35 protein-coding genes are annotated in these 43,296 nt (G+C 74.2%); 14 read left to right on the top strand and 21 right to left on the bottom strand.

Features of this window, described 5'->3' with window-relative positions:
- Nucleotides 1-139: 139 nt before the first annotated feature.
- Both AB0K34_RS29940 and rfbB read left to right on the top strand, forming a co-directional pair.
- Nucleotides 140-1,207 carry a glucose-1-phosphate thymidylyltransferase gene (locus AB0K34_RS29940; RefSeq protein ID WP_301175620.1) on the top strand — a complete coding sequence of 356 codons (1,068 nt, stop codon included), beginning with the start codon at nt 140-142 and terminating at the stop codon, nt 1,205-1,207.
- Complete coding sequence (rfbB, locus tag AB0K34_RS29935; protein ID WP_301175619.1) at nt 1,204-2,214, top strand: dTDP-glucose 4,6-dehydratase; 1,011 nt, start codon at nt 1,204-1,206, stop codon at nt 2,212-2,214. The genes AB0K34_RS29940 and rfbB overlap by 4 nt, the downstream gene beginning before the upstream one ends.
- A gap of 86 nt (nt 2,215-2,300) precedes the next feature.
- Here rfbB and AB0K34_RS29930 read toward each other — a convergent pair whose 3' ends face one another.
- The 10 genes from AB0K34_RS29930 to AB0K34_RS29885 all read right to left on the bottom strand — a co-directional run bounded on the left by AB0K34_RS29930 (nt 2,301) and on the right by AB0K34_RS29885 (nt 16,998).
- The gene (locus tag AB0K34_RS29930; protein WP_301175618.1) at nt 2,301-3,422 is read right to left on the bottom strand and encodes a DegT/DnrJ/EryC1/StrS family aminotransferase; all 1,122 of its coding nucleotides are present in this window, start codon (nt 3,420-3,422) and stop codon (nt 2,301-2,303) included.
- A complete protein-coding gene (locus tag AB0K34_RS29925) occupies nt 3,419-3,865 on the bottom strand; it encodes an FdtA/QdtA family cupin domain-containing protein (RefSeq protein ID WP_138634200.1) in 447 nt (148 codons plus the stop codon). Before AB0K34_RS29925 ends, AB0K34_RS29930 begins: the two co-directional genes overlap by 4 nt.
- Before the next feature lie 40 nt (nt 3,866-3,905).
- Nucleotides 3,906-4,169 (bottom strand): phosphopantetheine-binding protein, encoded by a 264-nt coding sequence (locus AB0K34_RS29920; RefSeq protein WP_301175617.1) that lies wholly within the window; start codon nt 4,167-4,169, stop codon nt 3,906-3,908.
- A 32-nt stretch (nt 4,170-4,201) separates the two neighbouring features.
- Nucleotides 4,202-5,260 carry a ketoacyl-ACP synthase III family protein gene (locus tag AB0K34_RS29915; RefSeq protein WP_301175616.1) on the bottom strand — a complete coding sequence of 353 codons (1,059 nt, stop codon included), beginning with the start codon at nt 5,258-5,260 and terminating at the stop codon, nt 4,202-4,204.
- Between the two features lie 38 nt (nt 5,261-5,298).
- Nucleotides 5,299-10,590 (bottom strand): type I polyketide synthase, encoded by a 5,292-nt coding sequence (locus AB0K34_RS29910; RefSeq protein ID WP_301175615.1) that lies wholly within the window; start codon nt 10,588-10,590, stop codon nt 5,299-5,301.
- 92 nt (nt 10,591-10,682) lie between these two features.
- Nucleotides 10,683-11,723 (bottom strand): ketoacyl-ACP synthase III family protein, encoded by a 1,041-nt coding sequence (locus tag AB0K34_RS29905; RefSeq protein ID WP_301175614.1) that lies wholly within the window; start codon nt 11,721-11,723, stop codon nt 10,683-10,685.
- Between the two features lie 79 nt (nt 11,724-11,802).
- The gene (locus AB0K34_RS29900; RefSeq protein ID WP_301175613.1) at nt 11,803-12,660 is read right to left on the bottom strand and encodes an ABC transporter permease; all 858 of its coding nucleotides are present in this window, start codon (nt 12,658-12,660) and stop codon (nt 11,803-11,805) included.
- Nucleotides 12,660-13,574: an ATP-binding cassette domain-containing protein gene (locus tag AB0K34_RS29895; protein WP_138634182.1), complete on the bottom strand. Its 915-nt coding sequence runs from the start codon at nt 13,572-13,574 to the stop codon at nt 12,660-12,662. The genes AB0K34_RS29900 and AB0K34_RS29895 overlap by 1 nt, the downstream gene beginning before the upstream one ends.
- Nucleotides 13,575-13,663: 89 nt before the next feature.
- Nucleotides 13,664-16,216, bottom strand: coding sequence for an FtsX-like permease family protein (locus AB0K34_RS29890; RefSeq protein ID WP_301175612.1), 2,553 nt, complete (start codon nt 16,214-16,216; stop codon nt 13,664-13,666).
- Complete coding sequence (locus AB0K34_RS29885) at nt 16,216-16,998, bottom strand: ABC transporter ATP-binding protein (RefSeq protein ID WP_138634176.1); 783 nt, start codon at nt 16,996-16,998, stop codon at nt 16,216-16,218. The genes AB0K34_RS29890 and AB0K34_RS29885 overlap by 1 nt, the downstream gene beginning before the upstream one ends.
- A gap of 278 nt (nt 16,999-17,276) precedes the next feature.
- Between AB0K34_RS29885 and AB0K34_RS29880 the strand changes: the two genes are divergently transcribed.
- On the top strand, nt 17,277-18,560 hold the full coding sequence (locus AB0K34_RS29880) for a histidine kinase (protein WP_301175611.1): 1,284 nt from the start codon (nt 17,277-17,279) through the stop codon (nt 18,558-18,560).
- Here the strand turns inward: AB0K34_RS29880 and AB0K34_RS29875 are convergent.
- Together AB0K34_RS29875 and AB0K34_RS29870 are read right to left on the bottom strand one after the other, a co-directional pair.
- Nucleotides 18,539-19,390, bottom strand: coding sequence for an ABC transporter permease (locus tag AB0K34_RS29875; RefSeq protein WP_301175610.1), 852 nt, complete (start codon nt 19,388-19,390; stop codon nt 18,539-18,541). The genes AB0K34_RS29880 and AB0K34_RS29875 overlap by 22 nt on opposite strands.
- Complete coding sequence (locus AB0K34_RS29870) at nt 19,390-20,367, bottom strand: ATP-binding cassette domain-containing protein (RefSeq protein ID WP_301175609.1); 978 nt, start codon at nt 20,365-20,367, stop codon at nt 19,390-19,392. The genes AB0K34_RS29875 and AB0K34_RS29870 overlap by 1 nt, the downstream gene beginning before the upstream one ends.
- Nucleotides 20,368-20,544: 177 nt before the next feature.
- Between AB0K34_RS29870 and AB0K34_RS29865 the strand changes: the two genes are divergently transcribed.
- The 6 genes from AB0K34_RS29865 (at nt 20,545) to AB0K34_RS29840 (ending at nt 29,719) form a co-directional block, all read left to right on the top strand.
- Nucleotides 20,545-21,993, top strand: coding sequence for an NDP-hexose 2,3-dehydratase family protein (locus tag AB0K34_RS29865; protein ID WP_301175608.1), 1,449 nt, complete (start codon nt 20,545-20,547; stop codon nt 21,991-21,993).
- A gap of 25 nt (nt 21,994-22,018) precedes the next feature.
- Complete coding sequence (locus AB0K34_RS29860) at nt 22,019-23,050, top strand: Gfo/Idh/MocA family oxidoreductase (RefSeq protein WP_301175607.1); 1,032 nt, start codon at nt 22,019-22,021, stop codon at nt 23,048-23,050.
- A gap of 379 nt (nt 23,051-23,429) precedes the next feature.
- Complete coding sequence (locus AB0K34_RS29855; protein WP_301175606.1) at nt 23,430-26,249, top strand: LuxR family transcriptional regulator; 2,820 nt, start codon at nt 23,430-23,432, stop codon at nt 26,247-26,249.
- Nucleotides 26,250-26,575: 326 nt separating this feature from the next.
- Nucleotides 26,576-27,238: a response regulator transcription factor gene (locus AB0K34_RS29850; protein ID WP_301175605.1), complete on the top strand. Its 663-nt coding sequence runs from the start codon at nt 26,576-26,578 to the stop codon at nt 27,236-27,238.
- Between the two features lie 416 nt (nt 27,239-27,654).
- Nucleotides 27,655-28,317 (top strand): response regulator transcription factor, encoded by a 663-nt coding sequence (locus tag AB0K34_RS29845; protein WP_138641291.1) that lies wholly within the window; start codon nt 27,655-27,657, stop codon nt 28,315-28,317.
- Nucleotides 28,318-28,426: 109 nt separating this feature from the next.
- Complete coding sequence (locus AB0K34_RS29840; RefSeq protein ID WP_301175604.1) at nt 28,427-29,719, top strand: histidine kinase; 1,293 nt, start codon at nt 28,427-28,429, stop codon at nt 29,717-29,719.
- A gap of 62 nt (nt 29,720-29,781) precedes the next feature.
- On the opposite strand, the gene AB0K34_RS29835 is transcribed toward AB0K34_RS29840, so the two are convergent.
- On the bottom strand, nt 29,782-30,585 hold the full coding sequence (locus tag AB0K34_RS29835) for an ABC transporter permease (protein WP_301175603.1): 804 nt from the start codon (nt 30,583-30,585) through the stop codon (nt 29,782-29,784).
- Nucleotides 30,585-31,559 (bottom strand): ATP-binding cassette domain-containing protein, encoded by a 975-nt coding sequence (locus AB0K34_RS29830; RefSeq protein WP_301175602.1) that lies wholly within the window; start codon nt 31,557-31,559, stop codon nt 30,585-30,587. The genes AB0K34_RS29835 and AB0K34_RS29830 overlap by 1 nt, the downstream gene beginning before the upstream one ends.
- 106 nt (nt 31,560-31,665) lie before the next feature.
- Between AB0K34_RS29830 and AB0K34_RS29825 the strand changes: the two genes are divergently transcribed.
- From AB0K34_RS29825 to AB0K34_RS29815, 3 genes are read left to right on the top strand one after another with little or no spacing between them, the layout of a single operon-like run.
- Nucleotides 31,666-32,778 (top strand): TetR/AcrR family transcriptional regulator, encoded by a 1,113-nt coding sequence (locus AB0K34_RS29825; RefSeq protein ID WP_301175601.1) that lies wholly within the window; start codon nt 31,666-31,668, stop codon nt 32,776-32,778.
- The gene (locus AB0K34_RS29820; RefSeq protein ID WP_301175600.1) at nt 32,775-33,392 is read left to right on the top strand and encodes a transcriptional regulator; all 618 of its coding nucleotides are present in this window, start codon (nt 32,775-32,777) and stop codon (nt 33,390-33,392) included. Before AB0K34_RS29825 ends, AB0K34_RS29820 begins: the two co-directional genes overlap by 4 nt.
- Nucleotides 33,389-34,879, top strand: a complete 1,491-nt coding sequence (locus tag AB0K34_RS29815) for a pyruvate, phosphate dikinase (RefSeq protein WP_301175599.1) — start codon at nt 33,389-33,391, stop codon at nt 34,877-34,879. Before AB0K34_RS29820 ends, AB0K34_RS29815 begins: the two co-directional genes overlap by 4 nt.
- A 10-nt stretch (nt 34,880-34,889) precedes the next feature.
- Here AB0K34_RS29815 and AB0K34_RS29810 read toward each other — a convergent pair whose 3' ends face one another.
- From AB0K34_RS29810 to AB0K34_RS29800, 3 genes are read right to left on the bottom strand one after another with little or no spacing between them, the layout of a single operon-like run.
- Nucleotides 34,890-35,738 carry an alpha/beta hydrolase gene (locus tag AB0K34_RS29810; protein WP_301175598.1) on the bottom strand — a complete coding sequence of 283 codons (849 nt, stop codon included), beginning with the start codon at nt 35,736-35,738 and terminating at the stop codon, nt 34,890-34,892.
- Nucleotides 35,738-36,655: a VOC family protein gene (locus AB0K34_RS29805; RefSeq protein ID WP_301175597.1), complete on the bottom strand. Its 918-nt coding sequence runs from the start codon at nt 36,653-36,655 to the stop codon at nt 35,738-35,740. Before AB0K34_RS29805 ends, AB0K34_RS29810 begins: the two co-directional genes overlap by 1 nt.
- Before the next feature lie 34 nt (nt 36,656-36,689).
- A complete protein-coding gene (locus AB0K34_RS29800; RefSeq protein WP_301175596.1) occupies nt 36,690-38,243 on the bottom strand; it encodes a bifunctional 3-(3-hydroxy-phenyl)propionate/3-hydroxycinnamic acid hydroxylase in 1,554 nt (517 codons plus the stop codon).
- Between the two features lie 145 nt (nt 38,244-38,388).
- Here AB0K34_RS29800 and AB0K34_RS29795 point away from each other — a divergent pair, with 145 nt between their 5' ends.
- Nucleotides 38,389-39,072, top strand: a complete 684-nt coding sequence (locus tag AB0K34_RS29795; protein ID WP_205719576.1) for a TetR/AcrR family transcriptional regulator — start codon at nt 38,389-38,391, stop codon at nt 39,070-39,072.
- Here AB0K34_RS29795 and AB0K34_RS29790 read toward each other — a convergent pair.
- From AB0K34_RS29790 to AB0K34_RS29775, 4 genes are all read right to left on the bottom strand, one after another.
- The gene (locus tag AB0K34_RS29790) at nt 39,026-39,775 is read right to left on the bottom strand and encodes an IclR family transcriptional regulator (RefSeq protein ID WP_301175595.1); all 750 of its coding nucleotides are present in this window, start codon (nt 39,773-39,775) and stop codon (nt 39,026-39,028) included. The genes AB0K34_RS29795 and AB0K34_RS29790 overlap by 47 nt on opposite strands.
- Before the next feature lie 531 nt (nt 39,776-40,306).
- Complete coding sequence (locus tag AB0K34_RS29785) at nt 40,307-40,915, bottom strand: zinc-binding dehydrogenase (protein ID WP_301175594.1); 609 nt, start codon at nt 40,913-40,915, stop codon at nt 40,307-40,309.
- Nucleotides 40,916-41,002: 87 nt separating this feature from the next.
- Nucleotides 41,003-41,320, bottom strand: a complete 318-nt coding sequence (locus AB0K34_RS29780) for an alcohol dehydrogenase catalytic domain-containing protein (protein ID WP_240808640.1) — start codon at nt 41,318-41,320, stop codon at nt 41,003-41,005.
- Between the two features lie 8 nt (nt 41,321-41,328).
- Nucleotides 41,329-42,246, bottom strand: a complete 918-nt coding sequence (locus AB0K34_RS29775) for an aldo/keto reductase (protein WP_138642229.1) — start codon at nt 42,244-42,246, stop codon at nt 41,329-41,331.
- Nucleotides 42,247-42,387: 141 nt separating this feature from the next.
- Between AB0K34_RS29775 and AB0K34_RS29770 the strand changes: the two genes are divergently transcribed.
- A complete protein-coding gene (locus AB0K34_RS29770) occupies nt 42,388-42,975 on the top strand; it encodes a TetR family transcriptional regulator (protein WP_138642230.1) in 588 nt (195 codons plus the stop codon).
- Nucleotides 42,976-43,296: the final 321 nt, after the last annotated feature.

Genomic DNA, 43,296 nt, shown 5'->3' with positions numbered 1-43,296 from the left:
GCCGCCGCGCGGGCGGGGGCGGGGGCGCGGAGATCCGCGCGCAGCCGACCCCGGCCGCGGCCGTCCGCTCCATCGAGGAACTGATCCGGCCGGAGACCGCACGGACGCCGGCGCCGGCATGACGAGGAAAGGGCACACCATGAAGGCACTCGTACTCGCGGGCGGCACCGGGTCCCGGCTCCGCCCGTTCAGCCACAGCACCCCCAAGCAGCTCGTCCCCGTCGCGAACAAGCCGGTGCTGCTGCACGGGCTGGAGTCGCTGCGGGACGCGGGCATCACCGAGATCGGCGTCATCCACAACGCCGGGCACACCGCCATCCCCGCCGCGATCGGCGACGGCGCGGCGCTCGGGGTCCGGGTCACCTACATCCCGCAGGACGAGCCGCGCGGCCTCGCGCACTGCGTGCTGATCGCGCGGGACTTCCTCGGCGACGACGACTTCCTCATGTACCTCGGCGACAACGTGTTCGCCGACGGGCTCGGCGCGCCGGTCGCGCAGTTCCGGGACGAGTCCCCGGACGCGCAGCTCGTCCTGGTGAAGGTCGCCGACCCCACCGAGTACGGCGTGGCGGAGATCGCCGCGGACGGCCGCGTGCTCGGGCTCCAGGAGAAGCCGTCCGAGCCGCGCGGCAACCTCGCGGTGACCGGCGCGTACTTCTTCACCCCGGCCATCCACGAGGCGGTCCGCGCGATCGCGCCGAGCTGGCGCAACGAGCTGGAGATCACCGACGCCGTGCAGTGGCTGGTGGAGCGCGACCTGAACGTGCGCGGGCACGTGTGCGCCGGGTACTGGAAGGACACCGGTAACGTCTCCGACCTGCTCGACTGCAACCGGGCGCTGCTGGAGAAGCTGCGGCCGGGCGTGCGCGGCCGGCTGGACCCGCTCACCCAGATCGGCGCCTCGGTGGTGGTCGAGGCCGGCGCCACCGTGATCGCGTCCCGGATCGACGGCCCGGCGATCATCGGCGGCGGCACCGCGATCGTCAACAGCTACATCGGCCCCTACACCGCCGTCGGGTCCGGCTGCCTGGTCGAGAACGCGGGCGTGGAGGACTCCATCCTGCTCGACCGCTCCTCGGTGCACGGCCTGCGCACGGTGAAGGGCTCGCTGATCGGCCGGGAGGCCGCGGTCAGCCTCGCCCGCCACGAGCTGCGCGTGCACCGGCTTATCGTGGGCGACGACAGCCGACTGGAGGTGCCCGCGTGAGGATCCTCGTCACCGGCGGAGCCGGCTTCATCGGATCGGCCTACGTCCGCGACCTGCTCGGCGGGCGGTACCCGGGCACGGACGGCTGGCGGGTCACCGTCCTGGACAGCCTCACCTACGCGGGCGACCGCCGGAACCTGCCGCCCGACGGCCCCCGGCTGGCGTTCGTGAAGGGCGACATCTGCGACGCGTCACTGCTCGCGGACCTGCTGCCGGGGCACGACGCGGTCGTGCACTTCGCGGCGGAGTCGCACGTCGACCGCTCCGTGGCCGACGCGGCGCCGTTCGTCATGACCAACGTCGTCGGCACCCAGACGCTGCTGGAGGCGTGCCGCCGCGGCGGTGTCGAGCGGTTCGTGCACGTCTCCACCGACGAGGTGTACGGGTCGATCGAGACCGGGTCGTGGACCGAGGACCACCTCCTCGCCCCGAACTCCCCCTACTCGGCGTCCAAGGCCGCCGGCGACCTGTTCGCGCGCGCCTACTGGCGCACCCACGACCTCGCGGTCTCGGTGACCCGGTGCTGCAACAACTACGGCCCCTACCAGTACACGGAGAAGGTCATCCCGCTGTTCGTCACCACCCTGCTGGACGGCGGGTCGGTGCCGCTCTACGGGGACGGGCACAACGTCCGCGAGTGGCTGCACGTGTCCGACCACTGCCGGGCCGTCCACCTCGTCCTCACCCGGGGGCGGGCCGGGGAGATCTACAACATCGGCGGCGGCACGGAGCTGAGCAACCTGGAGCTGACCGAGCGGCTGCTCGACCTGTGCAGCGCCGGCTGGGACCGGGTGCGCCGGGTCGCCGACCGCAAGGCGCACGACGAGCGCTACTCCCTGGACGACGGCAAGATCCGCACCGAGCTGGGCTTCGCGCCGGAGGTGCCCTTCGCGGACGGGCTGGCCGCCGTCGTGGACTGGTACCGCGACAACCGCTGGTGGTGGGAGCCCGGCGCGGACGGCGCGGCGGGCCCGGCGCGGCCGCAGCCCATCGCCCGCCTCACCTGAACGGCGGACCGGGCACGAACGACAGGCCCCGCCCCCTTGCGAGGGGGCGGGGCCTGTCTTGCGGGGTCTCTTCCTCAGCGGGGTCTTCAGCGGGCGGCGGTCGCGGGCGCCATCGCCTCGCGGACGGCGGCGATGACGGTGTCCACCGCCTCGTCCGGCAGGTGCGGGCCCATCGGCAGGCTCAGCACCTGCTCAGCCAGCCGCTCGGCGATCGGGAAGGAGCCCGCCCCGTGCCCGAGGTCGGCGTACGCCGGCGACAGGTGCGCCGGGACCGGATAGTGGATGATCGTCTCCACCCCGGCCGCCGCCAGCCGCTCGCGGAGCGCGTCCCGGCGCTCGGTCCGGACGACGAACAGGTGCCACGACGTGCCCGCCCACGGCTCGACGACCGGGAGCGCGAGCCCCGGCACCCCGGCCAGCCCGGCGAGGTAGCGGCGGGCGACCTCGGCGCGGCGGGCGTTCCACTCGTCCAGCCGGGCGAGCTTCACCCGCAGCACCGCCGCCTGGATCTCGTCGAGCCGGGAGTTGGTCCCCTTGATCTCGTGGTGGTACTTCACGGCGCTGCCGTAGTTGCGCAGCAGCCGGATCCGGTCGGCCAGCGCGGCGTCGGAGGTGACCACCGCGCCGCCGTCCCCGAGCGCGCCGAGGTTCTTGCCGGGGTAGAAGCTGAACGTGGCGGCGTACGGCCCCGACCCGACCCGTTCGCCGCGGTGGCGGGCGCCGTGGGCCTGCGCGGCGTCCTCCACCACGAGCAGGCCGTGCCGGTCGGCGACCTCCGCGATGGCCCGCATGTCGGCGGGCTGCCCGTACAGATGCACCGGCAGCACCGCCCTGGTCCGGCGGGTCACCGCCGCCTCGATCCGGGCGGGGTCGAGGTTGCAGGTCCGCTCGTCCGGCTCGACCGGCACCGGGCGCGCGCCCGCCGCCGTCACCGCCAGCAGCGTCGCGATGAACGTGTTGGACGGGACGATCACCTCGTCGCCCGGCCCGACCCCGTGCGCGCGCAGCGCCAGCGTGATCGCGTCGATGCCGGACCCGACGGCGACGCAGTGCGCGGCCCCGCAGTAGGCGGCGAACTCGGCCTCGAACGCGGCCAGTTCCTCACCGAGCAGGTACCAGCCCGAGGACACGACCCGGTGCACCGCCGCGTCGAGCTCGGCGCCGAGCTCGTCGTGGACGGCCCGCAGGTCCAGAAAGGGAACCCTCATCCCAGCCTCTCCGCGTCGCGCAGGAACTCGTCGTACCTGCGGTAGTAGTCCGCCTCGTCATAGTGCGAGGAGGCGAGGACGAGCCCGACCGCGCCCGGCGAGAAGTTCTCCAGGTTCCGCCAGATCATCGGCCCGATGTAGAGGCCGCGGGTCGGGTCGTCCAGGTGGAAGCGCGTCCGGCGGCGGCCGTCGTCCACGGTGATGTCGAACTCGCCGTGCAGCGCCAGCAGGAGCTGTTCGAGCTCGCGGTGGGCGTGCGCGCCGCGCACCGTGCCGGTCGGCATGCCGTACAGGTAGTAGACGCGCTCGATGGCGAACCCGATGGTCTCGCCGGCCTCGACGGAGGCGAGCCCGCCGCGGTCGTCGACGAAGTCGGGCACCTTGACGATGCGGCACGGCGCGACCCGGCCGACGACGGTCTCACCGGCCCCTGCTTGCTGCATTACCTTGATCCCTTCCGGCGACGGGCGGGCCCCGCGACGGCTAGCGCGAGTCGGCGGCCGCGAGCTCGCACACCAGTGCGGCGATGGTGGCGACGTCCTTGAGGTAGCGCGCCTCGATGAAGCGCGCGGGCAGCGGCGTCCGCAGCCCGTCGCGCAGGTGGTTGAGCAGGACGGCGGTGCGGAGCGAGTCGAGGATCCCCGACTCCAGCAGCGGGGTGTCCGCCGCGATCTCCACGCCGTCCGCGGCCCCGAAGTTCTCCCGGACGAAGCCGAGCAGCTCCGCGCGGACCTCTTCCTCGGTCATGCGTCCTCCTCGTCGGGCGCCGGCGGCGCCGGTCAGTCCAGCCACGGCGGGGTGGCGAGGATCTTGATGACGGCGCTGGAGAGCGTGACGCCGGGCGCCATGCCGGCCAGCAGCACGTGGTCGCCGGGCCCGAGCTCGCCGGTCGTCAGCAGGTGGTCGAGGGAGACGAGCTGGTCGCTGGCGCCGAGGTGCCCGACGGTGCGGCCGAACTCCCAGGTGGACATCGACAGCGGCAGCCCGAGCGCGCCCATGCAGCGCTGCTCGACCGTCTCCCGGTCGTTGTTCATGAACGCCACGCGGGCGAGGTCGGCGAGTTCGATGCCCGCCTCGTCGAGGGACCGCTCGACGCTCTCCAGCAGCTTCTGGTGCACCGTCACCCACAGGGACGGGCCGCCCTCCGTCCGGGCCCGCGCCTTGGCGAGCGCCCCGGCGAGGAACGACTCGGTGCGCCGGTGGAAGTCCATGGACCGGCCGGTGGTGGCGCCGGGCGGGAACAGCGGCTCGCCGCTGCGGTGGAGTTCCTCGCCTTCGGGGACGGTGATGGAGTTGACCGACAGCAGCTGCGCGAAGCCCGGGGCGCGGCCGAGGACGAGCGCGCTCGCCGCGTCGCCCATGACGAAGCCGGGGCCGGCGTTCCACCGGTTCACCAGCGGGGTGCCGTAGTTGTCGGTGCTGACGACCAGCGCGGTGCGGCGCGCGGGGTCGGCGCTCAGGTAGGCGGCGCCCAGCTCCAGCGCGCTGAACACCCCGTTGCACCCGTGCCGGGTCTCGACGGCGAGGGCACCGCCGCCGACGAGGTGCCGCTGCAGGTAGTACTGCGGCTGCCAGCCGTCCGGCCCCTGGTGCCAGGTGTCGGTGTAGAGCAGCAGGTCCACCTCGTCGGGGCGCTGGCCGCAGCGCTCGAACGCCGTCCGCGCCGCGCGCAGCGCCATCTCGGGGGCCGGGACCTCCCCGGCCACGGCGACGCCGGTGAAGCCGTGCGCCTCCGCCCCCTCCTCCGGGTGCAGGCCCTGGGCGACGGCCCATTTGATGTCGACGGTCTCCGGCAGGTAGACGCCGACGCTCCTGACGTACGCGTCCTGGGTGCGCATGACCTCGGTTCCTCGCTTCCGGTTGCGTCGGGCCCGTGTCAGGCGCCGACCATCGGCTCGGCCTCGCCGGAGAGCAGCCCGGCCAGATGTTCGGCGATCGCGGTGACGGTGGGCTGGTGCCACAGCAGCGTGGCGGGCAGTCCGTGCCCGAACCGCTTCTCCAGCCGCCGCCGGATCACCAGCGTCATCACCGAGTCCAGGCCCTGCTCGGCCAGGGAGCGGCGGGGGTCCAGGTGCTCGGCGGACAGCCGCATCTCGGTCGCGATCTGGGCGCCGACGACCTCCAGCAGGCGCGCGCGCAGCTCGTCCGGCGGCAGGCCGGCCAGGCCGTCGGTGTCGGACGTCCCGCCCGGTGCGGCGGCCCGGTCCCGGGCGGCGGCGTCCGCCGCGGCGGCGACCTCGGTGAGCAGCGGCGGGCGCTGCGTGCCCGGTTCGGCCGGGGCGACGCCGAGCACCGCGTAGTACGCGCCGCCGTGCGCGGCGGCCAGGTCCCAGGCGGCGAACGCCTCCGGCGCGGTGACGTCGGTGACGCCGCGGGCCTGCAACTCCATGTCCACGACCTCGTTGACGGCCATGCCCTTGCCGCGCCAGGACGTCCAGCCGAGGCTCACGGTGTCGCGGCCCCCAGCGGCGCGGCGGTGCGCGGCGAACGCGTCGAGGAAGGCGTTGGCGGCGGCGTAGCCGGCCTGGCCGGGCAGGCCGAGCAGGTGGCCGCAGGACGAGAACAGTGCCAGGAAGTCCAGGCTGCCGGGCGGGAACAGCCGGTGCAGCGTCCAGGCCCCGTCGACCTTGGGGCGCAGCACGGTGCGCAGCGACGCCTCGTCCACGCCGGGGATCATCCGGTTGTCGAGGGCGCCGGCGGCGTGCACGACGCCGCGGATCGGCGGGAGGCCGAGCGCGTCGGGGTCGAGCGCCGACGCGGCCTCGGCGGGGTCGGCGATGTCCAACGCCACGGTGGCGACGGTGACGCCGAGGCCCTCCAGGGCCCGGACGCCCTCGATCCGGCGGCGGGTCTCGGCGTCGGCGGGGGCGTCCCACTCCGAGCGGGCCGGGAAGGGGCGGCGGCCGGCCAGCACGATGCGGCGCGCGCCGCGCTCGGCCAGCCACCGGGCGACCTCCAGGCCGAGGACGCCGAGGCCGCCGGTGACGAGGTAGGTGCCGTCGGGGTGGCAGCGCACCGGCTCGCCCTCCGGGGGCGCGTCGTCGGGGCGGGCGAGGCGCGCGACGGTGGTCTCGTCCGGGCGCAGCGCGATGACGTCGTCACCGGGCGCGGACCGCAGGACGGCCAGCAGCGCGGCGGCGTCGGGCACCGATCCGTCCGCCGGGAGGTCGATCGTGCCGCCCCACAGCTCGGGGTGCTCGCCGGAGACGATCCGGCCGAGGCCCCACAGCGGCGCGTGGCCGAGGGCGTCCTCCGCCCGGCTCTCCCTGACGCCCGCCGTCAGGCACCACAGGCGCGGCGCGGCGGCGGGGTCGAGCGCGGACAGCCGCTGGACGGCCTGCGTCAGCAGCCATGCCGCGTCGAGGGCGGCCTCGGTGACGGGCCGTCCCGGGGTCGCGGGCGGCGGGACGAGCAGGACGTCCGTGGACGGCCCGGCCTCGGCGGCGAACTCCGCGAGCGCCTCCGGGCCGGACACTCCCGTACAGGTAGCCCCGGCCGCGTGGAGGGTGTCGCGCAGAGCGTCCACAGCCTGTGGATCCGGGCCCACGATGACGACGTCCCGCTCGGCACCGTCACCGGACGGGGTGAACGGCCGCCAGGCCAGCTCGTGCACCAGCCGTGCCGGATGCGCGGCGGCCGTGCCGGGGTCGCGGTCCATCGTCGCGTAGCGGAGACCGGCGAGCCGGGCCAGGACCCGGCCGTCCGGGTCGGCGATCAGCACGTCCACGGAGTCGTCCCGGGACGGGTCCACGACGACCTCGACGATCGCGTCCTCCGGCGGCTCGCTCGCGAGGTGCACCTCTCCGACGTGGGCGACCATGCGGAGCACGGCCTCCCCCGGATAGGCGGCGGGCGCGATCGACAGCGCCGCGTCCAGCAGCGGCCCCCAGGTCGCGGCGCCGCGCGCCGGATGCCCGGCCGTGACGACCGCGCGCAGCCGCCCCTCGCCCCGGTACAGCTCACGGACGGTCCAGTCGAATGCCATCGTCGGGACGCCCACCGACGCCAGGCGCTGCTGGACGAACCCGGTGTCCACCGCCTCGCCGGGGGCCGCGGTGTCGGCGAGCGCCGGCGGCAGCGGGTCGGCGGGGCCGGACGCCACGGCGGCGGTGCAGTGCGTGAGCCACGACCGATCCGCGGAGTCGTCGGCCGTCGCGCGGGAGGCCAGGCGCGCGGCGCCGTCCTCCAGCAGCACCTGAACCTCGCGGCGGTCGGTGGTCAGCGGCAGCCGGAGCGCCACGTCGGCCAGCGTGGGCGGCGGGCCGTGCCGGTCGGCCGCGGCGCCGAGGAAGGTGTTGATCAGCACCGCCGCGGGCACGATCTCGACCCCGTTGATGGTGTGGCTGCCCGGGTAGGGGCGGCAGTCGTCGTCCAGGACGGTCCTCCACAGCCGCAGCGCCCGGCCGGCGACCGGGACCGGCGACCCCAGCAGCGCGTGCGCGTCCACGTCGTGGCCGAGCCCCTCGCCCGCGCCGCCGGACGGCGCGTCCCGCCAGTGCCGCCGCCGCTGCCAGGCGACGCCGGGCGGGGTGACCAGGTCGCCGCCGGGCGCCAGCGTCCGCCAGTCCAGCGGCAGCCCGTGGCAGTGCAGCGCGGCGGCCGCGTCGAGCAGCTGCGCGGGCTCGGACCGGTCGCGGCGCAGCGTCGAGCCGACGAACGCGTCACCGAGCCCCAGCTCGCCGAGGGTCTCGCCGATCGAGTGGGCCACCACCGGGTGCGCGGAGACCTCCAGGAACGCGCGGTACCCGTCCTCGGCGGCGGCCTCGACGGCCGCCGCGAGCCGCACCGGGTTGCGCAGGTTGGCCGCCCAGTAGGAGCCGTCCGGGGCGGGCATCGCCCGCGGGTCGGGCAGGGCGGTCGAGTACATCGGGACGGCGGGCGGGACCGGTGCCAGGCCGGCCCCGGCGGCGGCCAGCTCGTCCAGCAGCGGGTCCATGTGCGGGCTGTGGAAGGCGACGTCGGAGGAGACGCGGCGCACCTGGACGCCCTCGTCCCGCCACCGCTCCACCAGCTCCGCGACGGCGGCGGCGTCCCCCGCGACGACGGTGGACAGCGGCGACGACTGGATCGCGGCCACCAGGTCGGCGCGGTCGCCGAGCCGCTCCTCGACCTCGGCGAACGGCAGCGCCGCCATGGCCATCGCGCCCCGGCCCGCGACACGGCCCAGCAGCCGCGACCGGCGGCAGATCAGCCGCGCGCCCGCCTCCCGGGTCAGCGCGCCCGCGATGACGGCGGCGGCGATCTCCCCGACCGAGTGGCCGATCACCGCGGCCGGGGCCGCGCCCCGGGACCGCCACACGGCGGCCAGCCCGAGCTGCACCGCGAAGATCATCGTCTGGATCCGGGCGACGTCGGTCAGCGGGTCGGCCAGCAGCACCTCGCGCGGCGAGAAGCCGATCTCCTCCCGGAAGACCGGCTCCAGCGCGTCGATCACCTCGGCGAACGCCGGTTCGGCGGCCAGCAGCCCGCGGCCCATGCCGGCCCACTGGGAGCCGTGCCCGGAGAAGACCCACACCAGGCCGGACCCGGCCTCCGCCGGGACGGTGCCGGTGGTCACGCCGGGGCCTTCGGCGCCGTCCGCCAGCAGCCGGAGCCCGGCGACCAGCGCGTCCCGGTCCGCGGCGACGACCCCGGCCCGGTGCGGCAGGTGCGAGCGGCGCAGCGCCAGCGTGTGCCCGACGGACGCGAGCGGCGCGCTCCCCCCGCGCCCCGCCAGCCAGTCGGCCAGCTCGCCCGCGTGCTGCCGGAGCGCGGCGCCGGACGCGGCCGACACCGGGTAGAGCCGCGGCTCCCCGTCCCCGTCGGCGGGACGCGGCGCGTCCGGCCGCGCCGGGGCCTCCTCCAGCAGGACGTGCGCGATCGTCCCGCCGTACCCGAAGCCGGACACCCCGACCCGCCGCGGGGTCTCGCCGCGCGGCCACGGCGTGGGTTCGGTGACCACCTTCAGCCCGCCCCCGGCCCAGTCGATCGCGGGGTTCCCGGTGGTGAAGTTCAGGCTCGGCGGGATCTCCTCGTTGGCGAGGACGAGCACCGCTTTGATGACGGACGCGACGCCCGCGCCCGCTTCGAGGTGCCCGATGTTGGCCTTCACCGACCCGATCAGGCACGGCTCGCCCGCCGGCCGGCCCGCCCCGTAGACGGCGCTGAGCGCGGACGCCTCCAGCGGGTCGCCGAGCCGAGTCCCGGTGCCGTGGGCCTCGACGTAGCCGACCGTCGCCGGGTCCACCCCGGCGCTCCGGCAGGCCCGGTCGAGCACGTGCCGCTGCGCCGCGCCGCTGGGCGCCATGATCCCGTTGGTGCGGCCGTCCTGGTTCACGGCGCCGCCGCGCACGACCGCGAGCACCCGGTCGCCGTCCCGCTCGGCGTCGGCGAGCCGCTTGAGCACCAGCACGCCGCAGCCCTCGCCGCGCCCGTAGCCGTCGGCGGACGCGTCGAACGACTTGCAGCGGCCGTCGGCGGCCATCGCGCCCGCCGCGTCCAGGGTCAGCGTCAGCCCCGGCGACACGATCACGTTGACGCCCGCCGCGAGCGCGAGCGGGCTCTCCCCCGTCCGGACGCTCTGGCACGCCAGGTGCAGCGCCACCAGCGACGCCGAGCAGGCGGTGTCGACCGCGAGGCTCGGGCCGCGCAGGTCCAGCGCGTAGGAGATGCGGTTGGCGACCGCGCACATCGCGGCGCCGATGCCGGTCCACGCCTCGATCCGCGGCAGGTCCTCCAGCAGCCGGCGGCCGTAGTCGTCCGACCCCACCCCGACGAACACCCCGGCGTCGGAGCCCGCCAGGTCGCGGGGCGGGACGCCGGCGTGCTCCAGCGCCTCCCAGGCGGTCTCCAGCAGGATCCGCTGCTGCGGGTCCATCAGCTCGGCCTCGCGCGGGGTCAGCCCGAAGAACTCGGCGTCGAACGACTCGACGCCGGAGAGGAAGCCGCCCCACGGGGTGGCGCGGCGCAGCGCGGCGGCGAAGTCCGGGCCGAACCGCTCGTACTCGCGCCACCGCTCGCGCGGGACCTCCCCGATGCCGTCGCGGCCGTCCCGCAGCAGCGACCAGTACGCCTCCGGCGAGTCGGCGTCCCCGGCGAACCGGCAGCCGACGCCGATCACCGCGACGGGCTCCGCGCCCGGCTCCGCGCCGGCCGGCCGCGCCCGCCCGGCCCCGCTGTCCTGCACCATCGATGGGCCCCCATCCACTCTCGGGTCGTGTCGCACGCGGCCGCCGTCCGCCGGGACGCGCCCGTCCGGTCCGGCCGGGTTCACCGCGGCGCTCACCGCAGCCAGGGCGGCGTGCTGAGGATCTGGACGATCGCGCTCGACAGGGTGACCCCGGGGCCGACCCCGACGAGCAGCATGTGGTCGCCGGGGCGCAGCTCCCCGGCGGTGAGCAGGTGGTCGAGCGAGACGAGCTGGTCGCTGGCGGCCAGATGGCCGACGGTCCGCCCGAACTCCCAGGTCGACTTGGACATCGGCAGCCCCAGCGCGAGCATCCCGCGCTGCTCGACGATCTCGCGGGAGTAGTTCATGAAGGCGGCCCGCGCGATGTCGCCGATCTCCAGGCCCGCCTCGGCGAGCGTCCGGTCCACCAGCTCGACCATCCGCTGGTGGACGGTCACCCACACGGTGGTGCCGGCCCCGTCCGCCATGGCCCGCCGGTTGAAGTCGGCCGTCCGGCCGCTGAAGTCGAGCGGCCGGCCCGCCGTCGGGCCGGGCGGGAAGAGCGGCTCGCCGCTGCGGTGGACCTCCTCGGCCTCCGCGACGGCGGTGGTGCACACCGACAGCAGCCGGGCGAAGCCGGGCTCGGTGCTGAGCAGGACGGCGCTCGCCGCGTCCCCGGCGATGTAGCCGGGGCCGAACCGCCAGCGGTCGATCATCGGGGTGCCGAAGTTGTCGGCGGCCACCACCAGCGCGTCGCGCCGGCCGGGCGAGCGCAGGTAGGACGCGGCGAGCTCCAGCGCGCTGAACACCCCGTTGCAGCCGTGCCGGACCTCCACCGCCAGCGGCCGGCCGCCGACCAGGTGCCGCTGCAGGTAGTACTGCGGCTGCCAGCCGTCCGGGCCCTGGTGCCAGGAGTCGGCGTACAGCAGCAGGTCCAGCTCCTCGGGGCGGTGCCCGCAGCGCTCGAACGCCTGCCGCGCCGCCCGCAGCGCCATCTCCGGGGCCGGGACGTCCCCGGCGACGGCGGCGCCGGCGAGCTCGTGGAGCTCGGCCTCCTCGGCGGAGTAGCGGCCCTCCCGGACGGCCTGCTCGACGCCGGCCGCCGGCGGGAGGTACACCCCCAGTCCCTTGAGGTGAACGTCGGGTGTGCGCACGACCGCCTCCTTGATTGCTCAAAGCTGCGATCACTGTCCACCGCCGCGCTTAAGGGGGGCTAAGCGCGATCTGAACCGGTCAGATGTCGCGGCGGCGGAACACCGCGCACGCCACCGCCGCGGTCGCGCCGACACCGGCGATCATGATGCCGAGCAGCGTGAACGCCGGGATCCCGGTCTCGGTGGTGGTCGACATGACCATCATCCCGGCCATGATCGGCCAGAGCCCGCGGACCAGCGGCGGCAGCAGCGGGCCGAGCAGGTACGGGACGATGATGGCGGCCACGACCAGCACCACGATGGCGCCCGCCGTCGACCGGATCAGCACGCCCAGCGCGGCGCCCAGCAGCCCGACCAGGGCGAGGTACAGGCCCGCCCCGACGACCGCGCGCAGCGACTCGTGGTCGGTGAGGGAGGCGTGCGGGACGTCCATCCCGACGAGCACCTGCTGGCCCAGCAGGAAGCCGCCGACGCTGACCAGCTCCCCGACCGCCAGCCCGACCGCGGTGATGACGAGGGCCTTCGCGGCCAGCACCCGCAGCCTGCGCGGCACCGCGGTCAGGCTGGTGCTGATCATCCCGGTGGCGAACTCCCCGCTGGTGCTGAGCACGCCGAGCGCGCCGACGGTGAGCTGGGCGAACAGCGTCGCGCCCATCAGGCTCGTCAGCGTCGGGTCCCACTCCGCGCGCTCGGCGGCGGTCATGTCCGCGTACCCCTCGGCGGTCCCGCTGGTGAACAGGAACGCCATGCCCACCCCGACGACGATGGTGGCGACGACGGAGTACAGCGACGACCGGAGCGTGCGCAGCTTGGTCCACTCGGAGCGGACGGCGTCGGCGAACGTCGCCCGCCCGTCCACCGGCACCAGGGCCGCGGCGGGTTCCGGCGCGGCCGCCGGTCGGTCCGTGAACGGCGTCGGTCGGCCCGTGAACGGCATCAGGCGGCCCCTTCCGTGACGTTGAACTGGACGCTGTCGCGGGTCAGCTCCATGAAGATCTGCTCCAGGGAGGCCCGGTGCGGGGTCAGCTCGGCCAGCACGGCGCCGTCCGCCGCGGCCAGCCGGTAGATCTCGGTGCTGTCGAGGCCGGTGACGAGCAGCCCGCCGTCCGGCTCCCGGCGCACCTCGGCGCCGCGCGCGGCCAGCCGCCGGGCGAACGTCCCGGCCTGCGCGGTCCGCACCAGCACCTTCGGCCGGGTGGTGCGGCCCATCAGCTCGCTCACCCCGGAGTCGGCGAGCAGCCGGCCGCGGCCGATGATGACCAGATGGTCGGCGGTGAGCGCGATCTCGCTCATCAGATGGCTGGAGATCAGCACCGTGCGGCCCTCGTCGGCCAGCCGCCGGGCCAGCGTGCGGACCCACATGATGCCCTCGGGGTCCAGCCCGTTGATCGGCTCGTCGAAGATCAGGCAGGCGGGGTCGCCGAGCAGCGCCGCGGCGATGCCGAGCCGCTGGTACATGCCGAGCGAGAACGTGCGCACCCGGCGGTGCGCCACCCGGTCCAGGCCGACGAGCTGCAGCACCTCCGGGACCCGCCAGCGCGGGATGCCATTGCTCAGCGCCAGGCACAGCAGGTGGTCCTCGGCGCGGCGGCTGTCGTGCACCGCGTGCGCGTCCAGCAGCGCCCCCACCTCCCGCATCGGCGCGGGCAGGTCGGCGTACCGGCGGCCGCCGATCGTGGCCGTCCCGCGGGTGGCCGCGTGCAGGCCGAGGATGACCCGCATCGTCGTCGTCTTGCCCGCGCCGTTGGGCCCGAGGAACCCGGTGACCAGGCCCGGTTTGACGGTGAAGGTCAGATCGTCGACCGCGACGGTCTCGTCGAAGCGCTTGGTCAGACCTTTGACCTCGATCATGGTGCGTTCACTCCGCGGGGTCGGTGGGTCGGATCGGGTCGTCCCCCGCCGTCCGGGCGCGGGCGGGCGCGCCCGGACGGCGGCGGGGGCTACTCGGTCGAGCCGATGGCCCGCAGGACGTCCATCGTCGAGGCGCGCCGGGCGGGCCAGACCGCCGCGACGACCCCGATGAGGGCCGAGGCCAGCACGTACAGCGCCAGCTGCCCGACCGGCACCGACAGGACGTCCATCCCCTCGTCGGCCGCCGCGTTCTGGATGCTCACCGCGATCACGACGCCCACCGCGAGGCCGAGCAGCGCGCCGAAGGTGGAGATGACCACGGCCTCGAACCGGATCATCCGGCGCACCTGCCCGCGCTGCATGCCGATCGCGCGCAGCAGCCCGATCTCGCGGGTCCGCTCCACCACCGACAGCGCCAGCGTGTTCACGATGCCGAGCGCGGCGATGACGATCGACAGCGCGAGCAGCACCAGGACCACGCGCAGCAGCAGGTCGATGCTCGCGGTGTACTGCTCCTTGATCTGCTCCCGGTTCTTCAGGTCCAGGTTGGGCCAGCGGTCCAGGGTGCCGCGCAGCGCGCGCTCGACCGCCGCCGCGTCCGTCCCGGGCGCCTTGATGATGTCGATCTGGTCGATCTGCGCGTCCGAGTAGTGCTCGGCGTAGCTGCCCGCGCCGAGGATGATCGTGGGCGCGGTCTCCAGCACCGACTTGACGTCGGCGTAGATCCCGGCGATCCGGAAGGTGGCGCGGGTGCCGTCCTGGTACTGGCCGGGCACGGCGGACCCGACCTTCCAGCCCTTGTCGTCGGCCGTCTTGCGGTTGACGAGCAGCTGGTCGGGCCCGAGCGAGGACGAGCCCGCCTCGATGCGCAGCCGGTACAGCCGCACCAGCCCGGCGGCGTCGCCGGCGGTGGCGCGGCTCGCCTTGCCGTCCAGCTTGAACGGTGCGGTGGCGACGCCGATCGCGTCCCGCACGCCGGGCGTCCTCGCCACCGCGTCCCGCACCTCGGTGCTGAGCGGGGTGAGCGAGCTCGGCGCGTCGATCCGGTAGTCGGCGGTGAGGCCCTCGTCCACCTGCCGGTCGGTCGAGGCGACCATCGACGCGGAGATCACCGACACGCCGCTGACCAGGGTCAGCCCGATCATCAGCGCGGACGCGGTGGCGGCGGTGCGGCGCGGGTTGCGCTGCGCGTTCTCCCGGCTCATCCGGCCGGTGACGCCGGCGATCCGGGCGAACGGCCAGCCGAGCAGCCGCGTCGCGGGGCGGCTGACGATCGGGCTGAGCGTGGTGATGCCGATGAACAGCGCGGCGGCGCCGCCGCCCGCGATGACCAGCGCCGCGTCGCCGGACCCGCCGAACCCGATCGCCATCACGACCGCGCCGGCGACCGCCTCGATCGTCCCGGCGATCGCGCGCAGCCGCAGCGACCGGCCGCTCGCGGCCACCGCGTCGTCGCGCATCGCCGCGACCGGCGGGATCCGCGCCGCCCGCGACGCGGGCAGGTAGGCGCCGACCAGCGTGACCAGCATGCCCACCGCGTACGACCACAGCACCGCCATGGGCGGCAGGGTCAGGTCGCCGGCGGGAACGCCGAAGTCCAGCGCGCCGAACAGCGCGATCAGCCCGAGGCCGAGCCCACCGCCGGCGAGCAGGCCGATCGTCGAGCCGAGGAACCCGACGCCGAGCGCCTCGCCCATGACCATCAGCGTGACCTGGCGGCGGGACGCCCCGATCGCGCGCAGCAGCGCCAGCTCCCGGGTCCGCTGCGACACCAGCATCGAGAACGTGTTGAAGATGATGAACGAGCCGACGAACACGGCGACGAACGCGAAGACCAGCACGAACGTCCGCAGCATCTTCAGCACGTCCTTGACGGACGCGGTCTGCTCGTCGATCGCCTTCGTGCCGGTGACGGCCTCGTAGCCGGACGGCAGCACCCGCGCGATCGCGTCGCGCAGCTCGGTCTGCGACACCCCCGGCGCGGCGTGCACGGAGATCTGCCGGTAGGTCCCGGGGTGCTCCATCAGCAGCCTCTCGGCGGCCTGCGGCTGGAACGCGGTCACGACCAGGGCGCTGAGCGCGTCCGACGAGCCGTACTGGAAGATCCCGGAGACGGTGAAGGTCCGCACGCCGGACGCCAGCACCACCTGGACCCGGTCGCCGGCCTTGTAGCCGGTCGCGTCCGCGGTGTTCTGGTCGAGGGCGATCTCGTCGGCGGCGCGCGGCCCCGTCCCGGACTTCAGCCGCATCGGCGACAGGTCCGGGTCGGCGTTCCAGTCCCGGCCGGTCTGCGGCGGCGACCCGTAGATCTTGCCCTTCTTGTCGATGACGCCCGCGAACCCGGTGACCTCGCCGTGCACCTTCGCGACGCCGGGCGCGGACCGGATCGTCGCCAGCAGCGACGCGGGCACGGGCCGGTCGGGCGCGTCGGTGCCGAGTTCGGTGCTGACCGCGCGCTGGGTGCGCACGACCGCGTCGGTGCCCCGGCCGAGGTCGGAGAAGGCGCTGCCGATCGACTTGTCGAGGGTGGCCGAGAGGATCATCGTGCCGGACACGAAGCCGACGCTGAGGATGACCGCGAGCGCGGTGAGCCCCAGCCGCAGCTTGTGCGCGAGCAGGCCCCGCAGGGCCAGGCGTGCCATCACGACCGCTCGCCCCCCGGCAGCTCGAAGCCCTTCATACGCTCCAGGACGCGCTCGGCGGTCGGCTCGGCCATCCGGTCGACGATCTTCCCGTCGGACAGGAACAGCACCTCGTCGGCGTAGCCGGCGGCGGCCGGGTCGTGGGTGACCATCACGATGGTCTGCTCCAGGTCGCGCACCGAGTCCCGCAGGAACGCCAGCACCTCGCCGCTGGAGCGGGAGTCGAGGTTGCCGGTCGGCTCGTCCGCGAAGACGATCTCCGGGCGGGAGGCCAGCGCGCGGGCGCAGGCGACCCGCTGCTGCTGGCCGCCGGACAGCTCGGCCGGCCGGTGGCCGAGCCGCGGCCGCAGCCCCACCGTGTCGATGATCTTGTCGACCCAGGCCCGGTCGGGCTTGCGGCCCGCGATGTCCATCGGGAGCGTGATGTTCTCCAGCGCGGTCAGCGTCGGGACGAGGTTGAACGCCTGGAAGACGAAGCCGATCTTGTCCCGGCGCAGCGCGGTGAGGCGCTTGTCGTTCAGCCCGGACAGGGCCGCGTCGCCGATGTAGACCTCGCCGCCGCTGACCCGGTCCAGCCCGGCCATGCAGTGCATGAGCGTGGACTTGCCGGACCCGGACGGCCCCATGACCGCGGTGAACCGGGCCCGGGGGATCTCCACGCTGACGTCGTCGAGCGCGGTGACGGTGGCCGCGCCGGTCACGTAGGTCTTGGTGACGTGCTCGGCCCGCGCGGCGGCCGCGGCGACGCGCGGCTCGGTACTCGCGGTTGCGCTGCTGCTCATATCCGTTTCCTTCATCAGGAGGTTCCTCGTCACGGGACTTGCGGGGTCGCGTGGACTCGCGTGGACTCGCGTGGTCACGTGGCTTCGCGGGGCCGGCCGCCCGGTGCTCCGGCCTCGTCTCGATTCCAGCCGCTCGGCGGGGGTCGCCGACAGCGGGCAAGGTACGGAGCGCGGCGTACGAAGGTGCAGGCCGCCGGACGCGGGAAGCCACTTTCGTAGGGCCCCGCACCGCCGCGGGCACACCCGGCGGCGGGCCGGGAGCGCTTACATTTGAGTGCGTGAAGCCTGTGCTGCGGCGCCCCTGGAGCACCCCCCGGGGTGCCGTCCTCACCGACCTCGCCGTGGTACTGGCCGTCCTGCTGCTCGGCCTCGCCGTCACCGCGACGCCGGACGCTCCGCTGAAGCCGGCCGGCGGCCTCACCTACCTGCTCGTCCCCGGGCTGGCGCCGGCGCTGTTCTGGCGCCGCCGCGCGCCGCTCGCCGCCACCTGGGCGGTGGCCGTCGCGGCGGTGCTGGTCCCGGCGGCGGAGCTGGTCGTCCCCGGCACCTTCTTCCGGCACGGTGGGGACGCCGACTACACCGAACTGCTCGCCTGGACGCCCGCCGCGCCCTTCGCCGCGTACGCCGCGCTCGCCTTCGTCAGGAGCGCCCGCGCCGCCTGGGCGCCGCCGGCGGTGATGGCCGTGGGCGCGGCGCTGATGGGCTGGGCGATCCCCGGCCCGGAGCAGGGCGGCCCCGGCTCCACCGACGCGGTGGTCTTCCGCAGCATGGCCTTCCTCGCGGTCGGCGCGCTGCTCGGGCTGTACGCGGGGGCGCGCCGCCGCATGGTGCACACGCTGGTCGAACGCGCCGAGCGCGCGGAGCGGGAACGCCACCTGCTGGCCGAGCAGGCGCGCGCGGAGGAGCGGGCGCGCCTCGCCGCCGAGATGCACGACGTGGTGACCCACCAGGTCAGCCTCATGGTGCTGCAGGCCGGCGCCCTGCGGGTCACCCTGCCGGACGAGGAGTCGCGCGCCGCCGTCGAGCAGATCCGCTCCACCGGCTGCGCCGCGCTGGAGGAGCTGCGGGACGTGGTGGGCCTGCTGCGGCGCGGCGGCGAACCGATCGCCCCGCCCCGCGACGGCCCGGGGCCGGCCGAGCGGATCGACCTGTCCCGGCTGATCGCCGAGTCGGAGTCGGTGGGGGTGCCGGTCGCGCTGGCGGAGGAGGGCGGCCCGCCGCTCGCCCCGCCCGCGGTCGGCCGCACCGTCCACCGCGTCGTCCAGGAGGCCCTCACCAACGTGCGCAAGCACGCCCCGGGCGCGCGGGTCGAGGTGCGGCTGCGCCGCGACCCCGGCACGGTTTCGGTGACCGTGGCCAACACCGCCCCCACCGGCGAGGACGGGGTGCTCGCCGCCGCCGGCTCCGGGATGGGGCTGCGCGGCCTGCGGCAGCGGGTCGAGATGGTCGGCGGGTCGTTCGCCGCCGGGCCGGCGGACGGCGGCGGCTTCCGCGTGGAGGCGACCCTGCCGACCGGCCCGGACGCGGCCGGCGACGACGCTCAGGTCTCCTTCACCCGGTAGCTGCGCACCGTCAGCGGCACGAAGACCGCCAGCAGCGCCACCGACCACGCCACGGTGGCGATCACCGGATGTTGCAGGGGCAGCGCCGGGTCCGCCAGCCGGGCACCCGGGCTGCCGAACAGCTCCCGCCCCGCCACCACCCCGGCGCTGACCGGGTTCCACTCGGCGATGGTGCGCAGCCAGCCCGGCATGTCGCCGGTGGGCACGAACGCGGTCGAGATCAGCGCGACCGGGAAGAAGAACGGGGCGAGCCGCCCGGCCATCTCCTCCGAGCCCGCGGCCAGCCCGATGAACAGGCCCACCCACGTCATCGCGTACCGCAGCAGCAGCGTCAGCCCGACCGCGGCGGCGGCGTTCGCCGCGCCCGCGTGCGGCTGCCAGCCGACCACCACGCCGCAGGACATCATCAGCAGCAGGCCGATCGTGCCGATGAGCATGTCGGCCCCGGACTGCCCCAGCGGCACCGCGACCCGCGACACCGGCATCGAGCGGATCCGGTCCAGGATGCCGCGCTGCGCGTCCACGGCCGCGTCGGTCGCGACGGTGGAGACGCTGGTGAACGACATCATCACGAACAGGCCCGGCATCAGGTACTCGCGGTAGTCGCCGCCGCCGGGCACCTCGACGGCGCTGCCCAGCACGTAGCCGAACAGCAGCACCATGATCACCGGGAACATCAGCGCGGCGACCAGCACCTGCGGCTGGCGGCGGAGCTGGGTCAGCGGGCGGCCGACGAGGGTCAGCCCGTCGGCCACGGCCCAGCGCAGCCGCGCCGCCGCCGTCGTCGGGACGACGGGGACCGTCGCGGCGGCACCTCCCCGCGTCGCCATCACACCGCCTCCCGCACCTGGTCGCCGGCCCGTTCGGGATCCCCGCCGCCCCGCGCGGTCAGGTGCAGGAACACCTCGTCGAGGGTGGGGCGGCGCAGCGCGACGTCCACCGCCGCGATCCCTCCGGCGTCCAGCCGCCGCACAACGTCGACTAGGGTCGCCGCGCCGGTCGGGACCGGCAGGCTGAAGCCGTCCTCGCGCAGCTCGGCGGGCCCGTCGCCGATCTCGGCCGCGAGCAGCGCCGCCGCCCGCTCCACCGGGGCGGGACGGGCCAGCGTGACGTCCACCCGGTCGCCGATGATGCCCTTCAGCGCGTCGGGCGGGCCGGACGCGACGATCCGGCCCCGGTCCACCACCGCGATGTCGTCGGCGAGCTGGTCGGCCTCCTCCAGGTACTGGGTGGTGAGCAGCACCGTGGTGCCCTCGGCGACGAGGGTGCGGACGGTGTCCCAGATCTCGCCCCGGCTGAGCGGGTCGAGCCCGGTCGTCGGCTCGTCCAGGAACAGCACCTTCGGCGCGATGATCAGGCTGGTGATCAGGTCGAGCCGGCGGCGCATGCCGCCGGAGTAGGTGCGCACCTGCCGGTCGGCGGCGTGCGCCAGCCGGAACCGGTCCAGCAGCTCGTCGGCCCGCCGCCGGGCCTCGCGCCGGGACAGGTGGTAGAGCCGGCCGAACAGGCGCAGGTTGTCGCGCCCGGTGAGCGCCTCGTCGAGCGCGGCGTACTGGCGGGCGACCCCGATCCGGGCGCGCACCTGCGCGGGCTCCGTCACGGCGTCGAACCCGGCGATCCTGGCCCGTCCGGCGTCCGGCGCGCACAGCGTGGACAGCACCCGCACCGCGGTGGTCTTGCCCGCGCCGTTCGGTCCGAGCAGCCCGCAGACGGTGCCCGGCGCGACGCGCAGGTCCAGGCCGGCCAGCGCCCAGGTCTCGCCGAACCGCTTCCGCAGCCCCTCGGCCGCGATCATCGCGTCGTCCATGCACCCTCCGCTGTCGGACATCGGCAGATAACGCCCGCAGCGTAAATGATCGGAATTCCGCCGCGCAATACTGGGAAAGTCATTTACAGCGCCTTTGTCGCCGACTTTGGCGGCGCATTGTCGCCGCTTCAGCGGGCCCGTGTGAACTGGCCGCCGAGACCTGGACGGAGGCACCCGGTGAGCCCTGCGATCGCGCCCTCGGAAGACGATCACACGCTGGACGGAGCCGCGAAGTTCACCCGGTCGGCCTCCATCGACCACCAGGCCGGACCGTCCTCGGCGTTCCGCAAGTGGTGGGACGGGCGGCACCGGGACGGCCGCTTCGAGGTCACCCGGATCCCGTTCCGCGAAATGGACAGCTGGCATTTCGCCCCGGACACCGGAAATCTGCGGCACGCGAGCGGCAGATTCTTCACGGTCGAGGGGCTGCGGGTGAGCGAGGGCGGGGCCGAGCTCTGGTCGCAGCCGATCCTGCACCAGCCGGAGATCGGCATTCTCGGGATCCTGGCCAAGGAATTCGACGGCGTCCTGCATTTCCTGATGCAGGCGAAGATGGAGCCGGGCAACGTCAACGCGGTGCAGCTCTCGCCGACCGTCCAGGCGACCCGCAGCAACTACAGCCGGGTGCACCGCGGCGCGCGGACCCGGTACCTGGAGTACTTCCTCGCGCCGCGGCGCGGCTCCCGGGTGCTGGTGGACGTGCTGCAGTCCGAGCAGGGCGCGTGGTTCCTCGGCAAGCGCAACCGCAACATGGTGGTGCAGGCGCTCGGGGACGTGCCCGACCACGACGACTTCCACTGGGTGACCATCGGCGAGCTGCGCGCCCTGCTGGCGCACGACAACCTGGTGAGCATGGACGCGCGGACCGTCCTCGCGTCGATCCCGTTCACCGCCCCGCGCCCCGGCGACCACCTCGCGGCGCACCGGGCCGGCCCGGACGACGCGTTCACCGGTGCGCTGCTGCGCTCCTACGCGGCCGGCGGGTCGGGCGCGCTGCACTCCCGGCGGGAGGTGCTGAGCTGGTTCACGGAGATGAAGGCGGCGTGCCACTGGCGGGTGGACCTCGTCCCGCTGAACGGCGTCGCCGGCTGGGCGCGCTCCGCGGACGAGATCGCCGACGACGGCCGGGGCGGCTTCCGGATCCTGGCGACCCGCGTGCGGGCCGGGAACCGGGAGGTCGCCACCTGGTCGCAGCCGCTGCTCGCGCCGCGCGGGCACGCGGCGGCGGCCTTCGTCGCCCGCTCGTTCGGCGGCGTCCTGCACCTGCTGGTCCAGGCCCGGCCGCAGCCCGGCCTCCGCGATCTGGTGGAGCTGGCGCCGACCGTGTACGTGCCGCCGTGCGCCGACCCGGCCTCGGCCGCCGCCGCGCTGCCCTTCGGCGCGGCGGCGATGACCGCCGACCCGGCGCGGGTGCGCTTCGACACGCTGCTGTCGGAGGAGGGCGGGCGCTTCTACCACGCCCAGACCCGCTACCGGGTGGTGGAGGCGGGTGACGGCTTCCCGGCCCGCGTCCCCGAGAACTACCGCTGGCTGACGGTGCGGCAGCTCATGGAGCTGGTGCAGCACGGCCACTACCTGGACATCGAGGCGCGCAGCCTGCTGGCGTGCGTGCACAGCCTGTGGTGACGGCCCGAGAGGAAGGGGACGAACGATGCGGCCACCGCCGCTGCGCATGGGGCTGCTGGGCTGCGCCGACATCGCCTGGCGCAACGCCCTGCCGGCGATGGAGCGGGTGCCGGACGTCGCGCTCGTGGCCTGCGCCAGCCGCGACCGGGCCAAGGCGGAGCGGTTCGCCGCGCGGTTCGGCGGCGACGCGCTGGCGGGCTACGAGGAGTTGCTCGCCCGGCCCGACGTCGACGCGGTCTACGTCCCGCTGCCGTCCGGCCTGCACCACCTGTGGGGCCGCCGGGCGCTGGAGGCCGGCAAGCACGTGCTCCTGGAGAAACCGGCCGTCACCAGTGCGGCCGAGGCCGCGGACCTCGCGGCACTGGCGGGCGGGCGCGGGCTGTGGGTGGGCGAGAACTTCACCTTCGTCCACCACGCGCAGCACCGGGCCGTCCGGAGGCTGATCGACGAGGGGGCCATCGGCGAGCCGCGCGGGCTGCGCGCCGTGTTCGGGATCCCGCCCCGGCCGCCGGGCGACATCCGCTACGACGCCGAGCTGGGCGGCGGGGCGCTGCTCGACCTCGGCTCGTACGTGGTGCGGGCGGCGCAGCTGCTCCTCGGCGACGAGCTGAGCGTGCTCGGCTCGATGCTGCGCATGGCCGGCGACCTCGGCGTGGACGTCGGCGGCAACGCCCTGCTGTGCTCGGCGGGCGGCGTCCCCGCCGAGCTGATGTTCAGCTTCGAGACCGGTTACCGCTCGGCCCAGTCGATCTGGGGGGCGCACGGCCGGCTCACCCTCGAACGGGCCTTCACCACCCCGACGACGCTGCGCACCGTGGCGCGCGTCGAGCGGCAGGACCACGTCGAGGAGATCACGCTGCCCGCCGACGACCAGTTCGCGGCGGCCCTGCGGGCGTTCGCCGGGTCGGTGCGCGCTCTCGGCGCCTCCGGGGACGGGGAGCACCGGCTCCGGCGGAGCCTGGACGCGCTGCTGCGGCGCGCGGTGCTGCTCGACGAGATCCGCGAGCGCGCACACGTGGTCGACGTGGACGGACCGGTGCCCGCCGGCGTCCGCTGACCCCCGGCCCGCCATCCGGAGCCCGGCGTCCGACCCGGCGCCGGGCTCCGCCGTGCCCGGCCTCCACCGTGCCCGGCCTCCGCCGCGAAGATCGGGAATTCTTTCACAGCGGGCCGCCCGGCGTATACCAACGAAAGTCATAAGGCGTATCAGAGTTGGTGATAAGCGCAGGTGAGAGTAGTTGTTAATGAGCATTTAACCGATACCCGGAACAGGCAAGGTCAACCCTGTATCGGTCACGCTCTGATCAACTGCGCCAACAGATCGCGCATGGTCAGCCGGGCGGGCGCTATGGCAAGCTGATCATATCCCCGCCCATCACACGCGCCGGCCGCCGTGCGACATCAGTGCTCTCAAGGACGACGAATGACGGGGAAGGATGGTGTGGAACGGGGTGTGGCCCAAGAAGCTGGTCGAACGCACCGAAGAGATCTCCTGCCTGGAGCGGCTGCACCGCGAATGCGCGGCGGGGAGGGGTGGAATCGTCCTCGTCGGCGGCTCCGCCACCAGCGGCAAGTCCGCTCTGCTGCAGGGGTTCTCGGACCATGTCACGGGCGCGGGGGGCGTCGTACTGGCGGCCACGGCCGCACCCGCGGAACAGGCGCTCCCGCTGGGCGTGGCGGTCCAGGTCCTGACCGCCGCGCAATTGCCCGGCAGCAATACCGAGCAGATCAGTGAATTACTCGACGCCGGCGCGCTGACATTTGCCGCGCCGGACTCCGCCACCGCGGGCGCGACCATACATATCCTGCACGAAATGTGCAAGACGCTGTTCGAGCTATCCGAGCAGAGTCCGCTTGTGGTCGCCGTCGACGACGTCCATTACAGCGACCCGCTGTCCCTGCAGTTCCTGCTCTACCTGGCCCGGCGGCTGCGGCCGAATCGTGTTCTGCTCGTGCTGGCGGAGCGGCCGGCATTCCAGCCGGAGTACGCCCGGTTCCGCGCCGAGCTGCTCCGCCAGCCCCGCTGCCGGCAGCTCCGGCTCGGGCCGCTCTCGGTCGCGGGGGTGGCCGAGCTGCTGGCCGCCGAGCTGGGCACGGCCGACGCGCGCGAGGCGGCCCCCCGCCACCACCGGATGAGCGGCGGCAGCCCGCTGCTGGCGGGCGCCCTGATCGAGGACCTGCGCGCCGCCGGCGCGGGCCGCGAGCCGGTGCCGGGCATCGCCTTCGGCCAGGCGGTGTCGAGCTGCCTGTACCGGTGCGAGCCCGAGGCGCTGCGGGTCGCGCCGGCGCTCGCCGTGCTGGACGACCTCGCCTCCCCCGCCGTCCTCGCCGAGATGCTCTCCCTCACCGTGGAGCTGACGACCCGGGTGCTGGACGGGCTGACCGCGGTCGGCCTCCTGGCGGACGGCCGGTACCGCCACCCGGCCGTCCGCGCCGCGGTGCTCGACGCCGTTCCGACATCGGAACGCGCCAATCTGCACGACCTGGCCGCCACCGTGCTGCACGCCCACGGGGCGGCGGCGATGCCGCTCGCCCGGCATCTGGTCGCCGCCGGACGGGCCGACCGCCCGTGGACGGTCGCCGTGCTGCGGGAGGCCGCCGACCAGGCGCTCGCGTCGGGCGAGGTGGAGACCGCCGTCCGCTGCCTGACGCTGGCCGTGAAGTCGTGCGCCGACCCGAGGGAGCGGGCGGCGGTCGCGATGGCGCTGCTCAAGGCCAGGTGGCAGGCGAACCCGCTGGCCGCGTCCCGGCACCTGCCGGAGCTGGTCGCGGCCGCGCAGGCCGGGCTGCTGGACCGGCACGACGCGTCCGCGCTGACCGGGTTCCTGCTCTGGCAGGGCCGCGACGACATGGCGCTGGAGATCCTCGACCACCTCGACCAGACCGCGCCCGACGAGAGCCAGCTCCCGGACGCGGCGGCGCTGCGGGAGCGGGAGCTGACGCGGCTCTGGCTCGGCTTCGCCCGCCCCGAGCTGTGGGGCCGGCCGCGGCCGGAGCCGGTGGAGCCCGGCACCGGGCCGATCAGCCGGACCCGCTGGCACCGGCTGGCGCTGCTCCTCGACCGGATGATGGCGCAGGCCGAGGGCGACGACACCCTCAGCCGGGCGGAGCAGGTGCTGCAGGGCGCGCGGCTCGGCTCCGACTCGATGTCGATGATCCTGGTCTCGCTCAGCGCCCTCGTCTACGCCGACCGCCTCACCGAGGCGGCCCACTGGTGCGACGCGCTGCACCGGCAGGCCGCGGACCGGGGCGCCCCCGCCTGGCAGGCGCTGTTCGCCGCGGTGCGCGCCAACATCCTGCTCCGGCAGGGCAAGCCGGCCGAGGCCGAGGAGCCGGCCCGCGCCGCGCTGACCCTGATGTCGCCGGAGAGCTGGGGGGTGGCCGTCGGCGCGCCGATCGCCAACATGGTGCTCGTCGCGACCGCGCTCGGCAGGTACGACGAGGCGCTGGAGCATCTGAACACGCCGGTGCCGAGCGCCGCGTTCGCGACGATCGGCGGGCTGTACCACCTGGCGGCGCGGGGCCGCTACCACATGGCGGTGGCCCGGCCGCGCGCCGCGCTCGACGACTTCTGGGCGTGCGGCGACCTGATGCGCAAGTGGGACCTGGACCTGCCCGCCCTCGTCCCGTGGCGCACCGACCTCGCCGAGGCCTACCTCATGCTCGGCGAGCACACGCGGGCGCGCGACCTGGTCGAGGAGGAGCTGGCCCGGCTCGGCCACGCCCGGTCCAGCACCCGGGCCCGGTCGCTGCGGCTGCTCGCCGCGGTGAGCGACCTGCGCGAGCGGCCGGCGCTGCTACGCGAGGCCATCGACATCCTGCTGGAGCAGGACGGCGGGTTCGAGCTGGCCCGGGCCCGCGCCGAGCTCGGGCGGGCGCTGTTCATGCTCGGGGACGAGACGCAGGCCCGCGCGGAGGCCCGCACCGCCTACCGGCTCGCCGACCGCGCCGGGATGGACCTGCCGAAGGGCATCCTGCCGCAGGAGATCACCGGGGCGGCCCGCGCGTCCGGCGGCGCGGAGGCGCCCACCGCCGGCCTGATCGGCAAGCTCAGCGACGCGGAGCTGCGGGTCGCGGCGCTGGCCTCCCAGGGGCACACCAACCGGCAGATCGCCGGCAAGCTGTTCATCACCGTCAGCACCGTCGAGCAGCACCTGACCCGCGTCTACCGCAAGCTCAACGTGCGGCGCCGCGCGGACCTCCCGCTGGAGCTGCCGTGCCACGGGGACCGGCTGACGACCGGCTCCGGCTGCTGACCGGAGGCCGCTGACCTAGGGCCGCCGGCCGGCGCGGGCGCGTGCCCGCCAAAGGTGAAAGCTTTTCCTATATCGCGCGGACCGGCGGGAATTCGCGCCACGGCCGCCCGGAAATTCCCACCGCCCGGTTGCCGGACGGATTTCCGAGGCGGGGTTTCGGGCCGGGTTTCCGGGCCCGGGAAGTTGAACACTCGACAACTTTTCCGGTGCCCGGCCCGCGTCCGTTGCGGGCCTCACAACCCGCGCGTCAGCGAGTATTCTGTCGGCGGAGTTCCGTTCCGGTTTCCGGATCGTCGTGGGGGCGTCGGCGAAGGGGGCCTGACACTGTGGACGATGAACCGATCAAGGTGCTGCTGGTGGACGACGAGCCCATGGTGTGCGCCCACCTGCGGACCATTCTCGGCGCCACCGGCGACATCGACGTCGTCGGCGAGGCCCACGACGGGGCCGAGGCGGTGGAGGCGGCGCTGCGGCTGCGGCCCGACGTCATCCTGATGGACCTGCGGATGCCGGGCGTGGACGGGCTGGCCGCGATCGAGCGCATCGCGGGCTCGGCCGACCGGCCCGCGATCGTCGCGCTGACGACCTTCGACGCCGACGACCACGTGCTGCGCGCGCTGGGCGCGGGCGCCTCGGGCTTCCTGCTGAAGTCCACCCCGCCGGAGGACCTGGTCGGCCTGGTGCGGGTGGCCGCCGACGGCCACACCGTGATGTCCCAGCCGGTCGCCCGCCAGCTGCTGGTGTCGGCCGACGCGCGGCGGCGCGCCGAGCACGGCCGGGCCCGGCTGATCGGCCGGCTGACCGAGCGGGAGACCGAGGTGCTGAAATGCCTCGGCCACGGCATGTCCAACGTCCAGATCGCCCGGCGCCTGCACCTCACCGAGGGGACCGTGAAGGGATACGTCTCCCGGCTGCTGGTGAAGCTCGACTGCGCGAACCGCACCCAGGCCGGATTGCTCGCCTATGAGGCCGGCCTGCTGAACAACTGACGCGGTACGACAGTTCCGGCGACCATTCCGCCGCGCGGTACCCGCCCCTCGGATAATTCGTGCACCGCACCTGCGTTTTTCCGGTTTCCGTGGCGCCGCGGGTCGCGCGCAGCGGATTTCCACGGTGCCCGGCAATGCGATGGGGCGAATTCGTCGGCGCGCGGGTTCCGGCGCCGTTCCGGGCCGCCGCCGGCGGCGCGGGGTGATGACGGAAGTAGCGTTTGAAACGGCGCGCCTGCTACCTTCGTGCGGTCTCCCCCCGGTGGGGGTTGAGGCGGGTTCACCCCGGGTGCCAGGGTGCGTACTGTTGTCGGGTGTGATCACGCGAGCTTCGTCGGTCTTCCGGGCGGCCGGTCCGCGCCGTGCGCGCGGCCGCGGGGGGACGACCCGATTCCCGGATGCGGAGAGCCGGTGGCATGGGCGCTAGCACGATCAGGGTCGTCGTGGTGGACGACGAGCCGATGGTGTGCGCGCACCTGCGCACGATCCTCAACGCCGCCGACGACATCGAGGTGGTGGACGAGGCCTACGACGGCGCCGCCGCGGTCGAGACCGTCGTCCGGCACCGTCCGGACGTGGTCCTCATGGACCTGCGGATGCCGGGCGTGGACGGGCTGACCGCCATCCGCCGGCTGGCCGAGTTCCGGGAGCCGCCCGTCACGGTCGCGCTGACCACCTTCGACGCCGACGAGTACGTGATCAAGGCGCTGCGCGCCGGCGCCGCGGGCTTCCTGCTGAAGTCGACACCGCCCGGCGACCTGGTGAACCTCGTGCGGGTCGCCGCCGACGGGCACACCGTCCTGTCGCCGGTGGCCGCGCAGCGGCTGCTGGCGGGGGCCGCCGACCGCGAGTCGGACCGCGCCCGGCGGACGGCCCGGTTCGAGCAGCTCACCGAGCGCGAACTGCAGGTGCTCGCCTGCCTGGGCGAGGGCATGTCGAACGCCCAGATCGCGCGGCGGCTGCACCTCACCGAGTCCACGGTGAAGGGCTACGTCTCGCGCATGCTGGTCAAGCTGGGCTGCGACAACCGCACCCAGGCCGGGCTGCTGGCCTACGAGGCCGGGCTGGGCACGTCCTGACCGGCACCGGCACGGCGACCGGCGACCGACGCGGCAACTGACACAGGTCTCACGCACGCACGACTTTCGTAGGCAGCCGACGCGCTCGCCCGTTCCGTACCGTGGTCGTGTGCGAAGCCTCCCGCGACTTCGGTCCGGCCTCGCCCGCGACGTGACGCTCGACGTCCTGGTGGTGCTGACGGCGGTCGGCGCGTCCCTGAGCGCGGCCCTGGACGGCCAGTCGGTCCTGCGCCCGTTCGGCGGCGCGACGGCCGGCGTGCTGGTGCTGGCCGCCCTGTCCCTGGCCGTCCGGCGGCGGGCGCCCGTCACCGTCGCCTGGATCAGCGCCGCCCTGGCGGGCGCGCTGCTGGCCGTCGAGTACGCCGCGCCGGGCACCCTGCTGCACACCGGCGGCCGCATCGACGCCGGGCGGATCCTCTGGTGGACGCCGACCGCGCCGTTCGCCGCCTACGCGGTGATGGCCTTCCCCGCGTCCGGCCGCCCGGCGTGGACGCGCTGGCCGCCGGTGGTCGCGCTGGTCGTGCTCGTCTCGCTCACCCCCGAGGTGCTGCCGCGCGAGTCGCTGCACGAGATCGCGGGCCAGGACACCGGCACCGGCGGCGTGATGATCTCGCGCAGCCTGTTCGCGGTCATCGCCGGCGCCCTGCTCGGCATGTACGTCCAGCAGCGGCGGCGCGTCGTGCAGGGGCTGCAGGAGCGGGCCGAGCGCGCCGAGCACGAGCAGTTCCTGCTCGCCGAGCAGGCCCGCGCCGAGGAGCGGGCCCGGCTGGCCGCCGAGATGCACGACGTGGTCGCGCACCGGGTGACGCTCATGGTGCTCCAGGCGGGCGTGCTGCGCGTGCACGCGCCCGACGAGGCCACCCGCCAGGCCGCCGAGGAGCTGCGCGCCACCGGCTGCCAGGCCCTGGAGGAGCTGCGGGACGTCATCGGGCTGCTGCGCCGCGCCATGGACGGCGACGACGCCGATGGCGACGACCACGCGCCGCTGCCGGACCTGTCCGCGCTGATCAGCGAGTCGAACTCGGTGGGGGTCGCGACGGAGCTGGTCGAGGTCGGGGACGCGCCGCTCGCCTCCCCGGTGGTCGGCCGCACCGCCTACCGGATCGTCCAGGAGGCGCTGACCAACGTGCGCAAGCACGCGCCGGGCGCGCAGGCGCGGGTCGAGGTCCGGTACCGGGCCGACGGCGTGCGGTTGCGGGTCCGCAACTCCCCGCCCACGGCGCCGCCCGACGCCGACCTGGTGAACAGCGGCTCCGGCACCGGGCTGGAGGGCCTGCGGCAGCGCGTGGAGCTGATCGGCGGCGCCTTCGCGTCGGGCGGGGAGCCGGGCGGCGGGTTCGCGGTCGAGGTGTCGCTGCCCGCCTACATCCCCACCAACGACCCCGCGCCCACGCCCCGCTGAGACGGGGGCTCGCCTTCGAGCAGCCGCAGCTTGAAACCCCGCCTAGAGTCCTGCCGCGCCGGTCATTCGCGGCGCCCGTAGACCGCCACCGCGGGCGGGCAGAAGAGCAGGAAGATCACAGCGCACCAGATCAGCGTGGTGGTGACGGCGCCGCCGGCGGGGGTTCCGTTGAGTAGGGCCCGGCAAGCGTCCATGGCGGCGGTCACCGGGTTGACGTCCACCCAGGCCCGCAGCCATCCGGGGAGGGTGGCGGTGCGCGCGGCGAGGCTGGTGCCGAGCTGGAGCGGCAGGAAGGTCAGGAAGCTGAAGGCCATGACCGCCTCCGTGCTCCTCACCAGGACGCCGATGAGCACGGTGACCCAGCTGACGCAGAACCCGAACAGGACGGCGAGGCCGACGGCGGCGAGCGCGGCCGGGACGCCGCCCCCGGCGCGGAAGCCGAGGACCGTCCCGAGGACGAACAGCAGGACGACCGCGGCCAGGCAGCGGACGATGTCGGCGAGCACGGAGCCGAGCAGGGGCGCCAGGCGGCTGATGGGCAGGCTCCGGAAGCGGTCGGTGACGCCGTTCTTGAGGTCGGCGTTGATGCTCGCGCCGGTCGAGATGAGCCCGGTCAGCCCGGCGCCCATGACGAGGATGCCGGGGAACAGGTACTGCAGATAGGCGCCGGTCGACCCGGCCACCTCCCCGCCGAAGAGATAGAGGAAGAGGACCAGGAATAGCGCGGGCGTGACCACGCCGTTGACGAGGGTGGCCGGGTTGCGGGACGTCTTGGCCAGGCTGCGGCCGGCGAGGACGAGGCTGTGCCGGAGCCAGCGCGGCGACCAGGCCGCGCGCGGGGCGGCGGCGGGGGCGGTGGTCATCATCAGGCCCTTTGCTGGGAGCGGACGGTTTCGGCGGGGTCTGCTTCCTGCGCGGTGGTCAGGGCGAGGAACGCCTCGTCCAGGCTGGGCAGGCGCAGCGAGAGTTCGCTGACGTCCACGGCCTCCCCGCGCAGCCGGGCGACGATCTCGAAGAAGTCGTCGTCCCCGGACACCGGGACGGAGAGTTCACGCCGGTTGGCGCGCAGCGCGGGCCGGTCGGCGACGGCGGCGAGGACGGCGGCGGCGCGCTCCGCGTCGCCGGGGTCGGCGACGCGGAGGCTGACGGTGTGGCCGCCCACCCGCTGCTTGAGCTCCTCCGGCGTCCCGGCGGCGATGACCCGCCCGCGGTCGATGACGGCGACCGCGTCGGCGAGGGCGTCCGCCTCCTCCAGGTACTGGGTGGTCAGCAGGATCGTGACCCCGTCGGCGCCGAGGCTCTGGATCATCTGCCACAGCTCGCCGCGCTTGCCGGGGTCGAGGCCGACGGAGGGCTCGTCCAGGAACACCACCTCGGGGCGGCCCACCAGGCTCGCCGCGAGGTCGAGGCGGCGGCGCATGCCGCCGGAGTAGGCGGCGACGCGCCGGTCGGCGGCCTCGGTGAGGCCGAACCGGTCCAGCAGCTCGTCGGCCCGGCGGACGGCGTCGCGGCGGGTCAGGTCGAGCAGCCGGCCGATCATGACGAGGTTCGCCCGGCCGCCGAGCTCCTCGTCGACGCTCGTGTGCTGGCCGGACAGCGCGATGCGCCGGCGCACCCGCCCCGGCTGCCGCGCCACGTCGTACCCGGCGACGCGGGCGGTCCCGCCGTCCGGCCTGAGCAGGGTGGCGAGGACGCGGATCAGCGTCGTCTTCCCTGCGCCATTGGGCCCCAGCAGGCCGAGTATCCGCCCTCGGGGGAGGGCGAGGTCGACGCCGTCGAGTGCGGTGGTGCGACCGAAGCGCTTGGTGAGGCCGGACGCCTCCAGGCCGTGGTCGGTCACGGCGGTCCCTTCGTCTGCGGAGTGGAGTACAGCCAACATTCAGATGTTCACATCATCTGGATGGTGAGAGTATGCTGATCGCCGTGAGGAACGCAAAGGGGGCCCGATGGTCCGGCTGACCCGGGCGCAGCAGCAGGCCCGGACGCGCGCCGCCGTGCTCGCGGCGGCGGTGGCGGAGTTCACCGAGCACGGCTTCGCCGCCGCCAAGGTCGACCGCATCGCCGCCCGCGCCGAACTGACGCGCGGCGCCGTGTACTCGAACTTTCCGAGCAAGCGGTCGCTGTACCTGGCGGTGCTGCTCGATTCCGTCGAGCGCGAGGCCGCGTCCGGTGCGTCACCGGCGGGCTCGGCCCAGCCGCTCGACCTGCCGGACGGGGCTGAAGCCTTCGCGCGCGCCTGGCTCGAACGGCTGCCGCTCGCGGGCGACACGCCCGACGCCGGAAAGGTGCGGTCGCGGTCGCTGACCGGAGTGTTCGAGGACGATCCGGGCCGCACCGCCATGGCCGGGCTCGCCAGGCTGGACGGTCTGCTGGTGGCGCTCGCCCTGGAGTCGTGCCGGGCACCGCGTCCGGGCCGGCGGGTGCGGCTGGCGGAGCTGGTGCTGACGCTGCTGCACGGGGCGGGGCATCTCGCCGAGACGGCACCCGGCTTCGGCGACCCGTTCGACGTGGCCCGCGCCTGCCGGCAGCTCGCCGACCATGCGGCGGACGACGCCTGGGACCCGCCGCACCTCCCGTACGTCGCCGCGCCGAGCCTGTGCCGCGACCCCTGGACGCCGCCCGGCGAGCTGACGGACGCCCTCACCGGCCAGGCCGTGGGCTTCGGCGACGACGGGGTCATCGTGGTCCTCGGGACGAACCGCCTCGGCGCGGCGGAGGAGGCCGTGCGCGCGGCCCGGCCGGGAGAAGCCGTCACCGTGGCGGTGGTGACGGACGACCCGGCCGAGATCGGGGCGCTCGTCCGGCTGCGGATCACCGACCTCGCCGCATGCCTGCGGCGGGCCTTCGGGTCGGATGCCGGTCTGCCGCTGCGGCTCGTCCTCGACGACGGGGCCGCACTCGCGACCGCCGTCGGCGCGGGGATGGCGGCAGACACCGAGTCCGCCGTGCGCGTCCAGGACGGGACGATCACCGCGCGGGCCACCGGGAGGGGCGCCGCGTACGCCGTGGCGACCGCCCCGTCCCTCACCGAGCGGCGCACCGGATCGGACGAGGCATGACGGGGTCCGCCGAATCGGCCATGCTGCACGTCCTCCGCTGCATCGGACACGCCGAGCTGCCCCGCGTCGCCGACGCCGCCGGCCTTCCCGACCTCGACGCGGAGTCCCACCTAATCGACCTCGCCGCGGCGGGGCTGGTGACGCGCACGTCCGGGGCATGGGGGCTCACCGAGGCCGGCCGCGACGAGGACGCCCGGCGCACCGCCCGCGAACTCGACGCCGGCGGCGCCCGGGGCGCGCTGACCGCCGCCTACGAGAAGTTCATGGCCCTGAACCCGGAACTGCTGGACCTGTGCTCGGCCTGGCAGCTGCGCACCGTGGACGGCGTGGCGGCGCCGAACGACCACTCCGACTCGTCCTACGACGCCCGCGTCCTGGACAGGTTCGCCGACCTGGACCGGCGCGCCGAGGCCGTCATCGCGGACCTGGCCGCCGCGCTCCCCCGCTTCGGGCGGTACCGGGCCCGGCTCAGCGCCGCGCTCGACCGCGCCCGCGCCGGCGCGCTGGAGCACCTGGCCGACAGCATGACCTCGTACCACACCGTGTGGTTCCAGCTCCACGAGGACCTGCTCGCCACCCTCGGCATCCCCCGCGCGTGGACCGCCGCCCGATGACCTGGATCCACCCGCTCGCCCCGGATACCGGCGAGCCTGCGGACGTCCTCGGCGGCAAGGGCCACGGTCTCGTCGTGCTGCGGCGCCTCGGCCTGCCCGTGCCGCCGGGGTTCGTCATCGGCACCCGCGCCTGCCGCGCCTTCCTCCGCGACGGGCGCTTCCCGGACGGCCTGGACGCCGAACTCGCCGCCGCCGTCCGCGCGCTGGAGGACGCCACCGGACGGCGCTTCAGGTCCGGCGGCGGGCGGCCGCTGGCGGTGGCGGTCCGGTCGGGCGCCGCCGTGTCGATGCCCGGCATGATGGACACCGTGCTCAACCTCGGCCTCACCGCCGAGGCGACCGCCGCGCTGGCCGCCGAGACCGGCGACCCTGACTTCGCACACGAGACGCGCCGCCGCTTCCTCGACGGCTTCCCGGCCGCGTCCGTCCCCGACGACGCGATGGGCCAGTTGCACGCTGCGGTGCGGGCGGTGTTCGCGTCCTGGCACAGCCCACGCGCCACCACCTACCGCGAGCTGAACGGCATCCCGCACGACCTCGGGACGGCCGTGATCGTGCAGGCGATGGTGTTCGGCAACCGCGACGAGCACAGCGGCAGCGGGGTCGCCTTCAGCCGCGACCCGAACACCGGCGCCAAGGCCCCGTACGGTGACGTCCTGTTCGGACGGCAGGGCGACGACGTGGTCTCCGGCCGCTCCACCACCCGGCCCCTATCCGACCTCACCGGCCGCGAACCGGCGGTATGGGAGCGACTCGTCGCCGCCCTGCACCGCCTCGAACGGCATTACCGCGACGCCTGCCACGTCGAGTTCACGTTCGAGGCGGGCGACCTTTGGTTCCTCCAGGTGCGTCCCGGCGGCCTCACCGGCCGCGCCGCCGTCCGCACCGCCGTGGACCTCACCGACGACCGACTCATAGACCGTCGCACGGCCCTCCGCCGGATCTCCCTCCGACACCTGCAAGACGCCCGGACGCCGCGCATCGACCCCGGTGACGGGATCGACCTCCTCACCCGCGGCCGAGGCGCATGCCCCGGCGTCGTGTCAGGTCGCATCGCGGTCACCGCCGATCAGGCCGCCCGCATGGCCGCCGACGGGCCGGTAGTCCTCGTCCGTCCGGTCACCTCGCCGCTCGACATGCACGGCCTGGCCGCAGCCGCCGGGGTGGCCACGAGCCGCGGCGGGCCCACCAGCCACGCCGCCGTCGTCGCCCGAGCCATGGGCAAGCCCGCGGTCGTGGAAGCGGCCGACCTCACCGTCGACCCGGCAGCAGACCACGTCCGCATTGGCGAACGTGTCGTCCCTTCAGGCACGCTCATCACCATCGACGGCACCGGCGGCGAGATCGCCCTCGGGAACCCCCGCATCACCACCGGAACCGCCGACGTCCATCTGCACCGCCTGCTCGCCTGGGCGGACGAGGTCTCCGGCGACCGCTCGCAACGCTCCGGCCAGGAACGCCTAAGAGCGGCCCACGCCCGTCTGTGAGCCCCGCGTCCTACGGGGTGTTGCGCAGGAAGTCCGTGACGACGCGGTTGAACTCGTCGGCGTGCTCGATCATCGCCCAGTGCCCGCAGCGGTTGATCAGGACGAGACGGCTGTCCGGGATGTTCGCCAGCAGGTACAGGGAGTTCTCGAACGGCACCACGCGATCGTCCCGGCCGTGGATGAGGAGCGTGGGGACCTTGATGCCGGGCAGCAGCTCCGGCTTGACCCACACCGGCAGCGGCGCGCCCTTCGGCAGGCCGTCGACGTAGTTGCGCAGGTGCTCGGGACGGGCGAGCGCCGCGTCCGAGCGGGCCTGGCACAGTTCCGGCGTGGCGAACGCGGCCTTGTCGAAGCACATGATCTCGACGAGCCGGCGCATGTTCTCCGGGGTCGGCTCCCGGTAGGTCTCGATGAGGACCTTCAGCCCCTCCGACGGGCCGCCGCCGGGCGCGAACAGCGCGGGGACCCGTCCCACCGGCGGTCCCATGGTGACCAGGTGGGTGATCCGGTCCGGGTGCTCGGTGGCGAGCCGGAGCGAGGTCTGCCCGCCCATCGAGTTGCCGACGAACGCGGCCTTCGCGATGCCGAGCGCGTCCAGGAACTGGACCGCGGCCTCGACGTGGTCGAGGCGGTCGACGGTCGCGGCGTCCGAGTCGCCCCAGCCGGGCATGTCCACCGCGTACACGTGGAAGTGCTCGGCCAGCGCCTCGATGTTGGCGGAGAAGTTGCTCCAGCCCGTGGCGCCGGGGCCGCTGCCGTGCAGCAGGACGACCGGGTGCCCGGCGCCCGCCTCGTAGTAGCGCAGCTTCCAGTCCTTGGTCTGGACGGTGCGGGCCGTGTCGGCCTGGGTGAGCGGCATCAGTGCGCGTCCTTTCCGGAGAGCAGGCCGGCGACGACCTCCGGCGGTCGGTGGCCCCAGCTGTGCAGCCGGTCCAGCGTCTTGACCTGCCAGGTCTCGTCGTCGACGAGCAGGCCGCCCCAGCCGTACTCCACGCTGAAGCCGGACGGCGTCTGGACGTAGAAGCTGAACATGTGGTCGTTCGGGTGCATGCCCAGCGTCATCTCGAAGGGCTGCCCGGCGTCCATGCAGCGGTCGTAGGCGGTGCCGACGTCGCGGATGTCGGTGACCTCGACCATGAAGTGGTGCGTCCGCTTCGGGTGCGGCATGTCCCCGAACGCCACGGAGTGGTGGCGCGGGTTGCAGCGCAGGAAGATCAGGTCGGCGACGACGCCCGGCGCGAGCTCCTCCACGATGGTGTCGGAGATGCGGAAGCCGAGGAGGCCCTCGTAGAACGCCAGGTAGGTCTCGCGCGCGACGCCCTTGGACAGCAGCACCTGGTGGCCCGCGCCGCCGTCGCCGGTGACGAACCCGCCGAGCAGCACGTCCGAGCGGAACGGAGTGCCGGCGTCGGCGAACCCCGTGACGAGCTCGACGCGGTTGCCCATCGGGTCGGCGGTCACCAGGATGCGGTCGACCTTGCGGGACGCGGCGAGCGCGGCGCCGCCCTCCTCGACCTCGACTCCCGCGGCCGCGAGCCGGGCGGCGATCGCGTCGAGCGCCGCGTCGCTCTCGACCTCGTAGCCGCTGGCCGCCAGATCGTCGGCGGGGCCCTGCCGGACGAGCCAGCGGTGGACCTTCTCGTCGGTCCGGAAGGCGACGGCGTCGGCGGTCTTGTCCGCGAGCTGCATGCCCAGCAGCTCGACGGCGAAATGCTCCCAGTCGCCGAGGCTGCTCGCCTCGTAGACGACGTACGCGAGCTCCTTGACTCCCGTCATGAGGATCAGCTCCTTGTTGTCGGCGGTCGGTCGATCAGTCGGCCAGGGCGGGGGCGGCGAGGCCGGAGACGTCGGCGGCGGCGACGAACCTGTCCGGACGCACCGCCACGGCGCGCACGCCGTACCGGGCCAGCCAGGGCAGCAGCACCTCGTAGAGGTCGACCAGCTCGTCCGGCCCCTGCGTGTAGGCGGTCTTGGGACGGATCGCCAGGTAGCGGGCGCCGAGCGCGTCCCACTCCGCCTTCTCCTCGGGCGTGAGCAGCGCGGCCGGGTCGGTGTCCGCGCCGAGCAGGACGAAGCCGTCGCCGAGCAGGTCGTCCAGGCGCGCCATCCGCCCGGTGGTGTCTCCGGTGATCGGCTGCGGGATCATGCGGCCGACGATGCTCGCGTCGCCGACCGGGCCGCGGAGCCAGCCCGCGTCGAGGACCGGCGGCGCGATCAGCGGCGGCTCGAACGGGGTGACCGTGTTCTCCGGGACCCGGTTCATCTCCTCGATCTCCGCCGGGGTCGCCTCCTGCTTGATGACCCGGCCGAGCTGGACGGCCAGCCCCGTGTAGAAGGCGGCGTTCGGGCGGCGCTCGGCCTCGTAGGTGTCCAGCCAGCCCTCGCCGAGCTCGCCCTTGAGGACGCGGGCGAGCTTCCAGCCCAGGTTGTGGGCGTCCCGCATGCCGGTCTGCATCCCGGCGCCGGCCCACGGCGGCATGAGGTGGGCGGCGTCCCCGGCGAGGAAGACCCGTCCCGCCCGCCAGGTCTCGGCCATCCGCGTGTGGTGGCGGTAGAAGGCCCACTGGTGGATCGACACGTCCTCGGTGCTGACGCCCATCGCCTTGAGCAGCGGCCAGACGTCGTCCTCGGACGCGAAGTCCGCCTCGGTCTCGTGCGGTTTGAGCGGGATCTCCCAGCGGTGGTTGCCGGCGGAGAGCGCGATGTCGACGACCGGACGCTCTTTGTCCGACCAGAACGTGAGGAAGTCGCGGTCGGGCCACCAGCGCTTGACCCGGCAGTCGATGACGATCCACTGCACGTCGAGGGTGTCGCCGAGCAGCCGGCAGCCGATCATGTCCCGGCACGCGCTGCTGCCGCCGTCGGCGGCGATCGCGTAGCGGGCGCGCACGGTGCGCGTCTCTCCCGTCGCGGCGTCCACGGCCGTCACGGTGACGCCGTCCTCGTCCTGCTCCAGCCCGGTCACCTCGACGCCGTACCGGACGTCGATCAGCTCGCCGTGCTCGTCCGCGCAGGCGCGGAGCTCGGTCTCCATGAGCGGCTGGTAGATGTTGTAGAAGCGCGGCGTCGGGCCCAGCACCGACGGCGGGTGCTCGACCCGCATGATCTCCGTGCCGTCGTAGGTCACCCAGCGCAGCGCCCGCTGCGGCTCGACCACCCGGGTGATCCGCTCGTCGATGCCGAGCCCCTGGAAGATCCGCATCGTCCAGTCGTTGATGGTCACGGCGCGGGCGCGCGGGTAGATGTCGCGGTCCCGCTCCAACGCGATGACGGAGGCTCCGTGCTTCGCCAGGGTGAGCGCGGCGGTCACACCGGTGGGGCCGTATCCGACGATCGCGACATCGGCGTCGAAATGCTGGGTCATGCGGGCTCCGAGAGGCGCGGTTTTGTACCGATCGTTCGGTACGATCGTGACCACCTTCACATGTGGACGGCCGGACGGCCAAACTTTTCCGCAGTGCAGAACAGGACAAACCGGACAGTCGCCGGGCGCATCTATGCTTCAACCCGTGGCGGACGAAAAGAACGGCAACAGTCGTGGCCGCAGGTCCCGGGAGGAGATCCTGGACGCCGCCTCCCGGATCATGGCGGAGCGCGGCTACGCCGCCACCTCGCTCTCGGTGCTGAGCCGGGAGACCGGCCTCCCGAAGAGCGCGGTCTACCACCACTTCCAGTCGAAGGCCGGGCTGCTGTCGGCGGTCATGGCGCGCGGCGCCTACGACTTCTTCTCGGCGATGCGCGAGGCGCAGGCGGGCGGCCCCGAGGGCGGCACCGCCCGCGAGCGGCTGACCTGGTACCTCCTGCGCACCGGCGAGGTCTTCACGGCCCGCGCCGACTTCCTCCGCCTGCACCTGATCCTGATCATGAGCGCGGAGGCCGCCGAGGCCGAGGTAGAGGCCATCATCGAGCAGGTGCGGCGCGACGGCCGCGCCCACATGAACACGATGATCGCCGCGTCCTTCGCCGCCGAGGGCCCCGACATCGCCCAGGCCGTCGCGGACGACCTGGACTACTTCGGCATCGCCGGGTTCGACGGCGCCTTCGTCGCCTCACAAGCCGACCCGGCCCGCGTCCTCCCCGCCCAGATGACCCTCCTAGCCGAGGCCATGGCCGCCCTCGGCGAGGCACGCGTCGCCGCGCTGCGGCTCAGCCGGCCGACATCCCCTGCTCAAGAGCCGACGCCGCACCCTTGAGCGTCGCCACCAGCCGCGGCAGGTCCTCCTTGCCGTAGCGGATGCTCGGCATGGAGACCGAAAGCCCCGCGACGGCCACCCCGTCCGGACCCCGCACCGGCACCCCGACCGCGACGAGCCCGCGCTCCGAACGCCCGTTGTTGAGCGCGAAGCCATTGCGCCGCACCCGCTCCAGCTCCGCCGCGTCGGGCCGGTCGCCGTCCCGCTCCCCGGCGTAGAGGGCCGCCAGCTCGTCCGGCCGCAGCTCGGCCAGCAGCAAGAGGCCGCCGGTGGTTTGATGCGCGGGGAAGACCATGCCCTCCCGCGAGCCGACCCGCAGCGCCTGCGACGACTCGACACTCGCGATGAACCGCGCCGTCCGTCCCGTGCGCACGGTCAGGTTGGCCGACTCGTCGAGCACGTCGACCAGCTTCCGCAGATGCGGCAACCCGGCGGCCCGCAACCGCGACGCGGCCGACGGGGAGTGCGCCGCCAACTCCAGCACAGGCCCGACCCGGTAGGACCGATCCGCGTCCTGCACGGCAAAGTCCCGGTAGACGAGCATCGCCAGCAGCCGATGCGCCGTGGACACGGCGACCCCGAGCCGCCCCGCCACCTCGGTGACGGTCATGGCCCCTTCCAACTGAAGCATCGTCGCGATCCGCAACGCGTTGTCCACACTCGCCACGGCATAAGGAGGCGGGGTCTTCAACGGCTTGTCCACGGCCCCCTCCCACACCCACGAACCGGCACAAACACCCAAATCAACCGCCATGCTACGACCCCACCCCCCCTGCTAACCCCCACCCCAAACCCCGACGGCACCACCCTCTAGCACGCGATACGCGTCAACACTGCGACTGAGCGGGCGTCGTAGGAGAGGAGCCCTTACCGAGACCGAACGTCCACCAAGACCTCCCGACAGTGCTACTCACTGGCAGTCGCTGCGCGTCGACGGTGCGGCTGAGCGAGAAGCGAAGCAGACGAGCCCTTAGCGAGAGCGCACGTCCACCAAGTCCTGCCGACAGCGCTACTCACTGGCAGTCGGTGCGCGTAGACACTGCGGCTGAGCGAGAAGGGAAGCGGGCGGGCCCGTTAGAGCGGGGCGGGCGGGCCCGTTGGAGCGGGGGGCCGGCCTGTTGGAGCGGGGCGGGCGGGCCCGTTGGAGCGGGGGGCCGGCCTGTTGGAGCGGGGCGGGCGGTCCTTGGGCGAGGTAGGCGGTGCTAGCCCACGGGGGCCGAGGGGGGCGCGGGCATTATTTTGGGACGTCTACGAGGATCTTGCCGGTGGTGCCGTTTTCTAGGGTTCGGTGGGCGTCGGGGGTGTGGGCGAGGGGGAAGCGGAGCAGCGGCAGGCCGTGCTGCTCGCCTACCGGGAGGGCGTTGTCGCGGACGGCGGCTGCGACGTCTTCGGCGGCTGCGGCGCGCGCTTCTGGGCCCGCCGTGTAGAGCACCAGGAATTGGAAGCGCGTGTTCAGCACCATGTTCTGCGCCACGTCGAGGTGCACCGGCTTGCCCCCGTCGTTGGCGTAGGTCGAGATCGTGCCGCGTGTGCGCAGGACGGCCAAGTCCAGGGCGAGGTTGGCGCCGAGCGCGACCTCGGCGACGATGTCGACGCCGTCCGGAGCGATCTCGCGGATCGCGGCGGCCGGATCGCCTTCGCGGTAGTTGACCACGTGGTGGGCGCCGGCGGCGGTGGCGAGCCGGGCCTTCTCCGGGCCGCTGACCGTGCTGATCACGATGGCGCCCGCCCAGCGGGCGAGCTGGATCACCGCGTGCCCGACTGCCCCGGCGCCGCCGGCGGCGAGCACCACGCGGCCGTTGAGCGCGCCGGGCCGCAGGCGGCGCGGGCCGTCCTCGGCCACGGTGAGCGCGCGGTGCGCTGTGAGCGCGGGGACGCCGAGCGCCGCGCCGACGTCGAAACCGACCTCGTCCGGCAGGGGGACGGCCTGCTACGCGGGCACGACGGTGAACTCGGCGGCGGTACCGGTGGGCCGTCCGGCGGCGGCCATGAACAGCCAGACCCGCTGCCCGATCCGGCTCCGGTCGACCCCGGCGCCGACGGCGTCGATCACGCCGGCTCCGTCCAGGTGAGGTGTGACCTCCGGGAACTTCAGGGGCGCGCCGGAACGGGCCTGCCAGTCGGCCGGGTTGACCCCGGAGACAGCGACCCGGACACGGACCTCGCCTGGGCCAGGCTCGGGCACATCGCGGTCGACGAGTTGGAGGACACCGGGGCCGCCGTTGGCGCGGTAGATGATCGCCTTCATGGGCCGTCCTAGCCGATCGGGACTTCGCTGGAGCGGGACTCGACGGCGTCGAGGGCGGCGCGGGTGGTCCGATCGAAGGCGATCTCACGGACCGCCATGTTGGCCTCCAGGTGCGCAGGGTCGGCCGTGCCGGGGATGAGCAGCACGTTGGGGGCGTGGTGCAGCAGCCAGGCGAGGCCGACCTGGGAGGGCGTGACGCCGAGCGACTCGGCCGCAGCGTGGACGGCCGGCTCATCGGTGACCTTGGGCAGGCCGGGAAAGGCCCCTCCGAGCGGGAAGAACGGCACCCAGGCGATGCCCTCGGACGTGCAGAGAGCCAGCATGGCCTCGTCGTCACGGGAAACGATGCTGTAGGCGTTCTGCACGCAGACGATGCCGGCCGGGAGGGCGCGGCGCAGGTTGGCGAGGCTGACGCTGCTCAGGCCGATCGCTCCGATCTTGCCCTCGTCGCGGAGGGCGATCATGACCGCGAGCTGGTCGTCGAGGGCCACCACCTGATCCCCTGTGGGACGCAGCCCGGGGCCGGTGTCGAGGCGGCGGAGGTTGACGACGGGGAGCTGCTCGTCGCCGAGGCCGCGCAGATTCTGCTCGACGCCGGCCCGCAGCTGTTCGGGCCGCTGCGCGATTCGCAGCGGTAGGCGTCCGGCCGGGTCGGGCTCGGCGCCGACCTTGGTGACGACGAGCACGCCGTCCTCTGGCCGCAGGGCTTCACGGATCACGGCGTTGGCGAAGCCGAAGCCGTAGAACTCGGCGGTGTCCATGTGGTCCACGCCCAGCTCGACCGCGCGGCGCAGCAGCGCGACGGCGTCGCCGGGGCGGTCGCGCAGGCGCTCGAGCTGGGCCGCGCCGTAGCCGACGCGGGACACGGTGCGTCCCGCGAACGAAGCAGTCGCCGTGCTGGCCTCACGTTCATCCGGTGTCTCCATGCCCTGCACCGTACGAACATCAAATGACAGATGTCAATATCTGTCACCCACACTATGTGCGGCAGCCGACAGGCTGACAGACTTTGACATCCGTCAGTCCGTTGTCGTACGTTCGCGCCCGTAGAGGGACGGGGAGATCTGATGCGCGCAGGCCCGCTCGACGCGGAGACGATCGTGTCGGCCACCGAAGAGGTGCTGCGCCGCCACGGTCCGGAGAAGACGACCGTGCTCGACGTCGCGCGGCTCCTAGGGGTGAGTCACGGCAGCGTGTACCGCCACTTCCCGTCCAAGGCGGCGCTGCGCGAGGCCGTGATCCGCCGCTGGCTCGACCGGGTGCGCGACCAGCTCACCGCGACGGTCCGGGCCTCGGGCCTGGCCCCGCCCGACCGGCTGCACCTCCTGCTCACCACCATGTTCACCACGAAGTGGACGAAGGCCCGCGAGGACCCGGAACTCTTCGCCACCTTCCGGGTGCTGGCAGCGGATCACAGCGCCGTCTCGTCCGCCCACGTCGACTTCCTGCTCGCCGAGATCCGCGCCATCATCGCCGACGGCATCACCGCCGGCACCTTCACACCCGGCGACCCGGACGGGATCGCGCGCGCCGTCCTCGATGCGACCACACGCTTCCACGACCCGACCCACGCCGCAGAGTGGCACTCCCCCGAGACTGAAGCGGAATCCGAAGCCGTGATCTCGCTCATCCTCAACGGCCTCCAAACCCGCTAGCCCCCGCACGGACCCACGAAACGGCTGGTTCCCCCGGAAGAGGTAGATCGGCGAAACCCGAGGCCGGTGAGTGCCTTGTGCCTGTGGGGCGCTTGCGAGGGGTCCGGGGGCGTTTCGGGCAGTTCGCCGTCGTTGGTGCTCACTTGCCCCCGGGCGCGTGCGAGGGGACCAGGGGCGTCTCGGGGGTCGGTTGGCCGGGGGTCGGTCGGCCGGTGGGGTTGGCCCGGTGGGGTTGGCCCGGGGGGGTTGGCCCGGGGTCGGCCAGATGGACGAGCCGCCGGGCACCCGGCTGCGCGTGGCGCTGTCCGCGCTGACGATGGC

Origin of the sequence: Actinomadura sp. NPDC049382 (assembly GCF_040677125.1) — a bacterium.
In the GTDB taxonomy this organism is placed as follows: domain Bacteria; phylum Actinomycetota; class Actinomycetes; order Streptosporangiales; family Streptosporangiaceae; genus Spirillospora; species Spirillospora geliboluensis.
The sequence above is the reverse complement of the archived record's forward strand: the minus strand, read 5'-3'. Positions and strand labels throughout refer to the sequence as shown.

Bases quoted from the DNA above. Each gene is read 5' to 3' on its own strand.
- AB0K34_RS29870 (WP_301175609.1), bottom strand. From the start codon at position 20,367: ATGGACGACGCGATGATCGCGGCCGAGGGGCTGCGGAAGCGGTTCGGC.
- AB0K34_RS29780 (WP_240808640.1), bottom strand. From the start codon at position 41,320: ATGAAGGCGATCATCTACCGCGCCAACGGCGGCCCCGGTGTCCTCCAA.
- AB0K34_RS29805 (WP_301175597.1), bottom strand. From the start codon at position 36,655: ATGACGGGAGTCAAGGAGCTCGCGTACGTCGTCTACGAGGCGAGCAGC.
- AB0K34_RS29820 (WP_301175600.1), top strand. From the start codon at position 32,775: ATGACGGGGTCCGCCGAATCGGCCATGCTGCACGTCCTCCGCTGCATC.
- AB0K34_RS29825 (WP_301175601.1), top strand. From the start codon at position 31,666: ATGGTCCGGCTGACCCGGGCGCAGCAGCAGGCCCGGACGCGCGCCGCC.
- AB0K34_RS29770 (WP_138642230.1), top strand. From the start codon at position 42,388: ATGCGCGCAGGCCCGCTCGACGCGGAGACGATCGTGTCGGCCACCGAA.
- AB0K34_RS29940 (WP_301175620.1), top strand. From the start codon at position 140: ATGAAGGCACTCGTACTCGCGGGCGGCACCGGGTCCCGGCTCCGCCCG.
- AB0K34_RS29910 (WP_301175615.1), bottom strand. From the start codon at position 10,590: ATGGTGCAGGACAGCGGGGCCGGGCGGGCGCGGCCGGCCGGCGCGGAG.
- AB0K34_RS29860 (WP_301175607.1), top strand. From the start codon at position 22,019: ATGCGGCCACCGCCGCTGCGCATGGGGCTGCTGGGCTGCGCCGACATC.
- AB0K34_RS29925 (WP_138634200.1), bottom strand. From the start codon at position 3,865: ATGCAGCAAGCAGGGGCCGGTGAGACCGTCGTCGGCCGGGTCGCGCCG.
- AB0K34_RS29835 (WP_301175603.1), bottom strand. From the start codon at position 30,585: ATGATGACCACCGCCCCCGCCGCCGCCCCGCGCGCGGCCTGGTCGCCG.
- AB0K34_RS29915 (WP_301175616.1), bottom strand. From the start codon at position 5,260: ATGCGCACCCAGGACGCGTACGTCAGGAGCGTCGGCGTCTACCTGCCG.
- AB0K34_RS29800 (WP_301175596.1), bottom strand. From the start codon at position 38,243: ATGACCCAGCATTTCGACGCCGATGTCGCGATCGTCGGATACGGCCCC.
- AB0K34_RS29930 (WP_301175618.1), bottom strand. From the start codon at position 3,422: ATGAGGGTTCCCTTTCTGGACCTGCGGGCCGTCCACGACGAGCTCGGC.
- AB0K34_RS29920 (WP_301175617.1), bottom strand. From the start codon at position 4,169: ATGACCGAGGAAGAGGTCCGCGCGGAGCTGCTCGGCTTCGTCCGGGAG.
- AB0K34_RS29815 (WP_301175599.1), top strand. From the start codon at position 33,389: ATGACCTGGATCCACCCGCTCGCCCCGGATACCGGCGAGCCTGCGGAC.
- AB0K34_RS29900 (WP_301175613.1), bottom strand. From the start codon at position 12,660: ATGCCGTTCACGGGCCGACCGACGCCGTTCACGGACCGACCGGCGGCC.
- AB0K34_RS29890 (WP_301175612.1), bottom strand. From the start codon at position 16,216: ATGGCACGCCTGGCCCTGCGGGGCCTGCTCGCGCACAAGCTGCGGCTG.
- AB0K34_RS29885 (WP_138634176.1), bottom strand. From the start codon at position 16,998: ATGAGCAGCAGCGCAACCGCGAGTACCGAGCCGCGCGTCGCCGCGGCC.
- AB0K34_RS29855 (WP_301175606.1), top strand. From the start codon at position 23,430: ATGGTGTGGAACGGGGTGTGGCCCAAGAAGCTGGTCGAACGCACCGAA.
- AB0K34_RS29845 (WP_138641291.1), top strand. From the start codon at position 27,655: ATGGGCGCTAGCACGATCAGGGTCGTCGTGGTGGACGACGAGCCGATG.
- AB0K34_RS29810 (WP_301175598.1), bottom strand. From the start codon at position 35,738: ATGCCGCTCACCCAGGCCGACACGGCCCGCACCGTCCAGACCAAGGAC.
- AB0K34_RS29875 (WP_301175610.1), bottom strand. From the start codon at position 19,390: ATGGCGACGCGGGGAGGTGCCGCCGCGACGGTCCCCGTCGTCCCGACG.
- AB0K34_RS29775 (WP_138642229.1), bottom strand. From the start codon at position 42,246: ATGGAGACACCGGATGAACGTGAGGCCAGCACGGCGACTGCTTCGTTC.
- AB0K34_RS29895 (WP_138634182.1), bottom strand. From the start codon at position 13,574: ATGATCGAGGTCAAAGGTCTGACCAAGCGCTTCGACGAGACCGTCGCG.